The organism is Dyadobacter psychrotolerans (assembly GCF_004349265.1).
Lineage (GTDB): Bacteria > Bacteroidota > Bacteroidia > Cytophagales > Spirosomataceae > Dyadobacter > Dyadobacter psychrotolerans.
Genome location: NZ_SMFL01000003.1, coordinates 865,073 through 910,902 on the forward strand (window position 1 = coordinate 865,073; position 45,830 = coordinate 910,902).

51 protein-coding genes (1 of these 51 cut by a window edge) are annotated in these 45,830 nt (G+C 41.3%); 23 read left to right on the plus strand and 28 right to left on the minus strand.

The features are described 5' to 3' along the window. The 3 genes from galU to E0F88_RS11445 form a co-directional block, all read left to right on the plus strand. Window positions 1-381, plus strand: partial view of a UTP--glucose-1-phosphate uridylyltransferase GalU gene (gene galU / locus E0F88_RS11435; protein ID WP_131958359.1) — the 3' end only. It extends 486 nt beyond the left edge of the window; 381 of the gene's 867 nt are visible here — the last part of the coding sequence; its start codon lies off the left edge, out of view; it ends in the stop codon at window positions 379-381. Between the two features lie 97 nt (window positions 382-478). Continuing rightward, window positions 479-1,168, plus strand: a complete 690-nt coding sequence (locus E0F88_RS11440; protein ID WP_131958360.1) for an SDR family NAD(P)-dependent oxidoreductase — start codon at window positions 479-481, stop codon at window positions 1,166-1,168. Window positions 1,169-1,333: 165 nt separating this feature from the next. After that, the gene (locus E0F88_RS11445; protein ID WP_131958361.1) at window positions 1,334-1,741 is read left to right on the plus strand and encodes a GxxExxY protein; all 408 of its coding nucleotides are present in this window, start codon (window positions 1,334-1,336) and stop codon (window positions 1,739-1,741) included. Window positions 1,742-1,865: 124 nt separating this feature from the next. On the opposite strand, the gene E0F88_RS11450 is transcribed toward E0F88_RS11445, so the two are convergent. Beyond that, window positions 1,866-3,173, minus strand: a complete 1,308-nt coding sequence (locus E0F88_RS11450) for a hemolysin family protein (RefSeq protein WP_131958362.1) — start codon at window positions 3,171-3,173, stop codon at window positions 1,866-1,868. A gap of 147 nt (window positions 3,174-3,320) precedes the next feature. Beyond that, a complete protein-coding gene (locus E0F88_RS11455; protein WP_131958363.1) occupies window positions 3,321-3,563 on the minus strand; it encodes a DUF1456 family protein in 243 nt (80 codons plus the stop codon). A 163-nt stretch (window positions 3,564-3,726) separates the two neighbouring features. Here E0F88_RS11455 and E0F88_RS11460 point away from each other — a divergent pair, with 163 nt between their 5' ends. From E0F88_RS11460 to E0F88_RS11490, 7 genes are all read left to right on the plus strand, one after another. After that, on the plus strand, window positions 3,727-4,956 hold the full coding sequence (locus tag E0F88_RS11460; RefSeq protein ID WP_229213733.1) for a DUF763 domain-containing protein: 1,230 nt from the start codon (window positions 3,727-3,729) through the stop codon (window positions 4,954-4,956). A gap of 69 nt (window positions 4,957-5,025) precedes the next feature. Then, window positions 5,026-5,583, plus strand: coding sequence for a Uma2 family endonuclease (locus tag E0F88_RS11465; protein ID WP_131958365.1), 558 nt, complete (start codon window positions 5,026-5,028; stop codon window positions 5,581-5,583). 150 nt (window positions 5,584-5,733) lie between these two features. Then, complete coding sequence (locus tag E0F88_RS11470; protein ID WP_131958366.1) at window positions 5,734-9,159, plus strand: DUF7133 domain-containing protein; 3,426 nt, start codon at window positions 5,734-5,736, stop codon at window positions 9,157-9,159. Between the two features lie 110 nt (window positions 9,160-9,269). After that, window positions 9,270-9,488 (plus strand): 2-oxoisovalerate dehydrogenase, encoded by a 219-nt coding sequence (locus E0F88_RS11475; RefSeq protein WP_131958367.1) that lies wholly within the window; start codon window positions 9,270-9,272, stop codon window positions 9,486-9,488. 17 nt (window positions 9,489-9,505) lie between these two features. Then, a complete protein-coding gene (locus E0F88_RS11480; protein ID WP_229213734.1) occupies window positions 9,506-9,751 on the plus strand; it encodes a type II toxin-antitoxin system HicA family toxin in 246 nt (81 codons plus the stop codon). 153 nt (window positions 9,752-9,904) lie between these two features. Further along, window positions 9,905-10,942: a hypothetical protein gene (locus tag E0F88_RS11485; RefSeq protein ID WP_131958368.1), complete on the plus strand. Its 1,038-nt coding sequence runs from the start codon at window positions 9,905-9,907 to the stop codon at window positions 10,940-10,942. Between the two features lie 6 nt (window positions 10,943-10,948). Next, complete coding sequence (locus E0F88_RS11490; RefSeq protein WP_131958369.1) at window positions 10,949-11,293, plus strand: DUF6984 family protein; 345 nt, start codon at window positions 10,949-10,951, stop codon at window positions 11,291-11,293. Here E0F88_RS11490 and E0F88_RS11495 read toward each other — a convergent pair. Next, entirely contained in the window at window positions 11,290-12,153 is an 864-nt protein-coding gene (locus E0F88_RS11495; protein WP_131958370.1) for a helix-turn-helix domain-containing protein, read from the minus strand. The two genes, E0F88_RS11490 and E0F88_RS11495, sit on opposite strands and share 4 nt — an antisense overlap. A gap of 164 nt (window positions 12,154-12,317) precedes the next feature. Here E0F88_RS11495 and hxlB point away from each other — a divergent pair, with 164 nt between their 5' ends. After that, window positions 12,318-12,917 carry a 6-phospho-3-hexuloisomerase gene (hxlB, locus tag E0F88_RS11500; protein ID WP_131958371.1) on the plus strand — a complete coding sequence of 200 codons (600 nt, stop codon included), beginning with the start codon at window positions 12,318-12,320 and terminating at the stop codon, window positions 12,915-12,917. 96 nt (window positions 12,918-13,013) lie between these two features. Further along, window positions 13,014-13,646, plus strand: coding sequence for a 3-hexulose-6-phosphate synthase (gene hxlA / locus E0F88_RS11505; protein ID WP_131958372.1), 633 nt, complete (start codon window positions 13,014-13,016; stop codon window positions 13,644-13,646). Window positions 13,647-13,728: 82 nt separating this feature from the next. On the opposite strand, the gene E0F88_RS11510 is transcribed toward hxlA, so the two are convergent. Continuing rightward, window positions 13,729-14,376, minus strand: a complete 648-nt coding sequence (locus E0F88_RS11510) for an NAD(P)-dependent oxidoreductase (RefSeq protein WP_131958373.1) — start codon at window positions 14,374-14,376, stop codon at window positions 13,729-13,731. 232 nt (window positions 14,377-14,608) lie between these two features. Between E0F88_RS11510 and E0F88_RS11515 the strand changes: the two genes are divergently transcribed. After that, a complete protein-coding gene (locus E0F88_RS11515; protein WP_131958374.1) occupies window positions 14,609-14,818 on the plus strand; it encodes an alkylphosphonate utilization protein in 210 nt (69 codons plus the stop codon). A 101-nt stretch (window positions 14,819-14,919) separates the two neighbouring features. Here the strand turns inward: E0F88_RS11515 and E0F88_RS11520 are convergent, their stop codons facing one another. Next, window positions 14,920-17,718, minus strand: coding sequence for a DUF5686 and carboxypeptidase regulatory-like domain-containing protein (locus E0F88_RS11520; RefSeq protein ID WP_131958375.1), 2,799 nt, complete (start codon window positions 17,716-17,718; stop codon window positions 14,920-14,922). A 242-nt stretch (window positions 17,719-17,960) separates the two neighbouring features. Further along, window positions 17,961-18,467 carry a hypothetical protein gene (locus E0F88_RS11525; protein ID WP_131958376.1) on the minus strand — a complete coding sequence of 169 codons (507 nt, stop codon included), beginning with the start codon at window positions 18,465-18,467 and terminating at the stop codon, window positions 17,961-17,963. A 102-nt stretch (window positions 18,468-18,569) separates the two neighbouring features. Here E0F88_RS11525 and E0F88_RS34255 point away from each other — a divergent pair, with 102 nt between their 5' ends. Continuing rightward, on the plus strand, window positions 18,570-18,803 hold the full coding sequence (locus tag E0F88_RS34255; protein ID WP_229213735.1) for an endonuclease V: 234 nt from the start codon (window positions 18,570-18,572) through the stop codon (window positions 18,801-18,803). Further along, entirely contained in the window at window positions 18,770-18,988 is a 219-nt protein-coding gene (locus E0F88_RS34260; RefSeq protein ID WP_229213745.1) for an endonuclease V, read from the plus strand. The genes E0F88_RS34255 and E0F88_RS34260 overlap by 34 nt, the downstream gene beginning before the upstream one ends. A gap of 202 nt (window positions 18,989-19,190) precedes the next feature. On the opposite strand, the gene E0F88_RS11535 is transcribed toward E0F88_RS34260, so the two are convergent. The 8 genes from E0F88_RS11535 to E0F88_RS11570 form a co-directional block, all read right to left on the minus strand. Beyond that, the gene (locus E0F88_RS11535; RefSeq protein WP_229213736.1) at window positions 19,191-20,396 is read right to left on the minus strand and encodes a glycoside hydrolase family 18 protein; all 1,206 of its coding nucleotides are present in this window, start codon (window positions 20,394-20,396) and stop codon (window positions 19,191-19,193) included. 57 nt (window positions 20,397-20,453) lie between these two features. Next, window positions 20,454-21,353 carry a non-homologous end-joining DNA ligase gene (gene ligD, locus E0F88_RS11540; RefSeq protein WP_131958377.1) on the minus strand — a complete coding sequence of 300 codons (900 nt, stop codon included), beginning with the start codon at window positions 21,351-21,353 and terminating at the stop codon, window positions 20,454-20,456. Next, complete coding sequence (locus E0F88_RS11545) at window positions 21,350-21,895, minus strand: DNA polymerase ligase N-terminal domain-containing protein (RefSeq protein WP_131958378.1); 546 nt, start codon at window positions 21,893-21,895, stop codon at window positions 21,350-21,352. The genes ligD and E0F88_RS11545 overlap by 4 nt, the downstream gene beginning before the upstream one ends. Further along, complete coding sequence (ku, locus tag E0F88_RS11550; RefSeq protein WP_131958379.1) at window positions 21,892-22,665, minus strand: non-homologous end joining protein Ku; 774 nt, start codon at window positions 22,663-22,665, stop codon at window positions 21,892-21,894. The genes E0F88_RS11545 and ku overlap by 4 nt, the downstream gene beginning before the upstream one ends. A 118-nt stretch (window positions 22,666-22,783) precedes the next feature. After that, a complete protein-coding gene (locus tag E0F88_RS11555; protein WP_131958380.1) occupies window positions 22,784-23,536 on the minus strand; it encodes a LytR/AlgR family response regulator transcription factor in 753 nt (250 codons plus the stop codon). A gap of 48 nt (window positions 23,537-23,584) precedes the next feature. After that, window positions 23,585-24,658: a sensor histidine kinase gene (locus E0F88_RS11560; RefSeq protein ID WP_131958381.1), complete on the minus strand. Its 1,074-nt coding sequence runs from the start codon at window positions 24,656-24,658 to the stop codon at window positions 23,585-23,587. A gap of 73 nt (window positions 24,659-24,731) precedes the next feature. Next, entirely contained in the window at window positions 24,732-25,385 is a 654-nt protein-coding gene (locus E0F88_RS11565) for a hypothetical protein (protein ID WP_131958382.1), read from the minus strand. A 37-nt stretch (window positions 25,386-25,422) separates the two neighbouring features. Next, window positions 25,423-27,570, minus strand: a complete 2,148-nt coding sequence (locus tag E0F88_RS11570) for a TonB-dependent receptor (RefSeq protein ID WP_131958383.1) — start codon at window positions 27,568-27,570, stop codon at window positions 25,423-25,425. A 418-nt stretch (window positions 27,571-27,988) separates the two neighbouring features. Here E0F88_RS11570 and E0F88_RS11575 point away from each other — a divergent pair, with 418 nt between their 5' ends. Next, the gene (locus tag E0F88_RS11575; RefSeq protein ID WP_131958384.1) at window positions 27,989-28,201 is read left to right on the plus strand and encodes a hypothetical protein; all 213 of its coding nucleotides are present in this window, start codon (window positions 27,989-27,991) and stop codon (window positions 28,199-28,201) included. Between the two features lie 387 nt (window positions 28,202-28,588). Next, window positions 28,589-29,818, plus strand: coding sequence for a multidrug effflux MFS transporter (locus tag E0F88_RS11585; protein WP_131958385.1), 1,230 nt, complete (start codon window positions 28,589-28,591; stop codon window positions 29,816-29,818). A gap of 100 nt (window positions 29,819-29,918) precedes the next feature. On the opposite strand, the gene E0F88_RS11590 is transcribed toward E0F88_RS11585, so the two are convergent. From E0F88_RS11590 to nhaA, 3 genes are read right to left on the minus strand one after another with little or no spacing between them, the layout of a single operon-like run. Next, a complete protein-coding gene (locus E0F88_RS11590; protein WP_131958386.1) occupies window positions 29,919-30,101 on the minus strand; it encodes a hypothetical protein in 183 nt (60 codons plus the stop codon). Then, a complete protein-coding gene (locus tag E0F88_RS11595; RefSeq protein ID WP_131958387.1) occupies window positions 30,092-30,385 on the minus strand; it encodes a hypothetical protein in 294 nt (97 codons plus the stop codon). Before E0F88_RS11595 ends, E0F88_RS11590 begins: the two co-directional genes overlap by 10 nt. Before the next feature lie 58 nt (window positions 30,386-30,443). After that, on the minus strand, window positions 30,444-31,625 hold the full coding sequence (nhaA, locus tag E0F88_RS11600; protein WP_131958388.1) for a Na+/H+ antiporter NhaA: 1,182 nt from the start codon (window positions 31,623-31,625) through the stop codon (window positions 30,444-30,446). 321 nt (window positions 31,626-31,946) lie between these two features. On the opposite strand from nhaA, the gene E0F88_RS11605 reads away from it, so the two are divergent. Then, the gene (locus E0F88_RS11605) at window positions 31,947-32,180 is read left to right on the plus strand and encodes a hypothetical protein (RefSeq protein WP_131958389.1); all 234 of its coding nucleotides are present in this window, start codon (window positions 31,947-31,949) and stop codon (window positions 32,178-32,180) included. A 56-nt stretch (window positions 32,181-32,236) separates the two neighbouring features. Here E0F88_RS11605 and E0F88_RS11610 read toward each other — a convergent pair whose 3' ends face one another. Together E0F88_RS11610 and E0F88_RS11615 are read right to left on the minus strand one after the other, a co-directional pair. Next, complete coding sequence (locus E0F88_RS11610; RefSeq protein ID WP_131958390.1) at window positions 32,237-33,595, minus strand: M24 family metallopeptidase; 1,359 nt, start codon at window positions 33,593-33,595, stop codon at window positions 32,237-32,239. Window positions 33,596-33,704: 109 nt separating this feature from the next. Continuing rightward, window positions 33,705-34,073 (minus strand): hypothetical protein, encoded by a 369-nt coding sequence (locus E0F88_RS11615; RefSeq protein ID WP_131958391.1) that lies wholly within the window; start codon window positions 34,071-34,073, stop codon window positions 33,705-33,707. Window positions 34,074-34,200: 127 nt separating this feature from the next. Between E0F88_RS11615 and E0F88_RS11620 the strand changes: the two genes are divergently transcribed. Genes E0F88_RS11620 through E0F88_RS11630 form a run of 3 tightly spaced genes read left to right on the plus strand, consistent with a single transcriptional unit; the run spans window position 34,201 to window position 35,451 of the window. Continuing rightward, window positions 34,201-34,698, plus strand: a complete 498-nt coding sequence (locus E0F88_RS11620) for a hypothetical protein (RefSeq protein WP_131958392.1) — start codon at window positions 34,201-34,203, stop codon at window positions 34,696-34,698. A gap of 4 nt (window positions 34,699-34,702) precedes the next feature. Continuing rightward, window positions 34,703-35,056 (plus strand): MmcQ/YjbR family DNA-binding protein, encoded by a 354-nt coding sequence (locus E0F88_RS11625; RefSeq protein ID WP_131958393.1) that lies wholly within the window; start codon window positions 34,703-34,705, stop codon window positions 35,054-35,056. 26 nt (window positions 35,057-35,082) lie between these two features. Then, a complete protein-coding gene (locus E0F88_RS11630; protein WP_131958394.1) occupies window positions 35,083-35,451 on the plus strand; it encodes a DUF983 domain-containing protein in 369 nt (122 codons plus the stop codon). Here E0F88_RS11630 and E0F88_RS11635 read toward each other — a convergent pair. From E0F88_RS11635 to E0F88_RS11655, 5 genes are all read right to left on the minus strand, one after another. Further along, window positions 35,427-36,668, minus strand: coding sequence for a carboxypeptidase-like regulatory domain-containing protein (locus E0F88_RS11635; protein ID WP_131958395.1), 1,242 nt, complete (start codon window positions 36,666-36,668; stop codon window positions 35,427-35,429). The two genes, E0F88_RS11630 and E0F88_RS11635, sit on opposite strands and share 25 nt — an antisense overlap. Window positions 36,669-36,783: 115 nt before the next feature. Continuing rightward, on the minus strand, window positions 36,784-37,137 hold the full coding sequence (locus E0F88_RS11640; RefSeq protein WP_131958396.1) for a DUF4174 domain-containing protein: 354 nt from the start codon (window positions 37,135-37,137) through the stop codon (window positions 36,784-36,786). Between the two features lie 68 nt (window positions 37,138-37,205). Continuing rightward, the gene (locus tag E0F88_RS11645) at window positions 37,206-38,672 is read right to left on the minus strand and encodes an SDR family oxidoreductase (protein WP_131958397.1); all 1,467 of its coding nucleotides are present in this window, start codon (window positions 38,670-38,672) and stop codon (window positions 37,206-37,208) included. A 152-nt stretch (window positions 38,673-38,824) separates the two neighbouring features. Continuing rightward, window positions 38,825-39,598, minus strand: a complete 774-nt coding sequence (locus tag E0F88_RS11650; protein ID WP_131958398.1) for a GDSL-type esterase/lipase family protein — start codon at window positions 39,596-39,598, stop codon at window positions 38,825-38,827. Window positions 39,599-39,809: 211 nt separating this feature from the next. Further along, the gene (locus E0F88_RS11655; protein ID WP_131958399.1) at window positions 39,810-40,334 is read right to left on the minus strand and encodes a YfiT family bacillithiol transferase; all 525 of its coding nucleotides are present in this window, start codon (window positions 40,332-40,334) and stop codon (window positions 39,810-39,812) included. Between the two features lie 534 nt (window positions 40,335-40,868). On the opposite strand from E0F88_RS11655, the gene E0F88_RS11660 reads away from it, so the two are divergent. Further along, window positions 40,869-41,648 carry a murein L,D-transpeptidase catalytic domain family protein gene (locus E0F88_RS11660; protein ID WP_131958400.1) on the plus strand — a complete coding sequence of 260 codons (780 nt, stop codon included), beginning with the start codon at window positions 40,869-40,871 and terminating at the stop codon, window positions 41,646-41,648. On the opposite strand, the gene E0F88_RS11665 is transcribed toward E0F88_RS11660, so the two are convergent. Then, window positions 41,612-42,799, minus strand: coding sequence for a L,D-transpeptidase family protein (locus tag E0F88_RS11665; protein WP_131958401.1), 1,188 nt, complete (start codon window positions 42,797-42,799; stop codon window positions 41,612-41,614). The genes E0F88_RS11660 and E0F88_RS11665 overlap by 37 nt on opposite strands. A 638-nt stretch (window positions 42,800-43,437) precedes the next feature. Continuing rightward, window positions 43,438-44,061: a response regulator gene (locus tag E0F88_RS11670; protein ID WP_131958402.1), complete on the minus strand. Its 624-nt coding sequence runs from the start codon at window positions 44,059-44,061 to the stop codon at window positions 43,438-43,440. A gap of 638 nt (window positions 44,062-44,699) precedes the next feature. Between E0F88_RS11670 and E0F88_RS11675 the strand changes: the two genes are divergently transcribed. Continuing rightward, window positions 44,700-45,035 (plus strand): hypothetical protein, encoded by a 336-nt coding sequence (locus E0F88_RS11675; protein WP_131958403.1) that lies wholly within the window; start codon window positions 44,700-44,702, stop codon window positions 45,033-45,035. A 15-nt stretch (window positions 45,036-45,050) separates the two neighbouring features. On the opposite strand, the gene E0F88_RS11680 is transcribed toward E0F88_RS11675, so the two are convergent. Further along, window positions 45,051-45,515, minus strand: a complete 465-nt coding sequence (locus tag E0F88_RS11680; protein ID WP_131958404.1) for an NUDIX hydrolase — start codon at window positions 45,513-45,515, stop codon at window positions 45,051-45,053. Between the two features lie 35 nt (window positions 45,516-45,550). Next, on the minus strand, window positions 45,551-45,830 hold a 280-nt coding region (locus E0F88_RS11685; protein ID WP_165940039.1), incomplete at its 5' end, for an IS66 family transposase.

Consider the following 45,830-nt stretch of genomic DNA (forward strand, 5'->3'; position numbering starts at 1 on the left):
AATAAGGTTAACCGTTACGGAATCGTTGGTGGTAATTCGCTAAGCGATACTATCATGGAATTATCGACACTGGTAGAAAAACCTGCTATTGACCTTGCTCCTTCTAACCTTGCAATTGCAGGACGTTATATTTTAACCCCGGAGATTTTCAGAACGATCGAACAAACACCAAAAGGCAAAAACAACGAAATTCAGCTGACTGACTCAATGCTGTTGCTTTTAAAACGCGAGAATATTTTTGCTCACCGGATCGAAGGCAAGCGACATGATATTGGTGACAAATTGGATTATTTGAAAACAACTGTTGAGTTTGCACTAAAACGTAAAGAATTCGCTGAGCCATTCCGTAAATTCCTTCTGGAATTGCTTGCGGCAAATTAAAAAAGGGCGAACAACATACCCACTGTCTTTAAAAGGAGTTAAGCTTTACGCTTTGCTCCTTTTTTTGTTAATTACGGCTGCACATAACTTATAAATCGTGAAAAAGAACATCATTATCAGCGGAGCATCCGGAAATCTCGGAAAGGATGTTGTGCAAAAACTATCTGATTTGAATCACCAGCTATATGTTACCACAGGTTCTCATCACGCTGATTTATTCGACGGCTTTCCTAATGTTGACGCTCAGGCTTTGGATTTACTCAATAAAGACGTATCCGAAACATTTGTAACCGAAAGCATTACAAAAGCAAAACATATTCAGGCTGGTATTTTTCTCGTCGGCGGATATGCTCCAGGAGGATTGGAAGAAACAGAAGATGATGCTATTGAAAAAATGATACATCTTAATTTTTTTACGGCTTTTCATCTGGTAAAACCTTTAGTCAATCATTTTCAGGCCAATGGAGGTGGACAGCTTATTTTTATCGGCGCCAAGCCAGCGTTAATAGCTAAACAGGGAGCAGGAAACTTTGCCTACGCTTTATCAAAGTCATTGTTGTTTAAAATGGCAGAGATGATCAATGCAGAGTACGAATCCAATGGAATAACCGCCACAATGATCGTCCCCGGCACAATTGACACACCGCCCAATCGTGAAGCCATGCCCTATGCAGATTTTGACAAATGGATTTCCGCATCCGACATTGCAGAAAGTATCGCTTTTGTGCTAAGCGATACAGGGCAGAAACTCCGGCAGACAGTGATTAAAATTTATAACCAATCATAGTCTTTTCGATTTGTTCACTGCATTAAGTATTTAAAAAAAAAGGTGCATTAGGTGTCTCAGGTGGTACAATATCCAAAAATCAATCCTATCACGCTTAAACGATCTGATTTCAAAAAGATCTGGTTAATTTGGTGAGATATTTTCTCATCCAAATCACACACCTATATGATTACCAGATCGGGATTGGACCCACTTGAATATCAAATAACCGGAGCATGTATTGAAGTTCATAAACATCTTGGCCCGGGTTTGCTGGAAAGTGTTTATCAACAATATCTTTCCAGGGAATTCCAATTAAGAAACATCCCGCATAAATCTCAACATATTGTTAGCGTTCATTACAAAGGAGTAATGCTGGATACTGCTTTACGAACCGATTTTCTGATCGGAAGCGACCTGTTGGTAGAGTTAAAGGCTATTGAATCTATCTTACCTATTCACGAAGCTCAGATCCTTGCCTACATGAAACTGTTGAAAGTTCCGAAGGGATTGCTTATGAATTTCAATTGTACCAATATCATTCACCACGGTAAGAAATCGTATGTGAATGAGCTTTATCGGGAACTGCTTTGACAAGGGTTAACATTACAAATTATGATCCAACATCTAAGACATCTTAGATCATCTGGGAATAATAACATAGTTGCACTAACATGTCTCAGGTGGTAAATTAAATTTCAATGGTTAACGGAAGATTTTAAAACAAATCCTGACCGCTATCCAACAAGGTGATCTTGACTTGTGATATCGTGCTACGGTGTTTTTTCAGAACAGTGAATTCATACCGCTTGGTTTTAAGTTTTTCACCCACCGCAGGTATCCTGCCAAATTTCCAGATCAAATAACCCGCAAGGGTTTCATAATCACTTTCTTTTGAAATATCATGCGGCAATTTATCATTCAGATCAGAAATCGATGCTGAACCCAGAACGGTATAAGTATTATCCGCCTCATTTTTGACGATTGGTACTTCGTTATCATATTCATCCTGAATTTCCCCAACAAGCTCTTCAAGAATATCCTCCATAGTAACAATGCCGTCGACTCCACCGTACTCATCAATGATCACAGCCATTTGCTGACGATTTACCTGAAAATCACGCAGCAGTGCACCGATCGGTTTCGATTCATGCACCGTAGAGATAGGCCTGATCAATTCCTGTAAAACAATATCTTTCCCCTGTCTCATTTTAAGAAGCAAATCTTTCAGATGAAGAACCCCTACAATCTGGTCGAGTGTATCCTCATAAACCGGAATTCTGGAATAACCTTCGTCAATAATTTTTTCAAGTTTGAGTTCATTAAAATCATTGATATCAATACCAACAATCTGCGGACGCGGTATCATTACCTGCTTTGCAATCCGTTCTGAAAAATTAAATGCATTTTTGATCAGATCGTAATCTGCGGCTTCAATCATTCCGCTGTCCTTTTGCTGCTGAACCAGATAACGTAGTTCATCGCTGCTATGCACTTCACTCCCATGCGTTGGAGTGATGCCTATTCCTTTTAAAATAAAGTTCGCAATACCATTTAAAATCCAAACAACCGGTCTGAATACAAGGTAAAAGCCATGAAGTGGATAAGAAAGAAATAAAGTCGTTGCTTCGGGGCGCTGAATTGCAATCGACTTGGGCGCGAGCTCTCCAAATACAATATGTAAAACCGTAATAATAGCAAATGCTGCGGGAAGGGCAATTTGATGTGCCAGTTCAGGTTCAAGCGAAATACCAACCAGCTCCATTCCTCCGATCAGAATTTTTGAAACGACAGGCTCCCCTATCCATCCCAATCCCAAACTTGCAAGCGTTATACCAAATTGTGTGGCAGCCAGATATCCATCCAGATTTGAGACTATTTTTTTTGACAAAATGGCCATGGCATTACCTTCCTGCGCCTTTTGTTCCAATTGGGAAGCCCTGATTTTTACTATTGCAAATTCCGCTGCGACGAAAAAACCATTGAGAAAAACCAAGACTAATGTTATTATAACCTGAGTTATCATTTTTGTGTGGTAAGTAATTTGATGTTTTAGAGGTACTGATTATATCAAAGATAGATAAAAAGGATCTACAGGAAGGTTTAAAACTGCGTTCGGGCAACTAAAAGTAACCCCTTTAATACAAAATGCCGGAAACTTCCGGCATTCGTCCTAATCTTCATGTTTTTTTCCGCCTTCCATTGGCCCCCGCATGTGAATGACCAGTCCATTCAGAAAATTTCGCAGAAGCTGGTCTCCGCAGGGTTTGTAATTTTCATGCCCTTCCTTACGAAATAATGCGCCAAGTTCGCTGGCGGTTACCTTGAAATCGACCAGTGAAAGAATATGGATAATTTCATCATTGCGAAGGTGAAGCGCAACCCTTAGCTTTTTTAGTATATCGTTATTAGTCATAATTCGTTCTGTTAATCTTTATGCAAGCTGCTAATATCCTGCTAAATTTCAAATTTTGTAAAGATGTTTTCAAATAAACCAGCGTCTCAAACAAAATTCATTCCTAAAATAGCACCAGAACTGTACCTATTTATAAATTGTTCCTAAACTTGTACGGCGTTAATTGGCGAAAGCCATTCCTATCATGAAAAGCGGACATGCCGATTTACCTTTACACTACGGAAAAGTACCTGTATGGCTGGCTCAACGAATGAGTTCGCTCGGCGGGGCAATTGTCGAATCCATCGCAATTGAGTATGGCCGGAATGTACTGCTGCAAAAAATGAGTGATCCCTTCTGGTTTCAGTCTCTGGGTTGTGTATTGGGGATGGACTGGCACTCGTCCGGAATCACTACATCCGTTATGGGCGCGTTGAAGAGCTCGGTCAACAAAAAATCTTCTGAACTGGGTATTTACATTTGTGGGGGCCGTGGAAAACATTCCCTTCAGACTCCATCTGAATTGCTCTTGATTGCAGACAAAACCGGCCTCGATGGTAATTTGCTTGTACACAATAGTCGTCTGTCTGCCAAAGTTGACAATACAGCCATTCAGGATGGATTTCAATTGTATCTTCACTCCTTTATTCTTTCACAGGATGGCGAATGGGCTGTTGTACAGCAGGGCATGAACACAAAAGAGAAAATGGCCCGACGTTGCCACTGGCATTCTCCAAGCATAAAATCTTTTATAGAAGAACCGCACACCTCTATTTACGGACAAAACCAGGGAAGAATTTTAAACTTAACTGATAAGGCCGCATCTCCCACCCGATCAGGAATACTGGAACTTACTAAGGAAAATCCGGCAAAAATTATGCGTGAAATCAGCAGGCTCGTTATGCCTGATCACCACGACGTCCGGGCGGAAGATATTAATCTTAAAAGACTTGGTGCGGTACTTGCGTTGGCGCACGACAATCCGGTTAAGGATATGGAATCGCTTCTGTTACTGGAAGGGGTCGGCCCAAGAACAATTCAATCTCTGACACTTGTCAGTGAAATTATACATGGTACGCCATCCAGATTTTCTGATCCTGACCGTTTTTCCTTTGCACATGGAGGCAAGGACGGACATCCGTTTCCGGTACCGATCACGATCTATGATGAATCAATCAGCATCCTGAATCAGGCGGTTCAAAAGTCAAAACTGGGTTTTACTGATAAATCTGAGGCACTTAAAAATTTATCAAAAGTATCGGTTCAGCTTGAAAAAGACTTTATTCCAAATAACCGTTTCGACGACATCATTCAGCAGGAACGCGACAACGCATGGAAGTATGAAGGAATGACGGTAAAGGGTAAAGCTAAAAAGCCAGCAAACCGGAACGGACAACTGGACTTATTCGATTAAATCTTGTTAACTGTTATTTCTTTTAATTATATTGGTATTCATTATTAAGTCTTTACAAGAAAATCGACTATGATACTTCAGCCACAATCTCAGGTTTTACCCCGCACATTCGAAGAATTTCTTCGTTGGGAGCCTGTTGATGGTTTCAAATATGAATGGAACGACGGTGAAATTATCAGGTTCGAAAAAATGAAGAAAAAGCATTTATTTATTATCAGAAGGTTACAGCAGTTGTTTTTTAAAACCATTTCTTTTTCAAAAGGTGCTGCATTAATTATGGAACAGGATGTAATGCTAACTGGCATTCAAATGCGCCGTCCTGATCTTGCTTATTTTAGCGGAATCCAAATTGACAACAGCCTTAATTCAGAAGAACCTATTCCCGAGTTTGTTATTGAAATTATTTCTCCAACTGACGATGCGATTAAAGTAGATGAAAAACTGGCTGAATATTTCAAGTCAAGTGTCAAAGTGGTTTGGCATATTTATCCTGAAACTGAGGTAGTCTACATCTACACCTCACGCAAGGAAGTGCGAATCTGTTCAGACGATGACATTTGTTCAGCATCTCCCGTCCTTCCTGATTTTGAACTAAAAGCATCCACTTTATTTTCAATAACTGCTTAGTTTCAATACATAAGCAAAGTAATCTGTTGTTTTATTTACATAAATTTACTGTTTTCTGCAGTAAAATATTCCGCTTCATCCTTCTTTTAAGTTTTTCCCTAGTACTTTTATTGTCTGAATAACATTTCTGCATTAAAGCATTTTTACTAAATGACCCCCAAACACTTTTTCCGAAAACCTGTCATTGTGATAGCACTGGCTACACTTGTCGTGGTGTCTTGTATGAAAATGTCTCCGTCCGGTTCTACATCTAAAACAAACAGCACACCGCTGGTTATTAGAGAAGATGCCGCAACGGGCAAAGCGAGAGCGAAAGAAATCCGCGAGAAGACTTCAATTAAACTGGCTGATGGTTTAAAACTTGATCTTTGGGCATCTGATTCTCTTGCTCCTGATCCCGTTTCGATATCCGTTGATGACCAGGGCCGTGTGTATCTGAACCGTACAAATCGTCAGAAAAACTCTGAATTTGATATTCGCGGACACCGTAACTGGATGACTCAATCCATTGCGATGCAAACGGTAGAAGACCGCCGTGCATTTCTCCGCAGCACATTTGCTCCTGAAAAAAGTAAGGAAAACGAATGGCTGAAAGATCTGAACGGGGACGGAAAACATGACTGGCATGATTTAACCGTGGAGAAAGACGAAATATGGAGATTGGAAGATACCGATAATGACGGAATCGCCGATGTATCCATGCGCGTTCTGAACGACTTTTTTGAAGAAGTTTCCGATGTTGCCGGCGGTGTACTCGTTCGTGCAAAAGACGCGTTTGTTGCTATTGCTCCCGATCTTTGGAGACTAACTGACACAAACAATGATGGGATATACGATAGAAAAACTTCTATAAGCCATGGTTATGGCGTACACATCGGTTTTGGTGGCCACGGGATGTCCAACCCGATCGAAGGTCCGGATGGAAAGATCTACTGGAACATTGGTGACATTGGCGCCAACATTACAACAGCCGAAGGTGTAAAACATGAACATCCTAATTCAGGTGTCATTGCGAGATCCAATCCGGATGGTAGCAAGTTTGAAATTTTTGCAGATGGATTGCGTAACACCCACGAATTCGTATTCGACGAATATGGGAATTTGATCAGCTCTGATAACGATGGTGACCACCCGGGAGAAAGCGAAAGACTTGTTCACGTTGTGGAAGGCTCCGACGCCGGCTGGAGGTCGAACTGGCAGTACGGAAAATATACCGATCCTAAAAACAACAGTTATAAAGTGTGGATGGATGAAAAACTGTACGTTCCACGTTGGGAAGGCCAGGCAGCCTACATCATTCCTCCAATCCAGAATTTCCACAATGGCCCGACCGGAATGCAGTACAATCCCGGAACAGCTCTTGGTAAGGAGTGGAAAAATAAATTTTTCCTTGTTGAATTTGTCGGAAACCCGGCACGTTCGCCGATCTGGTCGTTTGGTCTGAAGCCAAAAGGAGCATCTTTTGTTTTGGATGGAGAAAAAAACATTCTCAGCGGAATCCTGCCAACGGGTATCCGTTTCGGTCCTGATGGCGCGCTTTATGTGGCAGACTGGATAAATGGCTGGGATGCGAAAAATTATGGCCGTGTCTGGAAACTGGATGTAACCAGTGACAAAAACGACCTGAAAGAACTTCGTGAGACAACAAAACGTCTGATGCAGCTTGATTACCCCGCACAGACAGACGATATGCTTCTCACTTTGCTTTCGAATCCAGATATGCGTATCCGGTTGAAATCTCAGTTTGAACTGGCTACAAGGGGAGCAAAAGGTGCGGCAGTATTGAGTAAAGCAATCGCCCAGACAGGCAACCAACTTGCGCGTATCCATGGAATATGGGGAATGGGACAGCTTGCCCGCCAGGACAAGGCTTATGCAAATACTATGCTTGCTCTTTTAAAAGATTCGGATGAAGAAATCACTGCCCAGGCTGCTAAGGTTTTAGGAGACGAACTGATTGCCGAAGCAGGACCCATGCTGATTCCAATGCTTTCTAGTAAAAATCCGCGCGTTCAGTTCTTCGGAGCACAGGCGCTTGGAAGGATTCATCACAAAGAAGCTGTTGCTCCTTTGCTGGAAATGATCAAAACCAATAACGATACGGATGTTTATTTAAGACATGCAGCAGTTTTAGCATTATCCCGGATCGGTGAAGTTGAGCCAATTGTAGCGTTAGCGAATTATTCTAATAAATCACTTCGCACTGCGGCAGTTCTGGTATTGCGCAGAATGAAAAATGAGAAAGTGAGTTTATTTTTGCAGGATAAGGATGAATATATCGCTACTGAAGCAGCAAGAGCAATTAACGATGATCTTTCTATTCCTGCCTCTCTACCGGCGCTGGCTGCAACATTAACAGAAAGCCGTTTTAGATCCGAACCTTTACTCAGACGTGCGGTTAACGCTGCCGTAAGAGTGGGCGGTGACAAACAGCTTGATGACCTGATCGCTTTTGCTAAAAAGAAAAATGTAGACAAAGAACTTCGTGCAGAAGCTCTTGCTGCTTTGGGAACGTGGGCCAGTCCTTCTGTAATGGACCGGGTTGATGGCCGTTATCGCGGTGTGGTTGAGAGAAACCCAATGGTTGTGAAAGGAAAAATTCAGCCTGTTATCGCTGATTTGCTTGCCGATGACGATACAGAAATTCTTATCGCAACGGCTCAGATGCTTACCAGCCTTGGTGTATCAGACAACAATGCCGCACTTGCCAAAATCCTGAATAACAGCAAAGATCCAAAAGTGCGCGCTGCTATGCTTATTGCACTCAATGATTTGAAATACTCAGATATGGAATCGGTGATGAAAAAAGGAATGACCGATCCCGATGCTGATGTCCGCACAGCAGCGCTTGGAATGGTTGGAAGTGTTACCATGTCCAAAGAAGCACTTACTGACATTTCGAATGTTATTTTTGAAAAAGGAAGTGTAAAAGAACAACAGCAGATGATGAAAGTTTTAGGAAATCTTCCTGTTGCAAAAACGGAAACAATCTTTGGTGGCCTGATCGATAAAATGTCAGGCAAACAATTGCCTCCAAGCCTTGCACTCGACTTGGGAGAAGCAATTGATTCAACCAAATCATCAGCTTTAATCGCTAAACTGGCTCCATTCCGTAAAACTGGTGAAACCGCTGCTGACTATCAGGATGCCCTTTTTGGAGGAAACGCTCAGCTTGGACGCCGTTATTTCATGACAAGTTCCGCTGCTGAGTGTGTTCGGTGCCACTCAATAGGCGGACAAGGCGGCGAAGTTGGTCCGTCACTTTCAAATATCGGAAACATTCTTAGTCGTGAGCAGATTCTTCAGGCCCTCGTAGAGCCAAGTGCCCGAATTTCTCCGGGATTTGGAATGGTAATCCTGACGCTAAAAGATGGTGAAACAGCCGCAGGAATTCTGACAGCTGAAAATGAACATGAACTGGTGCTTAAAACCTCGGAAGCAGAACCACTAAAAATTGCGGTAGGAAGAATTGCGAAACGCGATAATGTTCCGTCGAGCATGCCTCCAATGGGTAATATCATGTCCAAAAGAGAAATCCGGGATGTGGTTGAGTTTCTGTCCGGTTTGAAAAAATAAAATACTTTTTTTAGAAAAGAATCCGGGTCTTGTGATCCGGATTCTTTTTGTATTATACAAGAAAAAAAATAAAGAGTTATATTTGATACAGAATCTATATTCAGAAAATCATGAAGGAGGTTATTTTTACTGTTGAACAGGAAGATGATGGGAGTTTTATTGCCGAAGCCAAAATAAACGAAAATGAGCAGATAATAACCGAGGGAATCGATTTGGCAGAGTTAAAACTCATGATTAAGGATGCTTTGGAATGTCACTTTGACAACCCGTCGGATATGCCGACAACTGTTCGGCTGCATTTTATAAAAGAGGAAATTTATTCAATTTAACTTTGCTCTCCATTATTATGATTCCAAAAAATCTTAGTGGTCCGGAGCTTCTTAAAATTCTTGCTCCATTCGGCTACGAAGTTGTTCGTCAGAAAGGAAGTCATATTAGAATCAAGACAAATCGTAATGGCTCTCATTCCGAAACGATTCCAAACCACAAACCACTTCGGGAAGGAACGCTTCATAAAATATTAAAAAATATCGCAGATCATTTTGGAATGAAAAAACAAGATCTGGAAAAACTTCTTTTTGATAATAAATAACTTTCCCGTCTTTGTAGAGGCAATAATCTTTTAACTGGCACGAATTTTCTGCCGGATAAAATCATATTTATTTGATTAGAATTAACCGGGGCAATTTAACTTTAAGCTTCTTATGTCAATCAGATAAAGTATTACAACAACTCATCAAACTAAATGGAACTGGATAAAAAAGATGCTGAAGTCGTCAATAAGGCGATCCAATTTTGGGAAAGCAGCAGTAAAATAACGCCTGACCTCGCCGAAGAATTACGAAAAAGCTATCAGGTCCGGAATTCGAATGTTGATGCTGTTGCCATTTATGCACTTATTTCCGCGATTTCCTGTGGGTTACTTGCTTTCGGTTCACTTGTAATTGATGAGAAGTGGATTGAGTTATTAAGAAAAAAATGGGGTTTTTCAGAAACCATTGTCGGGATTGGATTTAGCCTCCTTGCTTTGTTGTTTGTTGTTTTAGCCAAAAGAAAAAAGGCAAAATCTCCGGATGCACCGGCCAGCAATGAAACCTATAACATTACGATTGCATTAACCATCGGTGTTGCCATCACGTACTGGACACGCAGTTTTGCTAACTTCGGCGGAAATTATGCGCTGCCTCTTTTACTTGCTGCGGTTGCCTATGGAATTGTAGCAGTACTTTTGGAATCAAAACTTTTGTGGCTTGTTATGATCGTTTCTCTGGCAGGATGGTGGGGTGCTCAAACGCATTACTGGTCTGGCGGGAATTACCGGTTCGCCGGGATGAATTATCCTTTACGTATGACCGTTTTCGGACTGGTAATCTGGGGATTTTCCTGGATTGTCGGCAAGGTAAAATCACTTCAATTTTTTGCCGATTCAACCTATTCAACAGGTCTGCTTCTCTTTTTGATAGCAGCCTGGAGTCTTTCCGTATTTGGAAATTATGATGATCTGGATGCATGGACTACAATCAAGCAAAGTCATTTTTGGTATTGGTCGCTCGGATTTACACTTGTACTGGCCGGTATGATCGCTTTTGCATTTCAAAATGGCAATGATACCCTCAGGGACCTGGCACTCGTTTTTTTCCTTCTGAATATTTACACCCGTTACTTTGAGTATTTTTGGGATAGAACCAACAAAGGGATTTTCTTTGCGATTCTGGCACTCTCCTTCTGGTTTGTTGGCAGGAAAGCAGAACAATGGCGAAGCAAGGAAAAGAAAACAGCTTAAAATTATATGGCAGAGAAAAGGCAAATCAGGCAAAAGGAAAAAGATTTAATTGAATTTCTTTTACAAAAGTTAAATCTAAATCCTGACGACCATCAAGTCGATGAATTTGTAGACGAATACGAAGGAGGGAAAATGGGCAGTATCAGTTTGGGAGGTGATGCTGATGCCTACGCGGGTGACTTGATCCAGGTTGAATACGTTGACTCAGATCAGACGCCGGTGGTGATCACACTCACAAAAGATGAAAACGGGCGTTTATTGGACCTCGATTTCTGGAAAGTCGATTTTTCTAAATTACTTGAATATCCCGTGCCTGAAAAAATCATTTTCGGAGCGGCTTCGGATATTTAAAAAAGCGTATTAAATTTTGAAACGATGTGCACACGGGCTTCGTTTTGAAACTGCTCCGGCGACTGCCCTGTATGTTGTTTAAAAAACCTGCTGAAATAGGGTCGATCCTTAAAACCTAAATCGTATGCAATTTCCTTGATTGTATTTTCACTGTGAATAATCTGCCTTTTTGCTTCCATCACAATTCGGTCATGAATGAGCTGCATACCGGTTTTATCCAGTTTTTCTTTCAGGATCTGGTTTAAACGCTTCGAGCTGATCCCTAATTTCCCGGCGTAAAAATCAGTATTTCTTACCTGCTGATAATTCATTTCCAGTAATACCATAAACTCATAAACCCGTTTCTGGTTGATGTCCTGCACTGTAAAATCCTGCTCTTTTATTCGGACCAACTGAAGAAGAAACACTTTCAGCAACGCTTTGATAATAATCAGACTATTGTTTTCTCTCTGATATTCCTCATTCATTAAGTCGTAAACTTTTCCAAGCTGTGCGGCCGTTTCTTTATCCAGCTGCAAACAGGAAAATTCACCCTGAATGTTAAATATCTTAAACACATCCAGCAGAAATTCTTTTACATCGTCATCAAGAATATCCCGCTTGAAGGAAAGCAGAATTCCCTTTTTACCTGCTTTATTGAGCTGATGTACACGATACGGCGGAATCAGGTAAATCCAGTCACCTTTCAATGTCACATCTCCACCTTTGATGGTGTGAAGTGCATTTTCATTTTTCAGCCATACAATTTCGAAAAACTCTTTCCGGCTTGGATCGTTCAGATAACTCGGCGGACAGTTTGCCAAATCCCGGATGTATATCAGTGTCCTGTTCAGTTCAAGACTTAGCTTTGATTCTTCCATTTTATTATCATATTCCGAATTAGATACCAAAATTAGCAAATAATGCAATTTGTTTATTCAGAATTGGCAAATAGTACAACATATCGCGCTGATTGTATAACCTATACCGAACTTGATACAGGTACCTTTGACAGCAGAAATTCAGGACAAATCAACAAACCTTAATGATTTTAAATAACGTAGATAAGCAACCAGGAACTGATCTCAAAAAGGATATACAGTCAAACCTCGAACTGATTCTTAATGAAAACAGGCAACTGGCTGCCAAACTTGATTATAACCAGATCGCAGAGATTATTCCTTTTATCCAAAATGCTGACAGGATATTTATCATCGGTGCCGGAAGAACCGGCCTTGCCCTGAAATCGACCGCAATGCGGCTGATGCATTTAGGATTTAACGTTTTTGTTGCCGGTGAAATAATTACTCCGGCCATTGAAAAAGGCGATTTACTGATTGCAGGTTCAGGCTCAGGAACTACCAACAGCATAGTGAGTGCCGCCGAAAAAGCGGTGAAAGCGGGAGCACAGGTAGTTACTCTTTCTGCAACAGCTGAATCTCCTCTTGCAAAGTTATCCGATCTGGTCGCGATCATTCCCGCTGCACAAAAACAGGATCACGGTTCTACACTATCAAACCAATATGCCGGAAGTTTATTCGAACAGGCGGTTTTGCTGCTTATGGATGCCATCATACAAACGTTGTGGTCGCTCGAAGGAACACCTGCCGAAGAATTGTGGAGGCGTCACGCGAATCTGGAATGAAAAAAGTACTGAGTCGTTAGTTAACAGCAAAGCGACCATTAAAAAAAGGACCAATAAACTGAATACCAATAATTTATAATTAATTAAAATACAATCATGGCTAAATTACAAGTCGCAATTGACTTATTGACAACGGAAGAGGCGCTGGCATTGGCAACAAAAGTTGCTCCTTACATCGACATTATTGAACTGGGAACACCGCTTATAAAAAGTGAAGGTCTGGCTGTGATTACAGCAATGAAAAATGCATTTCCTGACAAAATTGTTTTTGCTGATTTCAAAACGGCCGATGCGGGTGAGTTGGAAGCAGATATGGCTTTTAAAGCCGGTGCAGATTTGATCACCATTTTAGGAGCAACCGGTGACGCAACAATTATCGGAGCTGTGAAGGCCGCAAAAACCCATGGCAAAGGTGTAGTTGTGGATACAATCGGAGTCACTGACCGTGTGAAACGTGCGCAGGAAGTAATTGCATTGGGCGTTGAATTCGTGGAGCTACACGCAGGTTTGGATGAGCAGGCTCAGCCGGGATATTCTATTCAGGTATTGATCGACGAAGCTTCCCGTGCAGGTGTACCTGTGTCTATTGCGGGTGGTGTAAAGTTGAGCAACATCGCTGCCGTAAAAGCATCAGGTGTGAAAGTAGCCGTAGCCGGTGCTGCCATTTACGGTGCTGCCGATCCTGCCGCTGCTGCCAAGGAATTGCGTGAAGCATTGGATGCAGCTTAATTTTTAAATTTTAAGACTTGGAAAGACTTTAATTCGGGGACGCCTAGTCGGGGACACCCAGTCTTTCCAAGTCTATTTATTACTAAATATTAGCTATAAACGGAGCCTTACGGATGTATTGATCATCGTCCAACTGCCCAATTAAAAATCCGGCAATATCCGCAGCGTAAATTTTCTTCCCCGGCGAATCCTGTAGGCTAACTGCCATTTCTTTCCTGTCTTCTGTAAACTCAATAAAAGGTACCCTCACCAGCGTCCAGTCCGCATTACTCTCGGCTAAAATTTGAAAAGATTTTTGTCTGTCCTCATGGATCAGAGGAAAATTTGATTTCATCCATTCCGTGGCGGCGATGGTTTCAGATCCCTTTTTATCCAATGGCGTATCCACATTTAGTCCGGCAACTGAAATGTAACGGGTAAAAGGATAGTTACTCTTTTCCACGGCGTCCAATATATTGCTCGTCGCCCGGCTGGCCACCAGAGGCTCATCTTTCCGTTGCCCTTCCGTGCTGATCACTGCTGCGCAATCCGCCAAAAGCATTCTGACTGCATCATAATCCAACACATCTCCCTGGACAATTTCAAAGTTGGGATTTTCAGAAATCGTATTGGTTTCGGGATTTCTGAGAAGAAGTTTAAGGTGATATCCTTTTTCTAAAAGTTGTTTTACAACATATTTACCAGTCCGGCCTCCGCCACCGATAACAGCCATTTTATGATTCTTTTCCATTTTCTAATTTGTAAAATATAAAATACGAGATATGTCCAGGCTTTTATAAAGTCCGGAATTGCAGTATATTAAAACTTACTGCAGGAAAGATTTCGATATTTTACAAAGAGATTAGAATGTGACGAAGTTAACTTTTTTTGCTGAATGATGGCAAAAAACCTTACATCCTGATCGTCATTTCATTTAGCTATCTTTGTCAAGAAATAAAACCTATCCACGTAATTAATTATCAATGGAAGTTAAAGACAGTAACGGGACACTGCTTGCCGATGGCGATTCAGTAAAACTGATCAAGGATTTGAAAGTAAGGGGCAGTTCTGCAACGCTAAAAAGAGGAACAGTCGTGAAGAGTATCAGGCTAACCGATGACGCGGAAGAAATAGAAGGCAAGGTAGAAAGAAGCGTAATGGTTTTGAAAACGATGTTTTTACAAAAAATGTAAATGATGTGAATGAAAAAGACCCGGCTGTTTAGGAAGCTTATTCTCAAATAGCCGGGTCTTTTTTAAAACGTAAACTGTTAACCTAAAACAAAAAAACTCCTTTACTTCTTCCCAAAAGAAAAATTCATTGTCGTCCCAATCCTGAAAACAGTGTGTTTGTATTTGAATCCTTCAAAACTGTTGGCAACTTCAATACGGAAAGGAAAGCGAATTCCGACATCCAAACCATATCCAAGTTCTCCATAATTATTGGAATCAGGAGTAGCCAGATAATGGGCAAAGAAATTCTCCTTGATTCCCATCACACGAAACCATGTAATTTGGGTCAAAAGAAATTTACGCAGTTCACTTAAAACATGAACTTCAACAAACTGTTTTGAAGTACTGTAACGGTAATAATCCAGCATCCTGAAAGTACCTACCGGATCGCCATACTGGAAAAAGAACTGGTTACCCGCAAAATGCTGAAAATCCGGAAACTGAACCACGTTATCGTTCAAAAATGCACCAGCCGCAATTTTATAACTCAGTTTACTTCGTACACCGGTTTCAAAACCATGCGCAATGCCTACCTGGACAAAATCGTAATCCACATCACTTCCAAAAGCGCCGCTGATTCCTTTGCGGTAGTTGACAGAAAGTTTTGGCGAATCATCATCGTAGAAAGTTGTTTTACCTTTTCTGATTTTGTACTTCTGCCATGGCTTGTAAGATGCAGATAAACCAATTGCCAAAGCCTGATGAGGCTGCATTTCCGGCGTTACATTCCCTGACTCATCCGCCAGTTCCTGATTGAATGGGACATTAGACGTAAACTCCCGCTTTTTCCAATCGATCCATTGATATCGGTTAGGATTTGTCACATTTTGCAGCGCACTTCTGTCCGCATATTCAACACTTGCTTTTAATTCAAAATGTTCGTTTGACCGATCGGTTTTAAAATCGATACGGGCAAAATTCTTTTGATAAATTTTCATAAAATTCTGCTCAAGAAATAAGGTTGTCAGGCTATTCAGGATCGGATTCATAGGATGTTCGGAACTGAACTGGGATACCGTTTGACCTGCTGTCACGTTGATCATATTTCGCTTCCATCCATAGTCGACGCCGCCTGTTGCCATTAATTTATTTCTGGCAAAAGAATAGCGCGTAAGTCCGTTGATAGACAACGTCCCGGGTTGTCTGCCGGAAGAATACTTCACCCCGCTTGTTGAAATTCTTAGTTCATCAGGAGTTTTCTTTGTCTGCGCACCTTTGCGATAATTTAACTTAAAGCCACCGCCATTCAGTACCAGCCCCTCCACGGTATTAACCTGCATTCCCCAAAGCGGACTCACATATTCCAGTCGCCAAGGGCTTTTTTTACCTAATCTGAACGTATGTCCGGTAAACAAATCACCTATAAATCCCGAACCGCCCTTGTTGTTTACTTTCCTGGTTGAATCGGGGCCTGCCACTTTTAAACTGTCTTTTTGTTGTTTCGTTCCCTGTTGAATAACTACGATACTGTCAAGACGGGTGTAACTCTTTAATTCTGCTATGGTCAGCGGTACGGTACGGATCGAATCCCAGAAAGCCGTAGTTCTCCTGCTTGCCAGGGGATCAACCGAGGTAGAATCGTTCCGGGTAAAATTAAGATCCACATCCTCTCCTTTTTCTTCTTTTGCTTTCAGATCCTGTTTCTCATATTCCTTCATCATTTTCCGCAGATTTTTCGCAGAAAACTCCTTCTGCTTGCTCACCATTTCTTCCAGCTTCCCGCTTTTGATCTCACGATTTGAAAGCTTCACACGTTTGACTTCTTCTTTTTCTTTTTTACTATCCAAAACAACGATATCCGGCTGAAATGCAGGATTGACTTTTAGCTTGGAAAACGTTTGAGAAATAACCAGATCGCCCTTGCCTTTCAAACCATAAATTCCGCCCTGAACATGAAACTGCTGATTGATAGGCATCCATACATTTTGTACCGGACTGTAGACCTGCTTGATGTCAATATTAAAACCTGTATTTACCGTTTGAAGATCAAGGCTGTAAATTCTCCATTCGCCTTCAATAATGTGGATAATCCCTTTATAAACACCTTCTCCATATGAACGTGGCACAACTTTGATCTTATTTACCTCAATACCATTTTCCCGGAAAGCACCCAGATATTCGAATTTATAATAGGTAAAAGCTCTTGGTGAAAGCGGCGATACAGCCTTGACAACTTCCGGCTGGTAAAAGCTCGTCAGGAAATAAGCATTCGCATCCGCAAAATTCTTGTCCTGGCTATTACGCGCTGCAATGACGCGCTGTTTGTAAGAATTAGGCTGGCGAAAGGTAACTTCCGAAACGCTTTCATTCAAAATCGGAACACCTTTTTTGAAGTTGGATTCCTTCTCAATGGCTTTCAATTCTTTTTTATACAAAAACTCCATTGGAAGATCAGTAATCACAAACGACGACTTGCTGTAAGCTTTGGCGGTATAACTTTCAACCTGTAAAAAATGATAACGGCTTTTGGCAATCGCCCGGCGCATGATCGTGTACGCAGGATCTTCTTCTTTACTGCCAATACGCACTTCTCCAAGATTGACGGCCTGTTCCTCCATCGTTACATCAAAGGTTTCCATTTTATTTTCAATGGTAACCGCCTTCATTCCGGTTTTAAAGCCAAGATACTGGAATACGATTTCATAATAACCCGGTTTCAAATCAAGCTGATATTTACCTTCCTCATTGGAGATCGTACCAATTTCAGTTCCTTTAACGGCAATTGCCGCAAAGGGTAACGGATCGCCGCCTTTGGTTTTAATAATACCTGTCAACCCTGAAATAGATTTCACCGGCTGGGCAAGGGTAGCGGAAAGAAATGCAAAAATGAAGAGTATGGCTAAAGGGTAACGCTTACGCATATATGTTTTTGTAAAATGTAGTAGCAGCTAATTTAAAAAAAATCCCGGTGTTTCATACGAGATGAGAAAACCCGGGAATAGGTTGCTTTACTATTTCAGAAATATTCGGATGCAAAAGACATGAGCCAAAGCCCTCAGTTGGGTGGTCGTTGCCCAAACAACTCTACCCCAGACTGAAGTCTGGGGTGTAAGACAATTCAAAGTAACGGCTATAGCCATAGTGGCAGTTAGAACAGCCTCGCCTATAGAGTTTTCGCTTTAATCAGTATATATTCAACCTTACCCTTTTTACCAAAGGCTGAGATTTGAGAGTATTTTTGATAGTTGTCCCATTGTTTCAGCTCATCACTATCGACAACAGGTTTTATATTTTCCTTTAAATTTAATAAGCCAAGAATTACGCGATCTGCAAATTCAACATCTGTCAGATTTTTGATCATAATTCTGTCTGCAATTTCATTTATAAAGATGATCTCTATCTTACCCTCTTTATAAATCATTTTGGGGCATTTTTCGCAGTTTGCGGCATCATCACGGAAATAGCTATCCAGCGTCCCTTTTCCTAAAACTGCCTCTACTTCCTGCTCATTGCGAAAGGCCACCTCGCTCAAATCAAGTTCAACCGTTACAGGTGCATTTTCATCATGCTCTCTTAAAACATAAAATTTTATAAAAATGGCCAGCAAAATAATGACTATTCCTATCAGCTTCCAGTTGTACCACTTTCTTTTTGTCGTAACATTATCCATGAGGATGGTTCAGTTTTTTAATATTAATAAATGAATACAGTTCCCACTAAGAATATCATGCCATTCTTTCTAACCATCGGTTTCGAAAATTAAGCCGCTAAGATGGAAGTCCCGTTATCAAATTATAACAACCTGAATCTCACCGAAGCAACCACTTTGCAAAATATCCTAAGGGAAAAACAAAATCTGCATTCGCTAACCAAATCGATCCGGACAATCGCAGGGGCTGATATTTCCCTTAACCTTTACAGTGATATCGTCTGTGCCGGAATCGTCCACCGGTATCCGAGAGGAATGAAACAATCGGTTTTGCACTCAGAAGCAAAAACAATGTAAAGCCTATTTTTATCTCTCCCGGCAACGGCATGAATACCGAAGACAGCATGGCAATTACGCTGCGTTGTTTAGGAAAATACCGCCTTCCTGAGCCCACCCGGCATGCACACGATTTTGTAAACCGTTTCAGAACCGGGGAGTTACAGGAAGGTTGTCATGACATTGGTCAAATGCGTTTGTTTTGAAGTTTTGTCAGATCAGGAAACTCCTACGGAGTTATGTTATTTCTTAATTAACGCTTTTCTGTAAACAGGGAGCTCCTTCGGAGCTTTATGGAATCAACATTATCATCTGGTAGTGCTACGTAGTAGCAACCAGTTTGTAGAAATGCACACGTCGGATAAAGGATTTGACTCCGTAGGAGTCTCCTGAATTTCTGACAAAAACCTATTTTAGACTCCTGTCAATTTCATTCAGCAAATAATGCTTCGGATCGGAATCGTATTCCCAGAACATGACACCGCCCATTTTATTGACCAAAACATATTTACACTTTTCCCGTACCGACTCCTCATCTTCATAACTGATAAGCTCTTTCGTTTTCTCATTTACCAGATAAGGAACCTTTGCAACCTCATCGCGGTATGCTTTGAAACCTTTTTTATTTACCAGACTATCCTTGATGGTCGTGTAGCCATGAAAATATTCCTGAGCGGATTGTTTTTGACCAAGTCCTTGCCGTAATTGCCCGGCAACGGTAAATTTACGGCTGTAAAATGGCAAACCCATCACCAGTTTCTCCACAGGCACACCTGCTTTTACAAATGCTTTCACTGCCACATCAGCCGATTTTGAAGTTTTGTATTTATCGCTTGAATACAAACTCGCATGATGCACAACGGTATCACCCTGAAAAAGATCGTAGGTCATCAAATTTATAAAATCAAGATACTGCTGCGCTTTACCCATTTCAGTCACGTCCAGCCACTCCACAAAACCCGCTACTGCTGTAGTCAGCAATTTAGGTTTACTGCTTTCTTTTTGAAATACATCCAGTTCCTTTCTTATTGCCTCGAACATTAGTGTATAATTTTGCTTGTCTTCCGGGCGAAATACATTTCCTTCTTCTCCGGCCATTCCGGGATATTCCCAGTCAATGTCTACGCCATCCAGGTTATATTTTCTTATAATTTCAACCGAACTTTTTGCAAACACTTTCCTTGATGAATCAGTAAGAACAGCATTTGAGAAATTCTCGCTCCATGCCCAGCCACCAATTGAAATAAGGATTTTAAGATCAGGATTTTTATTTTTTAACAGATTGAGTTTTCTAAAATTTGTCGAATCCGTTTTTTCATTTGTCAGGAAAGCTTTTCCATTTTTAACATCCACAAATGCGTAATTAATGTGCGTCAGTTTATTCGCTTCAATGTTATCCACATCCAGCAATCCGTGAAAACCGCCCACATAACCAATTACCACCGGACCGGATTTTGTTTCTTCTGTTTTTTGCTCGGCCCTACAGCCCGACAAAAACGATGAAACCGTGAGAAATATTCCAAAAAGGAATAATTGATTTTTGACGTTCAGGAATGACAGCATACGGGAAAAGGGAAGTGTTAGAAATGAGAATTCCTGCAAAAATAACAGCATCCTGATGTGAACTGTAATTTTTGCAGGAATTAGATAAAAAGAGTTGGTTTGGAAGAATTAAGCCTGATGCATAGCTTCCAGTTTTTCAATCACTTTACCCATATCAATACCTTTTCCCATCACGCCTTTGAAAAGATCACCCTTTTCTTCAACACGTTTCAGCATATTTTTTATCGTAAAATCTTTCGGACTTAAACCATGTTTTACTTCACTCCATTCCAGCGGAGCAGAAACTGTCGCACCCGCTTTTGGACGTACGCTGTAAGCAGAAGCCAATGTTTGACCGATCCTGTTTTGAAGGTAATCGACATATATCTGATTTTTCTTTCTTTTTGAAAGCGAGCGTTCCAGTGTTGTAATTTTGGGCAATCTGTCCGTCACGATCGTTGCAATAATTTCTGCAAAATCCCGACTTTCGTCATAATTATATTTTTTATGAAACGGAATATAAATATGCAATCCGCTGGATCCTGACGTTTTGCAATAACCTGTCATTCCCGTTTCGTCCAAAATATCCTTTATTACCAATGCAACGTCCACTACATCTTCAAATGTATTTTTATCCGAAGGATCAATGTCCATCACGATATAATCAGGATGTTCCAGGTTGTCGATGGTGGAATTCCACGGATTCATTTCAATACAGCCCAGATTGGCAATGTAAAGCAAACTTTCCAGATCATTGCAAACCAGGTAATTGACCATTTTGTCCGTCGACTCGGAATATATTTCCTGTTTTTTGACCCAGTCCGGAGCAGAATCTCCGGCATCTTTTTGAAAAAATCCGTTGTCTTTAATGCCGTTGGGATTACGTTTTAAAGACAATGCCCGATTTTTGAGATAGGGTAAAATGTATGGAGCGATTTTGCTGTAATATTCCAGTAGATCACCTTTCGTAATATCGTCATCCGGCCAGTAAACCTTATCCAGATTTGTCAGTTCCGCGTGTTTTTTCATGATCTGGATTTTCTATGTTTTTCGATATCGTACTTTTTGTCGACGGCATATTCATCTTTATGTTTGATGAGCAGCCAGTTGTCTCCTTCTTTCTTAAACTTTACTAAAACAAAACCACCTTCCAGTTTTTTGCCTTTCATGAAAATTTTCAGTTCACCTTTTTTTAAAGCTGCAAGTGCCTGTTTCTCAGTGATTTTTTCAAGCTCTTCATTTACCGGAAAGAACATGCCTTCGTCCCAAACCTCAACCTCCCCGGCTCCATAGTTTCCTTCTGGAATTGTTCCTGAAAAATCGATATAATCGACCGGATGATCTTCCACCATCACAGCCAGGCGCTTGTCCGTTGGGTTCATCGAAGGTCCTTTAGGAACTGCCCAGCTTTTTAGTACACCGTCCAGTTCCAGCCGAAAGTCATAATGAAGACGGGTTGCATCGTGGCGCTGTACCACAAAACGGAACTGATTCTCTTTTCCTGCTTTTCCTTTGGGCTCGGGCGTGTCCTTAAAATCACGCTTTTTATTGTAGGTTGCCAGTGCTGTCATGACGCTTTTCGTTTGGGAGCATTGAGACTTTCTTTTAACTGAGCCATCAGATCACGGCTTTTCGAATGGACAATTTCCATCTTAGGCGTAGTTGTCTTCTTACCTTTTGCCTTAGCCATAATCAGTTTAAGCAGTTTATCATTGTAGGTATCCTTGTATCTTGCAATATCGAAATCCGTGGTAAGCTGCTCAATAAGCTGGATCGCCATGTTCAGTTCTGCAGGCTTTATCTTTACATCAGGTACTTTTAACTCCTCCGTATCACGTATTTCCTGAGCGAAACGAATTTTATTAAGGATCAGAAAGTCGCCAATAGGCTTTATCAAAACCAAACTCTCCCTGTTACGAAGCACATAAGTTCCGAGTCCGGCTTTTCCCGTTTTTTTCAGCGCATCACGAAGCAAAGTATATGGTTTTACACCGGATTTTTCGGGCTGCAGATAGTATGGAGTTTCGTAATAAATACTGTCGATTTCCTTTTCATCGATAAATTCTGCGATTTCGATAAGTTTCGTTTTTTCAGGACTGGCTTTTTCAAAATCACTATCGTCAAGCACCACATAACTGTCTTCGATTTTATAACCGCGCACAATATTATCCCACTCGACTTCTTTGCCGGTATTCGCGTTTACACGCTGGTATTTGATGTTTGCTTTATCCTTTTTATCCAGCATGTCCAGATCCAGTTCGCTTGCCTGGACTGCGCTGAAAAGTTTGACGGGGATGTTAACCAGGCCAAATCCGATAGCCCCTGACCATATTGCTCTCATATATTTTCATGTGAAAAGTAGCCATAAAATATTATGAGTTAAAGCATTAAAAATCCGTGCCGTACGAAATTTAGAATGCCACGGATGCACGAATAGAAATGTGTTTGGGGTTAGCTCACTATTGTCCTAACCAATTCTTAAAAGGCCCCATCCTTTCCCGGCTAATGAGAATATCATTGTCGGCGCAGTTTTCCAGATGAATTTTTAGACGGCTGTTGGAGTAGGTAAATACCTCTTTTATTGCAGAGATCGCGCTGATGTATTTACGGTTTAAGCGAAAAAAATGTTCTGGATCAAGCATGCCCTCTACCTCATCCAGCGTGTAATCGATGATAAATTTCTTACCAAGCCTGGTTTGTAGAAATGTTACTTTATCCTCACTAAAAAAAAAGGCAATTTCCTGTTTATCGATTGTCTGAATCCGTTCTCCGACTTTAACAAGAAACCGGTTTTTAAAGGTTTTTGGTATTGGCTGAAGTAGATGTTTTATCTGATCCAACGTTACAGAGGGCTGTTTTCTGCCCGACTGAAATTTATTCAGCGCCCGTTCAAGTTCCTCCGGATCGACTGGTTTTAACAGGTAATCGATGCTGTTTAGCTTAAATGCTTTGATCGCGTACTGATCATAAGCTGTACAGAAAATGATTGGCGAGTTCACCTTTATTTTCTCAAATATTTCAAAGCTGATACCATCTGCCAGCTGAATATCCAGAAAGATCAAATCCGGCTCAGGATTATTTTTCAGCCAATCGGTGGCGGAAGTTACCGTATCAAGATTACCATAAATTTCACAAGCCGGTAATTGTTGTTTAACAAGCGTGATCAGGCGTTTTGCCGCCAGGTTTTCGTCTTCTATGATGAGGATTTTCATTTTTAGCAATTAGCTGATAGTGATTAGCTTTTAGCAGGTCATTCCCATTTAAATTTGCTGGTTCAATCTTAATATTGGTAAACGCACAACAAAAGAACCATTTTCATCTTCCACCTTCATATTTTCGTTGCTTAACAATTCGTACCGTTTCCTGATATTGGAAAGACCAACTCCTGCTGATTCTTCCGGAAGACTGCTTTTTATCTGAAGATTATTTTTTACGACGACAGCATTTCCTTCCAAAGCAATTTCAATTCTTAAAGGATTGGCCATCGATGCAACATTATGTTTAATGGCGTTTTCTAGAAGGAGCTGTAAAGACAAAGGCGGCAAAAAGCCTGATTCATTCTTTTCAACAGAAATACTGTACTGTAACCCTTCCTCAAACCTGATCTTTTGTAGTGCCAGATAGTTCTCCGCAAACTCAAGTTCTCTTTCCAGTGACACCAGCTCTTCCTGCTGAACATCAAGAACATACCTGTAAATTTTAGAAAGCTGCCTGATAAATTTTGCAGCCGTATCTGCGTTGTCATAAACAAGATTGCTCAGTACGTTCAAAGAATTAAACAAAAAATGCGGGTTAAGCTGATCCTTTAACGATTGATATTGTTGGGCATATCTTTCGGTTTTTAGCTGTTCTGCTTCAATTGCCGCTTTCCGCCATTCAATTAAAAATGATCGGCTGATCAGAATTGCCGAAATAAGCAATGCCCATTTCATGGGCATTTGGGTATCTGAAATCAACTCATTCCAAGGCAAGGTTGCAATTGTATATGATTGCCTGATATACAAAACGAAAAGCACTATCAATACATAGCTTGCGCAGAAGGAATAAATCATGTAACAGAGAGTCTGCAAAATCAATCGTTTTGCAGGGTAATGTATCCATGGAAGTTTTTTGTTGAAATAGTGTTCAAGCCTGGAACTACCATAACTCAGGGCGACGGATATGAAGAAAGAGATCAGAAAGCTTTGCCAAATTTGTTCAAGTCCGCTTTGTGAAAAATAACAATACGGACAAAACGAAAAAGTGATCAAAAATGCAATTAGAACGTTCGTCAGGAAGAAACCTGGCGAAAAATTCCAAAATTCACTTTTTGCATTGTTCTCAGGAATGGACATGAGGCACAAGTTATGAGATAATGAAAAGGTTAAGTAACAAACATAAGATCAAATTATCAGACTCTGGTAACTTCTATTTACAGCCCTTCACCATATTTTCCGCCAGCGGCTTTCCCCAGGTTGGCTGCAAAGCTACTTCCAATGCGTCTTCGTTTTGGGAATTAAAAACGGCCAGACTTTCTTTTGCCAAACCGCAGGCTTTTTCGGTTCCGTTTCCAAAGAATTTTGACAGACCGTATTCCATTTGACTCATCAAAATCAGCGCTCTTGGATTTTTGCTATCCATCGTTAGTGCTTTCCCGAAAGTTCCCATCACTTGTCCGGAAAGACTTTGTCCTCTGCTGCCGGGATCGGCACTTACTTTTGCCATCAAAATAAATCCCTGAACAGTTACGATCTCCGCGTTATTGGGTGATAAAACATCTGCTTTGTTAATCAGCTCCTCCGCTTTTGCCAGGGCCGCATCTTTCAAGTCCAGAGATAAAGATTTATCCAATCCGATGAAAGTATAAGCCAGTCCCTGATAATATAATGGCTGCCATTCTTTTGTATTCAGTTCTGCGATGCGGGCAAATGCGTTGGCGGACGATTGTAACTGGTTTAAAGAATCGGTCGAGATCAACGTCGCAATTTCTTTTTTCATTACCTTTTGGTAAGGTGTTTCCTGGGCAGTAACAATCGAAATTGTGATCAGAAATACGGCGATAACAGAGAATAGCTTTTTCATTTTGTTTAAATTTTATTGATTGAAAATGATTTTTGATTTATAAATTATTCAGTTGGTTGGCATTTCTGTCCTTCGAAAGGGTTATAAACAGACCGATAAAGGCAAATCTTTTCGCTCCCTGCCCAACTGGCAGGCTCGCATAATTCCCCTCCGCCCCAGGCTGACTTGCATAACGATAACCGAAGATATTTTCCCGCCCTAAAACATTTGAGCAGGCTGCATGCACGATTACGTTTGGTCTTGGCAGCCAGCTCCAGCTAAGACTGAGGTCACTGTACATTTTGGTTTTGTTCTGCATTTCACCGGCTAAGTTGGGATTGGTGTAGGTGTATCCGCTGTTCCACGACCAGGAAGTTCCGAGCTGCGATTTAAGCTTACCCACGAAATGTTTTACTACTACCGAACCGTTGTGTTTTGGTGCGAAGGATGGTTGTATTAGGCTTTCATAAGCAGCAAATTTGCGTTTGCTGTCCACGAAACTGTATGTGATCCAGAAGTCAGTTCCTTTCACCGTTTTTTTGTCCCGGTAAAAAAAGTCAACGCCTCTTGCATATCCTGAGCCGTTCTGCCCGATTTTTTGTGGTTCACGCGTTGTGCCGGAGTATGTGACCAGGTTGTCGTAGATTTTGTAAAATGATTCGGCGCGAAAGGTTCTGTTATTATTAACCAGAAAATAATTCAGGATGTAGTGCGTCGCTTCCGTGTTTGCCAGATTGGTTTGCAAAACCCTTAATTTTTCGTCGGGCAGCTGTTTGAATTTTCCTGCTGCAAAAGAAAGCTGTCCCTGTTTCAATTTGTAGGCAAGAGAAAATCGGGGTGTCAGCCAGTACTGTTTTGCCAATATGCTGTATCCGCTTCTGAGCCCTCCGACGGCGATCAACCTGTTACTGAAATAATAACTTGCCTCTATAAAGTGATTAAACTGATGATCTTTAATGTCACGCTCCTTACTTTCATTTAACAAAGCTTCCGAGTAAGATTTCACGTACCATTCCAATCCATTTTTAAGTGCAAAACCGGGTGTAAAATCTTTTGTAGCAACAAACTTTGTATGAACCAGCTGAGTAACCTGGCGAACGGGAGTCTGATCCAGACGAATAGCATCCCTGTTGTGAGAGAAAGCAGCGCCGCCACTGAAAAACCAATTATTCCCACCCGAATGACGAAATGATACATTTCCATAAGAATAGCTGTTATCCAGTTTAACCCTTTGCCCCCGTCCCTCCGCCCCCGGCTCCTTTTGCCAGATCGTCATTCCGCCGCCTTCCGTATGAAAGTAACCTTTGATAAAACCGGCCTTTCCCCATTTTTGTTTTAACGATATTTCGCTATCCCAGCCAGACGGACTTTTTCCCCAGTCAAATTTTTGTTTCACAACAGCCTGATAGGGAGCGAGATTAAAATAGTTGGCAGAAGCTGTGAGCGCATTTTTCTTTCCAACCAAGGTCTGAGTATATCCACCGCCCAAGGTCATGATACTCAAATCACCCTGATTCCGCAATGGCATATCCAGTGAGTTAAGTGCCAGGGCAGACGAAAGCGCCTGACCAAATTCCGCGGAATAGCCGCCAGTGCTAAAAAATGAGCCCTTGAAAAGATTCGGACTAAAACGGGTGCGGGTCGGAACATTGGAAACTGTACTACCAAAGGCATTACCGACCTGCAGACCATCTATGTAAATTGAAGTTTCCGAAGCACCTCCTCCTCTAACAAACAGTCTGCCGTCATTACCAACGGTAGATGTTCCTGGTAAAGTCAGGAAAGCAGCGGTTATATCTCCCATGGCACCTGATGTCGTTAGAATGTCCAAAGGTTTCAACACAACCGCCTTTTTCTCATCACTGGCTTCCATGGCACCTGCGGTGATGGTAACCGCGGTGAGAAGGTTAATACTTTCACTTAGAGAAATATTTACTATTAAAGGCTGGGCCGCACATTCAACTTCACTCTCTTTTGCTTTAAAACCTATGGACTGAATGACCAGAATCTGTTTTCCTTTTTCATCTGTACTAAATTGAAAGCTGCCGTTCAGATCAGATGAAGAACCGTCGTAGGTACCTTTTATGTAGATATTCGCTCCCGGAATTACAATGCCTTTCTGATCCGTTATTTTGCCGGAAATACGGGTTTGCGCTGAGGAAGCAAGAACAGTGAATAAAAGAAGTGAAGTAAAAATCGTTTTCATATCGCTCTTTGTTTGTGTCAAATTTGAGCAGAAACAGAAAATCTTAAAATTGAAGTTTACCGAAGTTCAGAATTGGTAAGATGAAATGCAGACATTGGATGACGGAGAAAATTTTGTTTGTGGAGAACACGCTTCAATGCATTTTCTTGTAACCTACAAAATCTCAAATTGAGAAATTTTTATCACCGAATTGTCCTATTAATTCCACTGCTATAATTTATTTTTCAAATTTTTATTAAAAGTTTATAAATGACTTGTAATGAGATAATTAATTTTATACATTCATCTGTAAATCGATCATTTTCGGATCACCGATTGTTTATACGGAGTCCAGGGGTGCGTGTCTGGCATGTTTATTTATTCTATCCTGTTAAATAACAATTTCTCAACCGGACCGAATTTCTAAATAACAACACTCATGATAGCAACACTTGGTAATGACGCGGCAATTAATTTGAAACCAGGCGCAATTTTAACGGTTACAGGTGCGCATGACGAAACAGACGCAAAAAGAGAGGTATCTGATTTTCTTTTATCAAGCCAAAGAGATGATCTGGGTTACTTTCTTATTTCAAAAGACTATTTCTTGTTGTATTTAAAATCAGGAAGTCAGGTAGGCGGAATTGCATAAAGTATTCAATTTTAAGCATGCAAATTAACATGGTACAATCAGGTACATTTAAACTTTTGGGTCAAAAGCTTATTAGCATTATCATTCATAGAGAAGACGTAGTCAAAGTATTACCGATCAAAAGAGGTCGCGGATCGATTATTTATCTTAAAAATAAGGTCCCGTATACAGTGAGTGAAAGTGAAAGAGAAGTATACAAAAAACTAAATTTGCTTTCAGCATAATCTGGAGATTCAACAACAAACAAGATATTTCAGGTCCGGATAAAATCCGGGCCTTTTTTGCTAAAGATCTGGATATTTCGCAGATCTTACCAGGGAGCCGAACCTGCTCCGGCCTATCACTGTTATCAGCATCAGGTAAAATGTAGCACCATGTTCCGTTCTGATGTCTAAAAAAACATACTTCTTTCTTATTCTTATTTTAGGCAGCTTAACAGCGTTAGGACCTTTTTCAATTGACATGTACCTGCCAGGCTTTCCGGCCATTGCACGTGACCTGCATACCACAGCAGCAAAAGTTTCTCTGTCCCTATCAGGTTTTTTTATTGGCATTTCACTGGGTCAGCTTTTGTACGGACCGCTTCTTGACCGGTTCGGCAGAAAAAAACCGCTATTTATCGGCTTGCTTGTATACATAGCCGCATCAGCCGGCTGCGCTTTTTCAACAAGTATTAATGGATTGATTTTCATGCGTATTATTCAGGCGATCGGAAGCTGTGCCGCAGCTGTTGCCTCCATTGCCATGGTGCGGGATCTTTTTCCGGTTAAGGATAATGCAAAGGTATTTTCACTTCTGCTGCTGGTTGTAGGTGTTTCACCCATGATCGCACCAACGGTTGGCGGCTACGTGACCTCCGCGTTTGGCTGGCAATCCGTTTTTCTAATCCTTACAGGAATGGGCGTCGCTATTTTGATTTCCACCTTTCTCTGGCTGCCCGATAGCTACAAACCCGATAAAATGCTTTCTCTGAAACCAAAACCAATTTTACTCAACTTTTGGGCAGTGCTCCGTGAGCCCCAGTTTTATACCTACGCGCTTACCGGTGCCATCGCATTTGCAGGTTTGTTCGCTTATGTCTCAGGTTCACCGCTGGTATTTATGGAAGTATTTCATACGGACGAAAAAGTTTACGGATGGATCTTCGCTTTCCTGTCAGTAGGATTTATTGGTTCAAGCCAGTTGAATACGCTTTTCCTTCACAAATTTACAAGTGAGCAAATCGTGAATTTCGCTTTGATATGCCAGGTAATTGTGGGATTTACTTTTCTGGCCGCAGCACTGAATGGCTTGCTGACTTTACCTGTAACAATTGGATTTTTATTCCTTTTCCTTTGCTGCATCGGTTTTACCAATCCCAATGCCGCAGCACTGTCTCTGGCACCATTCTCGAAGAATGCAGGGAGTGCATCTGCAATGATGGGGGCCGTTCAAATGGGAATGGGAACGCTTATTTCTGTTTTGATCAGTATGTTTGAAGTGCCTTCCGCAACGCCGATGGTAGCTGCAATGGCAGGTTCGGCTTTAATCGCTTTGATGGTATTATTCATTGGAAGACGCAACATAAAAGAACCTGTTGAGATACAACAGGGTGCCGATGCGGGATTTGTGCATTAGATTTATTGAGCAGGAAAAGTTTTGTAAACGTCACCCCGTGAAGCAATCATGACTACAATGATATCCGGTTTTACATACTCAATCCCAATTCTGTAACTTCCTACACGAATCCGATAATAGCTCTGCCCTTTTTTTGGCCTTCCATTAATTTATAATCAACACCGGAAGCTTCTAGACTATCTGCTTTTTTTAATTTATCAAAAACATCTTTAACACCGGACTGAACCTTTCCCGGCAGTTTCACTAATTCCTTTACAAATCTCCTTTTGTAAACTATTTCCATCCCATTTGTTTATATAACTCATCATGGGTAATGGTTTCGTCCTCTTTTCTCGAGTCCATTTCATTAATCATTAGATAATCTTCAACATCGTCACTATCAATAATAGCAACGATTTGTCTTATTTCTTCCAATGAGAAGCTTTTACGATTTTTCTTGGCCGAAAAATTGACATTGGTTAATCCAATCTTCCTAGCGATATAATCATTTCTGTAACCGGACACTTCGATAAGCTTTCCAATATTGTCAACCAGATTTTCGTAATTGTTTACTATTTCAGCTATCATATCTGTATAATTTACTCAACAAATTTGTATAGTTTTCAGTACAAAAACAAGCATTTAATCAACCTTCATGCTTACGCTTACTAATCAAACTAAGTAAAACATAACCCAAAATACCAGACAACACAGACCCGCAGAGAATTGAAAACTTTGCCTCAGATAAGATCAGGAACTGCCCTGGGAAAGAAAGAAGCGCTATAAAAACAGACATGGTGAAACCGATGCCTCCAAGCATACCCACACCAACGATCTGACTCCATCCGGCTTTATCAGGTTTTGCGCAGATGCCGCTTTTCACAGCCAGCCAGGATAACAGGGAGATACCTAAGGGTTTTCCAACCACGAGACCGAGGATAATTCCTAATCCCAGCGTGGTGGTTAATCCTCCGATCATTTCGGATTCAAACTTAATGTTGGTGTTAGCCAGTGCAAACAGTGGCATAATGACAAAATTGACCGGATTCACAAGAACATGTTCCAGTTTTTCAAGCGGTGATTCTTTTGCATCCGGCGTTGTGGGAATGGCCAGCGCGGTCAGCACACCGGCGATTGTTGCATGTACTCCGGAATGATGTATAAAATACCAGATAAAGAGACCCGGGATCAGGTAGGCAGCCAGATTTTTAACGCCTGCTTTATTTAACAAAAGCAAAAACAGAAAAATCCCGCCGGCATAAAGCAGATAGGTATAATGCAGGTCAGAGGAATAAAAAACAGCGATAACTAAAATCGCCATCAAGTCGTCAACAATGGCTAATGCCGCCAGAAATATTTTGAGGGACGCCGGTACTTTTTTCCCAAGCATGGTTACAATTGCAATAGCAAAAGCGATGTCGGTTGCCATCGGAATTCCCCATCCTCCGGCTGTTTCCGTGTCTTTATTAAGCAGGTAATAAATAGTGGCAGGAGCAATTACACCACCCAATGCAGCAAATACGGGAAGCGACGCTTTTTTAAAGGAAGACAATTCACCTTCAATCAGTTCACGTTTAATTTCCAGCCCAACCATCAGAAAAAAGACCGCCATCAAACCATCATTAATCCAAAGTAAAAGAGGGTATCGCAAATGCACGCTCTCTGTTTCGAATCCGAGCGGTGTTAAAAGCAAACTTTCAAAGTGACTTCCAAACGAAGAGTTTGCAATAAACATGGAAATGATCACACAGGCGATCAGGATTATCCCGCCAAGCGAGCCCGATTTCAGAAATTCCGCGAAGGACCTCAGATTTATATTTTTTGACATGATGTAAAAATAGGAAAAATGAAGTTATAAGCTCCGGATAATCGGGCAGATCCATTTTAACCAAATATTATAGACTACAAGTAATAGAAACACAAAATATTGAACTATTCCAATAATACAGTTTTATAAAAAACACTTCAATTCCAATCCATTTAAACTATAAGACCCAACTAAACCATCCTTAAATAGCTCATCATCAATAGCCACCACTCATACCTGTAATGGTTCGTTCGATCAAATAATGTAAGAATACTGTGATGAGTCGAGTTAGCTTTGTATCAACAAAATAAGACAAAGACAAGAATCAAAAATAATATAGCTATGAAAAACACGATCACAACATTCATCTGCGCAATGGCGCTTAGTACTACTTTTGCATTTGCCAATACAGAAGATAAAGCAACAGTAAATTCAACATCTGCTTTACCAGCTTATGTTACGGCAACAGAAACTCCTGCACCGCAAAAGGTAAAACCTGCTGCTGAATACAACAAATATACGCCTGCTCAGAAAGCATCCCTGGTTGGACTTAAATTGACAAAGGTTTCGAAATAAATATAAGGGTTAAGTTGGGATTAAAAAGAGGAACAGATGATTCCTCTTTTTTTATGTTATTCGACATTGGCAACTTTGCGCGGAATCGTAAAAATCTCCTTTTGACGGCCGTCGATAAACCGGAATCCGTTTTTATCGTAGTATCCGTCTTCTTCCAGCATAATCCGGATTGTTTTGTTCCATTCTTCAATTTTTACCGAAACATTCAGTTCAATTGAATAGGCCGTGTTTTCAAACAACGGATAATCGCCTGTTCCTTTTACTGTTTTCTGATTATCCCACATACCAATTGCAGGCCCGGCAGCATGACCGTGCGAACCAATCGGGTGAGAATAAATAGAACCGGCAATCCCCTCTCCTTCCGCCTGTTTCAAAGCTTCCGATAACATTTCATTTCCTGTTTTACCAGAAATAAATTTTGCCGTCAGAATATCCTGTAAACGATTCCCCTGAGAAAACGCTTTTTTTAGATTGCCCGGAATATCCTTTTCACCAGGTTTTAATATATAAGCATGCTGCTGCTGATCAGTGTTCAGACGGAGATAGGTTATTCCAAAATCAACATGAATTAAATCGCCGGGAAGTATTGGCTGGTCTCCAGGCCTTTTGGCAAAAGTCCGCAGGTGATCAAACTTTTTATCATCTGCACGCTGAACATCGACAGTCGGATGAAACCAGGTATCCAAGCCAAGGTCCGTGACACGCTGTCTGAGAAACCAAACCACGTCGTCCGTAGTTGTAACGCCGGGCTGTATTACTTTTTCTGAAAAAGCTTCTTCGATAATCTGGTGTGAAATCCGGCAGATCAGCGGATAAATTGCCATTTCTTTTTCCGTACGCGTTTCCAGCCAGCCGATAGAAAGGCGTTCGGCGGATACTACTTTGGAATGAAATTCTTTTGGAAGTTTGTTTAAAAATTCTTCATGCTCCGTAAAAGTCAGACCGTCTGCATGAGCATAGGTCGGCGAATAATTAAGCCCGATCTTCTTTGGATTTTTTGCTTTAATCACCTTCATGAGTGCGTCCCATTGATCAGGATTCGAGCTCAGGTCCCACTCACCGGTAAGTAAGGTCCCCACGTCGTAACGTGCAATCGCCAGTTTATCCAATGGTTTGCCTTCGCCCGGATCAAAAAATACCATGATCGTTCTGCGACGTGCTGAAATCCAGGTACTGGGCAGCATCGTTTTCATAACGGGATCTTCGTTATATTCTCTGGAAATAATCACCCACATATCAATCCCTTCCCGGCGCATTAGTTGGGGAAGAAGATTTTCAAACCGGTCTTCCAGAATATTATCAATTACAGCAGCCCGTTCACGTTCCGGAAGAATGATTGGAATGGATTGTGAAAAGGATTTTGAAAAACAAAAAAGGAATGAAAACAGAAATAAATAAAGTATTTTTTGGAGCATAACGTTAGAAGATTACCTGAAACAAGAACATTAGTAAGATAAGAAATTATCTTAATTGGTCAGGCAACCAATTCGCACCTTTTCTATTTACTTCTTCGGGTTGAAATAATTAAATTACCTTCAGTTCCGGGTCATAAAAACTCTTCCACATCTCCACAGTTTCTTCAATTGTTTCCGGAGGCTCGGCCAGGTATGCCTGAATTTTAACCAGGTTCTCTGATTGGGAACCGTGCTCTGCATACTTCACCAGGTTAACCAGCAATTCGTCAATTTCAGAATTATCATTTTGCCAGTTTTTGCTGTATTTGGTAAACCAGCTTTCATTTAAAAATACAAAACCATCGTAGCGATAGGTGTCTGAAAATCCATACGCATCAATTACAACAGGCTCCGTTGGCCATTCCTGATCAAGATCCTTGTCGCTGAACCGCTCCCGGCCATCACCGAGTAAGGCGATAAATCTGTATGTTTTTACCATTATATATTTCTAATTTTAGATTCAAAATGTCACCGTTCGCAGCATTTTTCTAAATTATCATGCCATAAAAAACCTACGCTGAAACAGAAAATCTTTCCATTTTGTTAAGATTAATAAATTGTAAAATATGATCAGAATCTCGTCTTTACCCCTCATCGAAAACCCCGGTCTGTTCCATGCTTCCAGACTGATTTTACTGGTAGATGTATTAAATGTTGGTGATGCACCGCGGTCCATGCGGGAATATATCAAGTCCAGTCATGGCGGTTTTGTTTATGAAAAACAGACGTACATGCCTATCACCCTTACCGGACAACCTGAAAGTTTGATTGCCAACGCAGAGAAGGGGATTTTGTTTAAATTCGATAAAGGCTTTCAGAACCTGTACACACTTGACGCGAATCTGGATGCGGCAATCTGGCACAAAAAGCTATATGATATGACAGCCTATACCAATGATTCGTCGATTGCATTTGAAAAGGAAGTCGATTTTATTATTGAAAGATATCTTTCCGGTTACAGGGAATATGTTCAGCCGGAAAATACCTTACTGAAAATTCCCGCTGCACTTCCAATGATCGGAACAAAGGCGATGAAAGGATTACGGCCCGTTCGTAAAATCTAGTATTATGGATGTCTTTTATTCTCCCTACCTGAATTTTCTCCGTCAGACAGTAGAGCACCTTCCTGCTGTTACCGAAAAGTTATGCTTCGAAACGCCGGCATTTTATGTGAATGATAAGTTATTTGCAAGAATAAGAGAAGACGGAGAAACGCTGGTGATTAACACTGAAGAAAGAGATAAATGGATTGAGGAAGATCCGGACACATTTTACATCACCGACCATTACCTGAAATCAAAATACATGCTCATTAGCCTTAGCTCTGTAAAACAGGTAACTTTGAAAGAGCTGCTTACCCGGGCATGGAAAAACCGGGCGCCCAAAAAGCTCCTTAAACTGTTTGAAGAAAATAATGAGTAGCCGCTCCACAACCACAAAAGCAGCAGATGTCGAAATTTTATAGTGTTGCCCGGATGAAGTGTCCGCGCTGCCATAAGGGCAACCTGTTTGTAAAACGCAATCCTTACAGTTTGAAAGGTTCGCTGGACATGCCTGACCGCTGCCCCGTTTGCGGCCAGGATTTTAAAATTGAGCCTGGTTTTTACATCGGTGCATTGTGGACAAGTTTCCCGATTGTGATTTTCATCATGACACTGCTCTCTATTTTGTTACTTGTTTATGTAAAAATGGAGATGAATCTTTTCTTCGTTGTCATCACGCTGATCCTGTTTTCTCTGCAACCCATTATTATCCGTTTGGCCCGGGCAATTTGGATTAATATTTTTGTGAATTATGAAGATTCGTCCGGCATATAATCAAGCGGAAGCATATCTCCCACTTTTTCCCATCCCCAGTAACCTTCAAAAACAATCCCCAACGGCTCAGAAAAACTACCGGATTTTTCCGCAAAAACTTCTTTGTCTCTGAGGAAAATCACAGAGGTCTGAAAAGTTGGCTTGCGATTTTCCATTGAGGCCGTTACATAGCTCAATTCTTCCTTTTCTCTTGCATAAACCACCTGAAAATAACCCTCAAAGGCCATTCTCACTTCTTCACCATTAATTTGAATATAGTCTGTATAAGGAACCCGGCTTGTATCCAGTGATTCCACGATTTTGGGTAAACTAGCTTTTGATAAAACAATACTTATCGGATCATTAGCATCAAGCCGGACCGTGTTGCCCCTTGCGCGAAGCTGCTTCCTTGCATCTTCAAGTTGCTCTTCGGCAGGTCTGTTTGGATTGGGTTTCCTGATAAGTCGCCTTAAATTAAAACCTTCTTCTTCTAACTTTTTCTCTCTTAGTGCCCGGGCAAAATGCATGGCAGATCCGTTAAAAGCGATTCTGCGATTTTTGGCCCAACGCTTTTCCTTTGTTTTGCTGCCTTTGTGCAGATCAAATTTCGGGTAACCCAGGTAAGAAACATATCTTGCCCGGAAGTCATAAACAAACTCAATCAGTAAATAACTGACTTTATATCCCAGCTCCGGATTTTCGATCACCAACAGATCCCTGGCGGTCACCGTCAGTTTATTTGCCTTTTCATCATAAACAATGATCAGCGTCTCGGGATTAACCAGCTTACATTTTTTGGAAACATCACTTTGACCCAGAAAATTATTTTTAAATATTTCGAGATTGTGATACCAGCTTTCATCCCTTTTAGCCTTTACAGAAACCGTATTCAGTTCCTTTTCCGTTTGTATCAATTTGAATAAGACCGGGCTCAGCGCTTTGGTATTCTCACCAGGAATTTCCAGAGGATAGATAAGCGGACCGTAGCCAACCATCGTGACAGCAACATCATATTTCCCCGGATTCAATATTATTACAAAACTTCCTTTTTCGTCCGTCAATGTGCCAACAGTGGTATTGGTTATAAAGATGGTTACAAATTCCAGCGGTTTGCCAGTCTCCTCGTCCACAACCCTACCCCGAAACTCTCTCTTTTGTGACATTGCAAGGTTTCCTGCAAACAGCAAAATGATAAAAAAAATAACCCCGCCAAATCTTTTCATAAACTTAAAAGGCATTCTGCACCCGATTTTTATAACCGCAAGTTTACAACTAAATTTTTAGTTATTTAAATTTTAGTTGTAGAATTCGGTCTGAATGCGGAGCAGGCTGAATGGATTTTGCAGGACCCAATCACTTCCTCCTTACCTCACTCCGCCGCATGGGCATGGCGTCGATCTGGCCGAAAAGAGTTACAGCGGTAACGAGCATAACAGAGCGGTATTTTTCGCCGCCGTCTCTTCCGATGAGAATAAAGGTAAAAGCAGAATCTTTGTCTATCTTATTTTTTGCCCAAACCGAAGCTGTCTGCGCAGAATAGGGAAACGAACTAATTTCAATATCTCTTTCTGCCAGACCACCTTTCTGCTTTTGCAGATCAGCTATCTGCCTATCGTACAAGACTTTACCATCTTCTTTATAAAACAAAAGAACCTTTCTTGGTTGGTCTACAGACATGAATAGGAATAGAAGAATGAGCAGTTTCATGATTTTAAAGTATAAGTTTTAAACTGAATATCAGGAAGGAATTGCTGCCGTTCAGCCTGCTGGCGCATTCAGACCGGGTGTAAAGCATCTTCCGGCTTGTAATTCATAACATTGGTAGCCATTCCTTCAAACACAAAAAAGTGAAACGGCAACACAGCATACCAGTATAATCTTCCCAGCAGACCTTTTGGACGAAAAGTAGCCGTTTGCTGAAGATATTGTTTACCTTCTTTTTCAACGATCCGGAATTCAAGCCAGGCCTCTCCCGGAAGCACCATTTCAGCATAAAGCAGCAGCCGTTTATTGGGTTTATCAGCCGCAAGTACCCGCCAGAAATCAACCGTATCGCCGGTAAAAATGGTATGTGTATTCGTCCTCCCGCGCCTGAGACCAACTCCGCCGACAAGTTTATCCATAAAACCGCGGAGCCGCCATAGCCAGTCGCCATAATACCAGCCGCGCGTTCCGCCGATAGACCATATATTTTCCAAAACCTGATCCGTGCTAACCGTAATTTCTTTTAATCTTTTATCCGTAAAACAGCCATCCTTCGGAATCCTGATGTGCTCAACCATGTAACTGCTGGCGTAACTGGAAACAAAAGAATCCTTCCAACTGGAAACCACATTGTTTTGTTCGATCTTTTGAAAGGCAAGCGATACCGCTTCTTTGTAGGAAATCGGTTTGATACCGAGCATTTTTTCCAGATCGTTATTTTCCGGCACCACTTCCACCTTCATGCTGTGAACAAGGTTGGAAGCCAGTTTAAAAGAGGTGGAAGTTACAAAATAAAGCCAGTAGGAAGACAGTTTCGGCGTCATCACCGGTACGGTAAAAATGTATCGTTTCAGTCCGCGTATTTCAGCAAACTGCATGAGCATTTCTTTGTAGGTCAAAATCTCCGGACCCCCTACGTCATAGGAATGGTTAAAAGTTTCTTCCTTCATCAAAACTCCTGAAAGATATTCCAGCACATTCCGGATGGCAATCGGCTGACTTTTGGTGTTGAGCCATTTTGGCGTGATCATGATCGGCAGCTTTTCTACCAGATCGCGTATGATTTCAAAAGATGCACTGCCGGAACCCACAATGATGCCGGCCTTTACCACCGTTAGCGGAACCTGACTTTTACCAAGCACTTCCTCCACCTGTTTGCGGGAAGCGAGATGTTTGGAAAGCGCTTTGTCATTAGTGATACCGCTGAGATATATAATTTGTTTTGCCTGAGTCTGTTGTACCAGACCAATAAAATTCGAGGCAGAAGTTTCCTCCATTTCCTTAAAATCCCCGGTCACCGAACTCATCGAATGTATGAGATAATAAGCTGCGTCAATATCCCTAACCGCAGCCACAACCGGTACTTCTTTGAGAAAATCAGCTTCGAAAACCGAGACGCCCGGCTGTCCGTACACACCCGATGTCGGGAAACGGTTTTTGTCTCTCACACAGCACACCACTTCATGCCCGGCTTCAATCAACACGGGAAGCAGCCTTTTGCCGATGTATCCGGTGGCACCTGTAAGAAGGATTTTCATTTATTGGGATGATTGATGGTGAGTCCGATGGAAAATTAGCGTGTCGCAACAAACGCTAAACAACCATACCACCATACGTTAATCCCGAACAGGAAATTTTGATAAATTCTGTGTGCTCTGCGCGTCACTCCTAAACTCTGCGTGAAAAACAACTATAACACCGCCTTCCCAATCGCTTTACCCCAGTATTTACCTAAAATCGCTGTCCCTTCTTCGTTGGGATGCAGGTAGAATGTTCCCTGCTGGCCTTTTTCAGGTTTGAAGTATTTGAGATGGTGTTTTTTGAAATATTTAAACGCTTTTGTATCACCTTTAAAAACCCTTCCCGGCTCGGATGTTTTGTATGAATCGATCATGGCGTCGATCTCCGGAATATAACTTTCCAGTCTTTCCAGCCCCTCGGCGAGGTATTTGGAGCTGTTGTAAGTATTTGTACTGTACCAGATCGGATGATGGACCACCACCTTGCTTCCCGGATATTTGTGCAGAACTTCCGAGATAATCGTTTCCATATTTTTCCGGTAGTTTCCCCTGGAAACCGGCGCACCATTGGGACCTTGTATGGCGCTGTCGTTTGTACCCAGTTTCATAGAAAAAATTAACTGACGATCTTTTTTCAAAAAAAGACTGTCCGCTGCTTCCGTCACTTTCACAAAGTATTTTCCTGCCAACGATCCTGCATTCCCCGGAAGCCAGTCCAAAGTAGTAGACCCGCTTCTTCCCAGGTTAGCAAACAGCACATCCGCATTTTTCTCCTCTTTAAGATAATTCACTGCATGCACCGGCGGCGCAAAACCATTCGTACCGCCCTTGCCCTGGGTAATGCTGTTACCGATGAAGACGATGGCAAGGTTGGTTTTATTCTGTGCTTGTGCAATCGTGACAGAAGCCAGTAAAAAGGCTAGAATGATAGTTGTAATTTTCATTGGCGTGCAGATTGTGAAAATGGCGTTTGAAATTTCATGATAGTGAAAGGATTACAGAAGCGTATTATCCTTGTTGCGGAGAATAAATATGTACTTTAAGGTAGAAGAACAGTAGAAGAGTTATTGGTATGGTTGGTTTGGTGATTAGTGTGGTTAACATTATGTTTTTTAAATATCGCATAAATTCGAAAAACAAGTGCAACTCTATAACTTAAACCTCCCCCAAAGCCAACCCAATATGCGCCAGATGGTGCTGCGTGTGCCAGACGGAGATTGCCAGGGCTTGTTTTTGGGAGAACCAGATTTGACGGGCGGGATGGAAATAGCGGATCGTGAGTTGTTCTTCTGTGAGGGTTCGGGCCAGGAATGCATAGCGATGGTGCACGCCTTCGAACATCTGTAGGGCAACGGTGATGGGTGCGGACAGTGAATCTGCCGTGGCCGCCCAGGCGTTCATGTCGATTACGGTCATGTCTTTGTAATCCGGTTCGGTCAGCGCTTTTTTCATCCGGAAGTAATGCAAAAACTGGATGTCGGCTACGTGGTGAACCAGCTGCCGGATTGTCCAGCTAGCCTCCCGGTAGGTTTTGGAAAGGTCGGCTTCGGTGAGGTTCTCGGTTAACCGCCGGTAATCAGCAGGTATGGTTTCAATGATATCTATCAGGGTTTCCAGCTCTTCGCTGGTATAGTCGTCCTGAATTACAAAAGGGCCTAATGGAAATCTGCTGTCTGTCATAGAGCTATTTTTGCCACGAATAGTATTTTTTTGCCACGGATGCACGAATGTGCACGAATCCATTTTTAGAATAACTAACATTCGTGTCCATCAGTGAAATTAGTGGCTTTATAATTCATTTTCTTTGCCACGGATGCACGAATCATTTTTTAAAAACTAATATTCGTGTCCATCAGTGAAATTGGTGGCTTTATAATTCATTTTCGTTGCCACGGATGCACGAATGTTCACGAATCCATTTTTAGAATAACTAACATCCGTGTCCATCAGTGAAATTAGTGGCAACATAATTTTTAATATTAATGGCTCGTGATCATTTGATAATCAGTAACATATAAAGCATCACATAGGAACTAAAAACCCATCCCCGGAACCATTTCTGGTTAACGTGCTGTTAGTCACTATACCTTAGGGAGAGTAAATTCTTCCGCTTCCGGGCAACTTATTTGTTTTGGTCACGTTTTTCCCGAAACAGGTTAACCGGAATCCTCAGATTCATGAACCGTAACAGATTATCCAATTAAACGATTCGTAATGACAAAGGCTCAGGTTGTGTTAGCAGCGGTAGTAGTAGTGCTTAGTGCTTCATTTTGTTTCCGGGATTTTAATCCGCTTTACAATTCAACATCTGCTCAGACAGATACTTTACTTACAAAATCCGATTCCATTATAACAAAACCAGAATGGGTAACCTTGTACGATTCACTGCATTTGCGTGAAGAAGGACTATCCGAAGCGGCTTTTCGCTGTGCCTGGTTTGGTTTCCAGAAGATGAAACTCAGTAATCCTGTGATGGCTATCGTTGATTTCAGCCAGTCGTCACGGAATAAACGATTGTATGTAATTGATGTAATTCGGAAGAAGGTTCTGATGCATACTTATGTTGCCCATGGGCGGAATTCAGGCGAAGAATTTGCCAAAAAGTTTTCAAACACCAACTCTTCTTTTCAATCCAGCCTTGGTTTTTACCGCACGCTGGGTACATACATTGGCAAACACGGACTTTCGCTTAAACTTGAAGGTGTGGAAAAAGGAATTAATGACCGGGCTTTTGAACGTGCTATCGTCATGCACGGTGCCGATTATGTAAGCGAGTCATTTATCAAAAATACCGGCAGACTTGGCCGTAGCCAGGGCTGCCCCGCAGTATCCATCGCCGACAGCAAGAAGCTCATCAACATGTTATACAACGGGGCAGGACTTTTTATCTATTCAATGGATCAGAAGTATTTCAAATCTTCACCTTTACTGGCCGGTTTGACACCAGAAGAAGAAACTCAGACTTCGCCTCTTCTGTATACATCAGCAAAATAAAGCAAATCACCTTTTTCATTACAATCCGCTCCCAGGTAAAACAGGAAGACAGGGATACGTCTTTTTAGCTTATGCCATTTCGGCGGCGTAGAAACGGTATCGGGTTCTGTCAGGAAATCGCTGCTCAGCAACTCGGTACCGGCCATAAAGTTGGCCAGATCTGTCGGGCGCTGTACGCGTACACAACCATGACTTCGCCACCGGCTGTTGCTATTGAACAGGTAACGGGCATTGGTATCATGCAGATAGATTGCCAAAGGATTTTTGATTTCCACCTTCAATAAGCCCAGTGAGTTATCTTCACCTGTTTCCTGACGAAAACGGTATGGAAAATTTTCAGATGACAGTTCGTCCCAGTTTAAATCCTCAGGATTTACAGCTTCGCCTTTTTTATCAATTACTTCAATTCTGTTATTAGCTAGATATTCCGGATTAGCTTTTGCTTTGGGCAGTAGTTCTTTGATAGCGATGCTCTTGGGCACATTCCAGTAAGGATGTGTTACGATGCTGGTTGCATAAGTGTCAATAGTGGGAGTTTGCGTATCGCTTTTACCTACTACAGTACGCATTGTCATCACATCTTTCCCGGTTGAATCCATGCCGGTTAGGTACGCACCACGGATATTTACCATCACCATTCTAGGCGCGCCTTGTGACTGACGGTGCATCCAACGATAGGCATTCAATGTTTGTGCAACGATTGTAGCGCTATCCTTTTTATTTTCCTTTAATAAACGGGCGTAATGAATTTTAAGATTCTGATACACCGGATATGGTGGTTCCAGTCTCGACATCGCCTTTTCAACGGATTGTCCCTTCACCAATTCCTCAGCGGCAGCGCGAAGAATGATGGTATCAGCTTTCATTTTCTTTTCGGTATATCTTAAGGATGGCTTATGTCCGTAAGCCATTTCTTCCAGCAAGGCAAAAACCGGTGCTTCATCCTCTTTTCCAGAAAACTTAGCCGAATCAATTCCTGATAATTTGGTGTATTCCAGAATCTTATTGTATGTCTTGCCGGTGATCGCTTTGGATAACTCCTCGTGTGTCATCGTTTTAGGATCCTTTTTACAGGATTGTGCCAAAGCAAGCATGAACAATATTAAGAGAGGAATATATCGGGATCTGCCCAGGCCGGATAACATTTGCATTTTGTAATAATTTTAATACTATCTGTTTACTTAAAAATCCTGTGCTAAGTATGACAAATCTGATTAAACAGCGGTAAAATCCTATATCAATACAATAAATCCATAATGTGCAGCCTAGGTCAAATATAAGTTGTGGAATTATGGGAACAAGATTTACGGAAGTGTATGATTATTCCTCTATACCCTGTTATCCCTGTCTCAGTAAAACTTCAGGATGGAACCGCGTTCCAATTAACTTCCGATTTATATAGATAGTTCTATATGAGGCCGCTCGAAACTGCTTCTTACACTATAAAATCATTCATGCCTGGCGCTTCTCGAAATGCGAATTCAACTTCTGACTATATACGTTTTGAGAGGATAAATAGTGTAAAAAAATAGTCATTCTTCAATCAACCAGAATACATTTGCGCAAAAGACTGCTTAACATTGCTGCGGTCCCGTCTGCTAGCTCGTGGCAGATAGGTATCCTGCAAAAAGTTATAATATCAACAATGCAAGTTTCGTACGACTGAAGCCAAGGTCGCAATCAGAGTTTTAAGGTAATTAAAAATGATCGAAAACTAACGAACGCTTAAACGCAACAGCCGGCAGAATCGAAATTCTGTCAGCTGTTATTCAAAACTCCAAAAGACCAGTTAAGCCTTAATTCTCATCCTCAGCTCCACGGCGTTGGAAACACCAAGTTTGGAATAGATCTTGGATTTCATCGTACTTACGGTTGATGATTTCAAACCCAGCTTATGCGCTATATCGGATGTTTTTTCTCCATCGCTAATATGACTGGCAATTTCTGATTCACGCGTTGACAGCTTTTTATGAACCCTGGAAGCAGGTTTGTCCATAATCAAATGCTCAATAATGTTTTCCTGAATTTTCCGGCATACATAGTTTTTGCCCAACATGACCGTTTTAATACAGGTTAGCAACTCATCCTCTCCGTCCGTTTTGGATAAATATCCGTTTGCCGAACTTCGAATGTATTTAACAGCAGCAGCATAGTCAGCCTGGATGTCATAAATGATCACAGGGACCTTTTTATAAAGTGTTTTAATTTTTTTTGTCAGATAAAAGCCGTTTGCTTTACCTGCTCCGTTTATTCCCAAAATCACCAGATCAGGCTGAAAACGTTCAAGTTTTTCACCATAATCTGCGGAATGCTCCGTTTCCATCAGGTCCAGCTCAGAAAAGTTTTTCTCCAGCAGCCCTCTTAATCCGAAACGAAAAACAAAATAATCTTCAATAACAGCAATTTTTAGCATGATAAATGTAAAAGTTCTTGGTGGTGACCAGCGATTTAGCCGGTAGTCTGTTGATGTAATCTAAAATCGATTCAGCGTATTGTATAAAATCATACTTGTCTGATCGTTGCATTCTTCTCCGCAGTCCTCCCGGTGATAATCCCGGCTTTTATTCAGGAGGTAATCTTCCATGAAGCAATAGGATTATCAAATTATAAAACGTTGATAATCCTTTATATAATATATTGTAAGTTTTTTTTAATGTTTAAATGCGAAAGAAATCAGCACATCGAATCCAAAAGATATCTGGCAAAGGGGCGCATTTAGAAAATATTGGAATCCGAAATAGAATTTGGTCCGCAATGATATTAGGCGCATTCCTACAAAGAGTGTAGGCAGATTTTTTCATTCAAACCGATTATATCCTGTTCATATGATTTTATAGCTGATTTTAAAAAACAACTGATGTTTCTTTTTAAGAATTAGAGTACCTTAGTAGGGCTTTTGGATTAAAGCTTATCTTCATCAGGCAGACTTGCCACAATACAAGGAAACCCAATATTTAAAGGATCACGCACGCTAACTTAATTCAATTACACACTTTATTGTTAATTGTTTTTATCCGTTGCATTTATCCTAGTCCTCCACAATCAAACGTTATGAAACAGTCCAATATTTTTACCTACATCGAGCTCAGCAAGATGATTGAAAGCCTGTCTCTTCTGAGTAACTCTACCAAGATCAAAGAACGCCTTAAAGCTCAGGGAGCTTATTTCAACATTATTGATTCAAAGTATTTTTCCGAGCAGCTTTCCCGCGAATGGGAAGAACTTGTAAGCCAGATTAAAAAACAGGGTTCCAAGATCAACGAAGAAGGCATAGTGGTGATGAATGCGGTTAATAATACCATCAACAACATGTCAGAAGACGAATGTGATCACTTCATCAGCCGTCTTTATGCGCTTCACAAGAAGGTTAAAAGTGAGTTTGTTTAAGCGGATTACCGCAGATTAGCTTCGGCTGGTCATGGCTTTTAGCAGTTCGTCAAGAAAAGAAATCTGCGCAGCCATGATCATCCGTTTCGCCGTTTCCAGGTCAAACCATGCAGCTTTATCAATTTCGGGAAACGATTTTGTCTTGCCGGATTTAGGAGGCCATTCCATTTCAAAGGTATTACTTACAATGACGGAAGCATCCATGTTTCCTTCTATCGCCCAGCAGTAAACCTTTTTACCTGCTTTTTGTACAATAGGTGCCAAAGGAAGGAATTCCCCTGAAAGTTTCAGTCCGGTTTCTTCTTCAAACTCCCGGATTGCTGCCTGCAATGGCAGCTCCGGTTCTCCAAATTCACCTTTGGGTACAGTCCACCAGCCAGCATCCTTTCTTGCAAAAAAAGGACCTCCCGGATGAACCAGAAAAACCTCGGCTTCCGATCCTCTATTTCGAAATAATAAAATACCCGCACTTTGTTTCATTTTACGTTACGGTATCAACGTATCCGGCCTACCAACTACATATTTGTTAGTTGCTGAACTTTGTTAAAGTTTTGCGGATATAGGTCGGTAATGTTTTTATGATTGATTGTGGAGATGTTTAGCAGGGTGTTTTTTAGCCAATTGTAGGGATTGATATTATGTTTTTTGCAGATCGCGAAGAAAGAGTATATCATGGCAGCTCGCTGTGCAGCATCATGTGATCCGGCAAAAAGATAATTTTTCCGACCTAGGGCCAAGCCACGTAAGGAATTTTCAATTTGATTATTGTCGATCAGCAGATTCCCATCATGTAAA

Bases quoted from the DNA above. Each gene is read 5' to 3' on its own strand.
- E0F88_RS11445 (WP_131958361.1), top strand. From the start codon at position 1,334: ATGATTACCAGATCGGGATTGGACCCACTTGAATATCAAATAACCGGA.
- E0F88_RS11450 (WP_131958362.1), bottom strand. From the start codon at position 3,173: ATGATAACTCAGGTTATAATAACATTAGTCTTGGTTTTTCTCAATGGT.
- E0F88_RS11455 (WP_131958363.1), bottom strand. From the start codon at position 3,563: ATGACTAATAACGATATACTAAAAAAGCTAAGGGTTGCGCTTCACCTT.
- E0F88_RS11465 (WP_131958365.1), top strand. From the start codon at position 5,026: ATGATACTTCAGCCACAATCTCAGGTTTTACCCCGCACATTCGAAGAA.
- E0F88_RS11470 (WP_131958366.1), top strand. From the start codon at position 5,734: ATGACCCCCAAACACTTTTTCCGAAAACCTGTCATTGTGATAGCACTG.
- E0F88_RS11475 (WP_131958367.1), top strand. From the start codon at position 9,270: ATGAAGGAGGTTATTTTTACTGTTGAACAGGAAGATGATGGGAGTTTT.
- E0F88_RS11480 (WP_229213734.1), top strand. From the start codon at position 9,506: ATGATTCCAAAAAATCTTAGTGGTCCGGAGCTTCTTAAAATTCTTGCT.
- E0F88_RS11485 (WP_131958368.1), top strand. From the start codon at position 9,905: ATGGAACTGGATAAAAAAGATGCTGAAGTCGTCAATAAGGCGATCCAA.
- E0F88_RS11490 (WP_131958369.1), top strand. From the start codon at position 10,949: ATGGCAGAGAAAAGGCAAATCAGGCAAAAGGAAAAAGATTTAATTGAA.
- E0F88_RS11495 (WP_131958370.1), bottom strand. From the start codon at position 12,153: ATGGAAGAATCAAAGCTAAGTCTTGAACTGAACAGGACACTGATATAC.
- hxlB (WP_131958371.1), top strand. From the start codon at position 12,318: ATGATTTTAAATAACGTAGATAAGCAACCAGGAACTGATCTCAAAAAG.
- hxlA (WP_131958372.1), top strand. From the start codon at position 13,014: ATGGCTAAATTACAAGTCGCAATTGACTTATTGACAACGGAAGAGGCG.
- E0F88_RS11510 (WP_131958373.1), bottom strand. From the start codon at position 14,376: ATGGAAAAGAATCATAAAATGGCTGTTATCGGTGGCGGAGGCCGGACT.
- E0F88_RS11515 (WP_131958374.1), top strand. From the start codon at position 14,609: ATGGAAGTTAAAGACAGTAACGGGACACTGCTTGCCGATGGCGATTCA.
- E0F88_RS11520 (WP_131958375.1), bottom strand. From the start codon at position 17,718: ATGCGTAAGCGTTACCCTTTAGCCATACTCTTCATTTTTGCATTTCTT.
- E0F88_RS11525 (WP_131958376.1), bottom strand. From the start codon at position 18,467: ATGGATAATGTTACGACAAAAAGAAAGTGGTACAACTGGAAGCTGATA.
- E0F88_RS34255 (WP_229213735.1), top strand. From the start codon at position 18,570: ATGGAAGTCCCGTTATCAAATTATAACAACCTGAATCTCACCGAAGCA.
- E0F88_RS11535 (WP_229213736.1), bottom strand. From the start codon at position 20,396: ATGCTGTTATTTTTGCAGGAATTCTCATTTCTAACACTTCCCTTTTCC.
- ligD (WP_131958377.1), bottom strand. From the start codon at position 21,353: ATGAAAAAACACGCGGAACTGACAAATCTGGATAAGGTTTACTGGCCG.
- E0F88_RS11545 (WP_131958378.1), bottom strand. From the start codon at position 21,895: ATGACAGCACTGGCAACCTACAATAAAAAGCGTGATTTTAAGGACACG.
- ku (WP_131958379.1), bottom strand. From the start codon at position 22,665: ATGAGAGCAATATGGTCAGGGGCTATCGGATTTGGCCTGGTTAACATC.
- E0F88_RS11555 (WP_131958380.1), bottom strand. From the start codon at position 23,536: ATGAAAATCCTCATCATAGAAGACGAAAACCTGGCGGCAAAACGCCTG.
- E0F88_RS11560 (WP_131958381.1), bottom strand. From the start codon at position 24,658: ATGTCCATTCCTGAGAACAATGCAAAAAGTGAATTTTGGAATTTTTCG.
- E0F88_RS11565 (WP_131958382.1), bottom strand. From the start codon at position 25,385: ATGAAAAAGCTATTCTCTGTTATCGCCGTATTTCTGATCACAATTTCG.
- E0F88_RS11570 (WP_131958383.1), bottom strand. From the start codon at position 27,570: ATGAAAACGATTTTTACTTCACTTCTTTTATTCACTGTTCTTGCTTCC.
- E0F88_RS11575 (WP_131958384.1), top strand. From the start codon at position 27,989: ATGATAGCAACACTTGGTAATGACGCGGCAATTAATTTGAAACCAGGC.
- E0F88_RS11585 (WP_131958385.1), top strand. From the start codon at position 28,589: ATGTCTAAAAAAACATACTTCTTTCTTATTCTTATTTTAGGCAGCTTA.
- E0F88_RS11590 (WP_131958386.1), bottom strand. From the start codon at position 30,101: ATGGAAATAGTTTACAAAAGGAGATTTGTAAAGGAATTAGTGAAACTG.
- E0F88_RS11595 (WP_131958387.1), bottom strand. From the start codon at position 30,385: ATGATAGCTGAAATAGTAAACAATTACGAAAATCTGGTTGACAATATT.
- nhaA (WP_131958388.1), bottom strand. From the start codon at position 31,625: ATGTCAAAAAATATAAATCTGAGGTCCTTCGCGGAATTTCTGAAATCG.
- E0F88_RS11605 (WP_131958389.1), top strand. From the start codon at position 31,947: ATGAAAAACACGATCACAACATTCATCTGCGCAATGGCGCTTAGTACT.
- E0F88_RS11610 (WP_131958390.1), bottom strand. From the start codon at position 33,595: ATGCTCCAAAAAATACTTTATTTATTTCTGTTTTCATTCCTTTTTTGT.
- E0F88_RS11615 (WP_131958391.1), bottom strand. From the start codon at position 34,073: ATGGTAAAAACATACAGATTTATCGCCTTACTCGGTGATGGCCGGGAG.
- E0F88_RS11620 (WP_131958392.1), top strand. From the start codon at position 34,201: ATGATCAGAATCTCGTCTTTACCCCTCATCGAAAACCCCGGTCTGTTC.
- E0F88_RS11625 (WP_131958393.1), top strand. From the start codon at position 34,703: ATGGATGTCTTTTATTCTCCCTACCTGAATTTTCTCCGTCAGACAGTA.
- E0F88_RS11630 (WP_131958394.1), top strand. From the start codon at position 35,083: ATGTCGAAATTTTATAGTGTTGCCCGGATGAAGTGTCCGCGCTGCCAT.
- E0F88_RS11635 (WP_131958395.1), bottom strand. From the start codon at position 36,668: ATGCCTTTTAAGTTTATGAAAAGATTTGGCGGGGTTATTTTTTTTATC.
- E0F88_RS11640 (WP_131958396.1), bottom strand. From the start codon at position 37,137: ATGAAACTGCTCATTCTTCTATTCCTATTCATGTCTGTAGACCAACCA.
- E0F88_RS11645 (WP_131958397.1), bottom strand. From the start codon at position 38,672: ATGAAAATCCTTCTTACAGGTGCCACCGGATACATCGGCAAAAGGCTG.
- E0F88_RS11650 (WP_131958398.1), bottom strand. From the start codon at position 39,598: ATGAAAATTACAACTATCATTCTAGCCTTTTTACTGGCTTCTGTCACG.
- E0F88_RS11655 (WP_131958399.1), bottom strand. From the start codon at position 40,334: ATGACAGACAGCAGATTTCCATTAGGCCCTTTTGTAATTCAGGACGAC.
- E0F88_RS11660 (WP_131958400.1), top strand. From the start codon at position 40,869: ATGACAAAGGCTCAGGTTGTGTTAGCAGCGGTAGTAGTAGTGCTTAGT.
- E0F88_RS11665 (WP_131958401.1), bottom strand. From the start codon at position 42,799: ATGCAAATGTTATCCGGCCTGGGCAGATCCCGATATATTCCTCTCTTA.
- E0F88_RS11670 (WP_131958402.1), bottom strand. From the start codon at position 44,061: ATGCTAAAAATTGCTGTTATTGAAGATTATTTTGTTTTTCGTTTCGGA.
- E0F88_RS11675 (WP_131958403.1), top strand. From the start codon at position 44,700: ATGAAACAGTCCAATATTTTTACCTACATCGAGCTCAGCAAGATGATT.
- E0F88_RS11680 (WP_131958404.1), bottom strand. From the start codon at position 45,515: ATGAAACAAAGTGCGGGTATTTTATTATTTCGAAATAGAGGATCGGAA.